Below are 57,054 nucleotides of genomic sequence, written 5' to 3' on the forward strand. Positions count from 1 at the left end.
GGCGGCCCTTGTTGCCGCCGCGGCCTGGGGCTCGCTTGCCCAGGCACAGGGCACCGATACCCTCACCACCATCGTGGTGGAAGGCACCCGGCAGGTGCCTGGGGAGCTGTCGCTATCGCCCAAATCCTCACCCGCACCGGCGGCCGATGCCGGTGAATGGCTGCGGCGCCTGAATGGCGTCGAAGGCATTCGCATGGGTGGCCATGGCCTCGACCCGGTGATCCGCGGCCAGCAGGGCAACGCCCTGAATGTCCTGATCGACGGTGGCTATGTGTTCGGTGGCTGTCCCAACCGCATGGACCCGCCCACCGCCTATGCGCCGCTGCAGAGCATCGATCGCGTGACGGTCAGCAAGGGCGTGACCACCCTGCAGCATGGTGCCGGGGGCAGTGGCGGTACCGTACTGTTCGAGCGCAGTGCGCCCGAGTTCGAGGGCGATGCGGTCGGGCAGCAGGGCAGCGTGGGCGCCAGCTACGACGATAACGGTGAGCGTGTCGACTTGTATGCCAACCTGGAGGCCGGCAACCGGCAGGGCTACCTGCAGGTGTTCGGCGAGCACCAGAACGCCAGCGACTACGAGGATGGCGACGGGCAGCGCATCCACAGCGGCTTCGAGACCACCAGCGGCGGCATCACCCTGGGCCTGACGCCCAGCGAGAACACCGAGCTGGCCCTGGGCTACGAGGCGGTGCGCGAGCGCGACGTCAAGTTTGCCGGCGCCGGCATGGACTCCCCCGAGAGCGACAACGACACCGTGCGCCTGCGCCTCGACCATGCCTTCTCCGATACCCTGAGCATGGAGAATCGGCTGCAGGTCACCACCATCGACCATGTGATGGACAACACCTCGCTGCGTGCCGCGCCCGTAAAGATGGGAATGCCGATGAAGATGCGCTCGCCCACTGAGTCCGACACCTTCACCTGGAAGAGCATGTTCACGCAGCAGCTGGCCGACAGCGACCTGCGCTACGGGATCAATGTGCTGCACAACGAGCGTGACGCCGAGATCATCAACGATTCCACCGACAAGCTGATGTTCAACTCCTGGCCGGATGTGACTACCCGCCAGGCCGGCGCCTTCGCCGAGCTGGATCACTACCTGGGCGAGCGCACCGTGGTCAGCGGCGGCCTGCGGGTGGATTACTCCGAGGCCAGCGCCGATGGGGCCAACGATCCATCCGAGAACCCGATGAATGGCGGGTTGCCGGCAGCCACCTTCTACAACAAGGTCTACGGCGTCGAAGGCGATCTGGACCATGATGACTGGCTGGTGGGGGCCTTCCTGCGTGGCGAGCAGCGCCTCAACGAGTCCGACAGCGTCTTCGCCAGCCTCAGCCGCGCCGAACGCGATGCCGATGCCACCGAGCGCTACTCCGCCAAGAACGATTGGGTCGGCAATCCAGAACTGGATCCTGAGGTGCACCACCAGTTGGATCTGGGCTTCGAGCGCCGCCTGGATATGGCCGGCTTCGAGGTGGTGGCCTTCGCCGACCGCGTCGACGACTACATCTTCCGGTCAGCGAATGCCGATGGGGTCAGCACCTATCGCAATATCGACGCTACCCTCTACGGCCTGGAGCTCTCCGGCGACCTGCGGTGGGCCCGTCACTGGGAGACTCGCGGCCAGCTGAGCTGGGTGCGCGGCGACAACCTCGATGACGGCGGCGCGCTGTCGGATATCGCCCCGCTGCGTGGCCGGCTCTCCCAGTTCTATGTGGCCGATGCCTGGGAGGCGGGCCTGACCGCGCGCTTCTCCGACGACCAGGACCGCCTTGGCCCGGATGAGGTCGCCACCGCCGGCTATGTGGTGCTGGATGCCGAGGCCGCCTGGCAGTGGCAGGCACTGACCCTGCGCACCGGCGTCAGCAACCTGCTGGACAAGACCTACAGCGACTTCCTGAACCGTAATCGCTCCAGCAGCGACCCCTTCCTCGGCAGCGATCCGGAGAGCGCGGAGCTGCCGCTGAACGAGCCGGGGCGCAGTGTCTGGCTGGCCGTGGACTACGCCTTCTAGGGGGCATCGCCCTGGAAGAAGACGCGGTTCTCGCGCAGCAGCGTGGCCGAGTGCCTGGCCTGGCGGGCCAACTCGACCTGCTGGCGGCGCGCCAGGGTGCGCGCCAGTCGCTCCAGGGCCGCGGCGGCTTCCAGCGGGTCCTGGCGCAGCCGGGTGACGCGACGCAGGCTGGCCGCCAGGCGGCGCCGGGTGCCCGGGTCGGCCTGGTTCTGGCCCTGACCCTGACTATAGTGACGCAGCGCCTCGAGGGTCTCGCCCAGGGTCAGGGCGGCGAGGCTGGCGTCGACCACGCGGTGGGTCGCTTCGCCCTGCAGGTGGGCCCAGTGCACCAGGCGCATCACCCGATGGTAGAGGCGCGCCTGCCATAGCGCTTCGCGCTGGCTATCGCCGCGGGAGGCGAGGGTCTCCAGCTCGTGGAGCATCATCGCCTCGAGGTGGCGTTGGCGACGCCGGGCATTGGTGGGAAAGATCAGGCGGAAGGCGATCAGCGCCAACAGCGGGCCGGCCACCACGGCCAGGGCCAGGGCCAGGGAGTGGCCGAAGGAGCCGGTGAGCGGCAGGCTCGGCTGGGAGAGCAGCAGCAGGATCATCACATAGTCCATGGAGCCGTTCTGGGTGCGCCGATGGGAGAAGGGCACCACCGTCACCAGGATCAGCGGCAGCATCATGGCGACCAGCTGCCATTCGGCGCTGGCCAGGGGCCAGGCCAGCCAGCGCAGGGCCAGCGCCAACAGCGCACCCACCGCCTGCCAGGCCAGGATGCGGCGCATGATCCAGGCGGGGTTCTCGAAGGTGGAGAACAGGGTCACCATCACCGAGGTGCCCAGCATCACGTAGGCCCCGGCGGACCAGCCGGTGGCCACCCAGGCCAGGCCGATCACCAGCAGCACGCCGGTGGTTCGCAGCATCGCATGGCGGGCGTGGATCCAGTCACGGTGGCGGGTCACCTGGCGGCGACTCGCGTCGCGGTCGGTGCGGCCGGTATCGCGAAACTGCTGGCGCTGGGTCAGGGTGGTGGCCAGCCGCCCGAGGACCTCGCCCAGGGCCGGATCCCCCGCTTCGGCCAGCTGGCGGGCGCGGGCCAGATGGTTCGCCACCGCGGGCAGGGGCTCGGCGTTATCCATGGCGAGTGCCGCCTCCGCCACGGCCTCGCGGACGGCCTCCTGGCGGGGGCCGTGCTCGCGACGCCGGATCCACAGCAGCGCGGCGGTCAGGGCGGCGAGGATCGCCCGCTGGGAGCGCGCCGAATGGCGTGCACGCCGCGAACCGGCGGCGCTGGGCTCCAGTTCGGCCTCGAGGATGGCGATATCGGAGAGCAGCTCGTTGGGGGACAGGCGGGTGCTGCGTGGTTGCGGGCCCAGCCGTTGGGCCAGCAGGTGAAGGACCCGGGCGGTGCTGCGCCGGCCGCGCTCCTCGAGCTCGCTGCGCGAGGCGCGGGGCGTGAGCGCGAGTCCCACCACCAGCGCCATGATCACCCCGACCAACACGGTCAGCAGGCGGTCGGCCCCCAGCGCCAGGATGTTCATGCCGGAGGCGGTGCCGAGCAGGGCGACCATGGAGGCGGAGTAGCCCGACAGCAGGGTGGCATAGGCGATCATGCTATGCAGGGCGTTGCCGATGCCGGCGCACAGGCCGACCCACAGGGCCAGGCCGATCACCAGCCAGAGCAGGCTGTCGCCGGTGGCGAGCAGCAGAAGCAGGCCCACCGCGGTGCCCACCAGGGTGCCCAGGGCACGGTAGAAGCTCTTCTCGACCAGCAACTCACGCACCGGCTGGGAGGCGGCCCATACGGTCATCGCCGACCACTGGGGGTGCTCCAGGCCGATCGCCCAGGCCACGCTCAGGGCCAGGCAGGCGGCCAGGGCCGTGCGCAGGGAGAAGCGCAGCCGCTCGAGATCGAAGCCCTGGCCGGAGAGCCAGCGTGAGAGAGGCATGGACGGTCCTCGTAACTATTAGCCGACTATTTTATCACGCGGCCCTGTTTGGTGAAGCCGGCGTCGCGGGCATGAGCTCGGCGCCGCTTGCGGGTAGAATGCCGCCATCCCCGTTCAAGGTAGCTCGATGACCGCGCCCCCGTCCCCCCCTTCGTCTCCGCTCTCCGTCCATGGCGATCGCCACTTCGATGGCCTGGCCGACAAGTTTGCCGCCAGCCTCTACGGCGGCGTCCGGGGTGAGCTGCGCCTGGCGCTGCTCGACCAGCTGCTGCCGGAGATGCTCGAACTCGACGGCCAGCCGCTGCTCGACGTAGGGGGCGGCCTCGGCCAGCTGGCGGCTTGGTTTTCCGAGCGCGGCCATGCGGTGACCCTGGCCGAGCCCTCCGCCGAGATGCTGAGGCGGGCCCGCGAGGCGCTCCTGGAAACATCAGCGGGGCGCGAGGTCACCTTCCTGCAGGCGCCGCTGCAGGCGCTGCCCGAACGCGCTGCCGGGCCCTGGTCGCTGATCGCCTGCCATGCGGTGCTGGAGTGGCTGGGCGACCCGCGGGGAGCGCTGGCCACCCTGGCGGGCCTGCTGGCCCCGGGTGGGCAGCTCTCGCTGATGGTCTTCAACCGTGATGCCCTGCGCTTCTCCAATGTGGTCAAGGGCAATCTGGAGAAGGCCCTGGCAGACCGCCTTGAGGGCAAGGGGTTGCGCCGGCGGCTGACGCCGATCTCGCCGCTGACCCACGCCCAGCTCATGGCCTGGAGCGACGAGCTGGGTCTTGAAGTGCGCGGCGTGGCGGGCGTGCGGGTCTTCCACGACTACCTGCGCCACCCGCCGGAGAGCGATGCCGACCGCCAGGCGCTGCTGGCGCTGGAGCGGCGCTACTGCCGGGCCGAGCCCCACTGGCGACTGGGCCGCTACCTGCTCTATACCCTGGTGCGCCCCGGCGCATCGTCTTCTTCCACCGAGGAGTCCCTGTGATGAGTGCCGAGACGGTGCGTGCCGAGAATCCTGTCTGCCAGCTGCTGGAGCGCCAGGCCGCCGACTATCGCGGCTGGTGGTGGGTGGCGCCGCCCCGGGATGCCTGGCTCGAGACGGGACAGGGCAGGGCGATCAGTGCCGACCTGGCGGTGCGCGAGGCGTGGCAGGCCGCCGGGCGCTCGGCACTCTCGCCCTTTGCGGCGGGATCCGCAGGTGATGTGGGTACGCCGGCCGGGGTGGTGCTGTTCTGGCCCAAGAGCCATGCCCTGGGCGAGTGGTGGCTGCTGTGGCTGTGCGCCACGCTGCCCGAGGGCACCCCGCTGCAGCTGGTGGGCGAGAACCAGGGCGGCATCAAGCGGGTGCTCAAGGTGCTGGCCGCCCTCGGGCTGGGCTGCCGCAAGCTCGATAGTGCGCGGCGCTGCTCGCTGTTCGAGACCCGCCTTGGGCGTGTGGGCATCGACCCCGATGCCGCCTGGACCACCTTCGATGTGGAGCTGGACAGCGAGCGCCTGACCCTGGCCAGCCACCCCGGGGTGTTCGGCCATGGCAAGCTGGATGACGGAACCCGGCTGCTGATCGAGACCCTGTCGGGAGAGGGGAGGGCGCCCATCGGTCTTGCGGGCGATGTTCTCGATCTGGGCTGCGGCGACGGCATCCTCGCCGCCTGGCTGGCGCGCCAGGGGGCAAGGGTGACCGCGGTGGACGTCAACGCCTTCGCGGTGGAGGCGACCCGGCGCAGCCTGGCGGCCAATGGCCTGACGGGGGAGGTGGCCGAGAGCGATGTCTACTCGGCGCTGGATGGGCGGATCTTCGATGCCATCGTCAGCAATCCGCCATTCCATCAGGAGCGGGCCATCGACTATGGCCCCGCGGCGCGGCTGATCCTTGATGCCCCGGCGCACCTGCGGCCCGGCGGCCAGCTTGTCATCGTCGCCAACGCCTTCCTGCCCTATCCCGACCTGCTCGAGCGGGCCTTCGGTGGCTTCGAGATCCTCGCCGACGACCGTCGCTTCCGGGTCTACCGGGCGATCAGGCGCTGATCAGGCGACGTGGTCGTGATGTTGCGTGATGTCACCGCGTCCGGCGAGCAGGCCTTCAACGGAGATATCCTCATCGAGATCATCCCAATGCAGGCCCTTGCCCGAATAGCTGATACGACATGCGTCGCGTTCGGCAGGGCTGGCATGCAGCAGGCGCGGGAACCAGGCCAGCGGAATGCCCAGCGTCCGGCCGTCGTTGAGTTCGACCCACATGGTGTAGTCATCAAAGCTGACGGTCTTGGCGGAAATGCTCATTCCATGCCCTCTCGATTTCACTACGGTGCTCTTCGACCAGTTGCATGAGCTGTGAGAGCTGCTTTCGATTGTAGCCAGCGCTGCTGGCGATAGCGACCCGGGGTTCCAGCCAGATCTTGGCTTCGCCATCGCCACTCTCCGCATGGATATGTATCGGCTCCAGCGGATTCCCCTCGTTGGAATAGAAGAAGAACCTTATCCCCTTGTAGCGGAAGACGACCGGCATGGCATGGCTCCTATGCCTGAGGATCGCGGTAGGCAATCTCGGTGATCACGTAGGTGGTCTCGCCACCGGGGGCGGCCACCGTCACCTCCTCGTCCAGGGGCTTGCCGAGCAGCGCCTTGGCCAGCGGCGAATCGACGCTGATCCAGCGCTTGTCCGGGGCGATCTCGTCGTGGCCGACGATGCGGATCTTCATCTCCTCGCCTTCCTCGTCCTCCAGGGTAACGAAGGCGCCGAAGTATACCCTGCCGGTATCCGCCGGCAGCCGATCCACCACCGTCAGCTCGTCGAGGCGCTTGGTCAGGTAGCGAATCCTGGCGATGACCCGGTTGAGCTCCTTCTTGTTGTAAGTGTAATCGGCATTCTCGGAGCGGTCGCCCAGGGCCGCCGCCTCGCCTACCTTGGCGGAGAGGGCCGGGCGCTTGATCCGCGAGAGATGGTCGAGGATGCCGCGCAGACGCTCGGCGCCCTCGGCGGTGATCAGGTGGCTCTTGGGTTCCTGACGCGGGTCCTTGGCCGGATCGCGCCAGCGGGTCATATTGCGGCCTTTCATGCTCTTCCTCGCACAGCTTGTCCTCGAACTCTTGCGTCTGGGGGTCTGGCGGGACCATACGCCATGCGCCCGGGGTGGCCAAGTTGTGGCCGGGAGGCGTGGTAGCTGGCCAATCATTCAAACGTTCGTTACATTTCGGGTCGGGGCCACAATACCAACACCCCGAAGGAGATCGAGATGTTACGACGTCGTCTGCTGAACACCGCCATGGGCTTGAGTCTGAGCCTGGGCCTCGCCGCCCTGCCGCTGGCCGCCGCCCATGCCTGGGAGTCCCGGGTGGAGGGCATGAAGAACCACTGGGAGCGCCTGATCACCGAGCAGCCCGAGGGCGAGCGCGGCGATGGCCTCAAGGCCCTCGCCGGCCAGGCCGAGCGGCTGGTGGCGGAACACCCCGAGGCGGCGGTGCCGCTGGTGTGGCAGGGCATCATCGAGGCGTCATGGGCCCGCGAGCGCAGCGGCCTGGGGGCTCTCTCCAGCGCCAAGAGCGCTCGGGACGCCCTTGAGCGGGCCGTCGAGCTCGACCCCCGGGGCCACAACGGCTCCGCCTACGTCACCCTGGGGGCGCTCTATGATCGCGTGCCGGGCGGCCTGATGGGCTTCGGCGACAGCGAGACCGCCGAGCAAATGTTCCAGCAGGCGCTGTCGATCCGCCCCGACGGCATCGATGTTAACGTCTACTACGCCGCCTTCCTCGAGGAGGAGGGACGCCTGAACGATGCCCGCGAGCATGCGCGCCGCGCGGCGGAGGGCCAGGCGCGCCCCGGTCGCACGGCCTCCGACGAGGCGCTACGCGAGCAGGCACGCGAGATGCTCGCCCGGCTCTGACCCCAGGCCGGCGGTTGGCATCGCCCCCTCGGGTCACGATAATGGGCGTCTTTGCGCCAGCGGAGACCGCCATGAGTGACACGCCAGAGGTGCCCGACCCGTCCGCGGCGGCGCCCTTCACCGCCGCGGACGTGGAGCTGCTGGAGCGGCGCTGCCTGCACCAGGGGTTCTTCCGCCTCGAGGAACTGCACCTGCGCCATCGACTGTTCGAGGGCGGCTGGAGCGAGCCCATGGTGCGCGAGGTTCACCATCGTCACGACGCCGTGGGGGTGCTGCTCTACGACCCCGAGCGCGACGCCGTGGTGCTGGTGGAGCAGTTCCGCCCCGGGGCCCTGGACGACCCGGCTTCGCCCTGGAAGCTCGAGGTGGTGGCGGGGCTGGTGGAGCGTGGCGAGAGCGCCGCCGAGGTGGCCCGCCGTGAGTCCCTGGAGGAGGCCGGCTGCGCGGTGGGCGAGCTGATTTCGCTGCACACCTACTATCCCAGCCCCGGTGCCTGCGACGAGCGGGTCACGCTGTTCTGTGGCCTGGTCGACAGCCGCGGCCTCGGCGGGGTGCACGGCCTGGACGAGGAGCACGAGGATATCCGCGTGCATGTGCTGGCGTTTGCGCGGGCCTGGGAACTCCTGCAATCTGGACGACTCGACAATGCCATGTGTCTGATCGCCTTCCACTGGCTGGCGGGCGAGCGGGCCTCATTGCGAGCGAGGAGGTAGCGTGCCGAACAGAAACGCCTATGTGACCGACCTCAAGGGCCTGCAGGGCGAGTGCAGTGCCAACTACCTGCGGCTCGTGCGCCTGATGGGGGAGGTCGAACCTGGCGAGACCCGCGAGGTGGAGCTGGTGAGCCATGGCCGCCGGGTGGGCGAGCTGTGTCTGAAGCTGCAGGAGCGCGCGCCCTATACCAGCATCATCCGCGTCTCCCAGCGTGGCATCCTCGACGGCTATCTCGAGACGCCGCGCATGCGGGTGCACCTCTACCATGACGTGCGCATGGCCGAGGTCACCGATTTCCAGCGCCAGCGTCACTTCCACGGCCGCTACCGCTATCCCAACGCCCAGATGCACCAGCCCGACGAGAAGCTGCAGCTCAACCGCTTCCTCGGCGAGTGGCTGGAGCACGGCCTGGCTCACGGCCACTCCCTGGACCTGCCGGAGCTGCCGTGACGCCATGCCGCGCCTGATCCAGATCAGCGACTGCCACCTCCACGCCGACCCCGAGGCCCGCGGCAGGCGGGGTGTTCCGCTGCGTCAGCTGGAGGCGGTGGTGTCCGCCGTCAACCATCAGCGGCCGGACCTGGTGCTGGTCACCGGGGACATCAGCAACGACGACACGCCCGCCTCCTACGCCCTGGCCAGGCGCACCCTGGACGCCCTCGAGGCCCCCTGGGAGTGGCTGCCCGGCAATCACGACGTGATCGAGCCCATGGCCGCGACCCGGCCGCTGCCCGCGGAGCTGACCCTGGGCACCTGGCGCCTCCTGCTGCTCGATACCCACCTGCCCGGCGAGCCCCATGGCGAACTCGGCGAGGCGGCCCTGGAGGCGCTGGCCCGGCGCCTCGCCGACGACCCGGCGGGGCCGGTGCTGATCGCCATGCACCACCCGCCCCTGGCGGTGGGCTCCGCCTGGCTGGATGCCATCGGGCTACGGCATGCCGAGGCGTTCTGGCAGACCCTGGCACCCTTCGCCGGGGTGCGGGCGATCCTCTGCGGGCATATCCACCAGGCCTTCGTCGGGCGCCGCGCGGGGGAAGAGGGTGAGGTCATGGTCTACGGCTGCCCCTCCACCATCGACCCCTTCCTGCCGGGCAGCGCGAGCTTTGCCGTCGACCCGGTCGCTCGCCCCGGCTATCGCGTCGTCGACCTGGACGGCGCGCGCCTTGCCACCCGGGTAGAACGGGTCGATATCCACAAATAAGTTATAAAAAGATAGATATTAATTCTTTTGGGTTATTAATGGCCCGGCGTTACCCTGTGTGGCATCGACATGTTCCACGTCATTTTTGCCACGTCATGCGAGGTAGCCGGCCATGACCCTTCTTCAAGCCCCCCATCCCGCGGCGTCGCCCGAGACAGGTGTCGCCTCGGCCGCACCCGATCCGCGGCGACTCACCCACCTCAAGCAGCTCGAGGCGGAGTCGATCCATATCATCCGCGAGGTGGTCGCCGAGTTCGCCAATCCGGTGATGCTCTACTCCATCGGCAAGGACTCGGCGGTGATGCTGCACCTGGCGCGCAAGGCCTTCTACCCCGGCCCGCCGCCGTTCCCGCTGCTGCACGTGGACACCACCTGGAAGTTTCGCGAGATGATCGCCTTCCGCGATCGCATGGCGGAAGAGGCGGGCATGGAGCTGCTGGTGCACACCAACGAGGAGGGCCGCGCCGCGGGCATCAACCCCTTCGACCACGGCTCCAGCGGCTATACCGACGTGATGAAGACCGCGGCGCTCAAGCAGGCCCTGGACAAGTATGGCTTCGACGCCGCCTTCGGCGGGGCGCGCCGCGACGAGGAGGCGAGCCGGGCCAAGGAGCGCGTCTTCTCCTTTCGCGATCGCCACCACCGCTGGGACCCGAAGAACCAGCGCCCCGAGCTCTGGAACCTCTATAACGCCCGGGTCAACAAGGGCGAGTCGATCCGCGCCTTCCCGCTCTCCAACTGGACCGAGCTGGATATCTGGCAGTACATCTACCTCGAGGGCATTCCCATCGTGCCCCTCTACCACGCCGCGCCGCGTCCGGTGGTGGAGCGTGACGGCATGTTGATCATGGTCGACGACGAGCGGATGCCGCTCGCCGAGGGCGAGGTGCCCGAGGAGAAGTGGGTGCGCTTCCGCACCCTGGGCTGCTACCCGCTCACCGGGGCGGTGGAGTCGAAGGCCGCCACCCTGCCCGAGATCATCCAGGAGATGCTGCTGACCCGCACCAGCGAGCGCAGCGGCCGCGCCATCGACCACGACCAGGCCGGCTCCATGGAGAAGAAGAAGCGCGAGGGCTATTTCTGATGTCACACCAATCGAGCCTTATTGCCGACAATATCGAGCAGTACCTGCACGAGCACGAGAACAAGGACCTGCTGCGCTTCATCACCTGCGGCAGCGTCGACGACGGCAAGTCGACCCTGATCGGCCGGCTGCTGCACGACTCCAAGATGATCTTCGACGACCAGTTGGCGGCGATCACCCAGGCCTCGAAGAAGAGCGGGACCACCGGTGAGGAGGTCGACCTGGCGCTGCTGGTCGACGGCCTGCAGTCGGAGCGCGAGCAGGGCATCACCATCGATGTGGCCTATCGCTTCTTCTCCACCGACCGGCGCAAGTTCATCATCGCAGACACCCCGGGGCACGAGCAGTACACTCGCAACATGGCCACCGGCGCCTCCAATGCGAGCCTGGCCATCATCCTGGTCGACGCTCGCCACGGTGTGCAGACCCAGACCCGTCGGCACAGCTTCATCGCCGACCTGCTGGGCATCCAGCACCTGGTGGTGGCGGTCAACAAGCTCGACCTGGTGGACTACTCCGAGGCGCGCTTCGAGGAGATCGTCGCCGAGTATCAGGCGATCGCCGACAAGCTCGATGCCCCCGATATCCGCTTCGTGCCGATCTCGGCGCTCAAGGGCGACAACGTGGTCAACCCGAGCGAGGCCATGCCCTGGTACTCGGTCGATGGAGAACCGGGCCCGACGCTGCTCGAGCTGCTCGAGACGGTGGAGGTGAGCCGCGATCGCAACCTCACCGACCTGCGCCTGCCGGTGCAGATCGTCAACCGCCCCGACCTCGACTTCCGCGGCTATGCCGGCACCCTGGAGGCGGGGCTGCTGCGCCCCGGTCAGGCGGTCAAGGTGCTGCCGTCTGGCAAGCGCTCCACGGTCGAGCGCATCGTGACCTGGGAAGGCGACCTGGAGGAGGCCTTTCCCGGTCAGGCGATCACCGTGACCCTCGCCGATGAACTCGATATCTCCCGGGGGGACTGGATCGTCGCCGACGATGCCGAGGTGGCGCTCTCCCACGCCTTCGAGGCGGATATCGTGTGGATGCACGAGGAGCCCCTCGCGCCCGGCCGTCAGGTCGATATCCGCCTGGCGGGACGCTCGGTGGCGGGGCAGGTGAGTGCCATCGACTATCAGGTGGACGTCAATACCCTGGAGCGCCATCCCGCCGAGAGGCTCGATCTCAACGCCATCGCCCGCTGCCGGGTAGCGCTGACCGCCGAGGTGCCGCTGGATGAATACGCGCGCAGCCCCGGCACCGGCAGCTTCATCGTCATCGACCGGCTGACCAACGTCACCGTGGGGGCGGGCATGATCCGCACCGTCGTCGAGGGTGAGGGCGAGTCGGCGAGCGCAGGCGAGGTGGACTGGGCTGGCTTCGAACTGGAGCTCAATGCCTTGGTGCGCCGCTACTTCCCCCACTGGGAGGCGAAGGACCTGCGTGAGCTTCTGAAGTAGCAATACCGAGGCTCAACTCAATCGCGGTTGCCCATGTCGCGCCAGCGAAAGGCGCCGGGGGCAGGTCGGAGAGGGGGTCCTATGCCAGGGATGGCATCGGTAGCGTACAGGGAGGTATTCACAGCGCCCCCTCGAGGGCCTGTCGCCGGAATAGCCTTGAGCGATACCGGACAGTGGCCACCGAGGAAACCGGCTCTGGTAGGCTAGGTCCAATGACCTGACCCTTCCCCGGAGCCTGCCCCGATGATCATCGTCCTGGCAATCGTGCTGCTGCTGGCTATCTTCCTGCTGCCCAACGTCTGGGCCCAGTGGGTGCTCAAGCGCCACGCTCGCGGCCGCGACGACTACCCCGGCACCGGGGCGGAGCTGGCCGACCACCTGCTGCGTCGGTTGGGCATCGAGGGGGTCAAGGTGGAGCCCACGGAGCAGGGCGACCACTACGACCCCGAGGCGCGGCGGGTGCGGCTCTCGCCGGCGGTCTACGGCGGACGCTCGCTCACCGCGGTAACGGTGGCGGCCCACGAGGTCGGCCATGCCATCCAGCATCACCGTGGCTATGCGCCGCTGCTGGCGCGATCGCGGCTGGTGGCGGTGGCCCAGAAGGCCGAGAAGCTCGGCGCGCTGCTGATGATGGCCGCCCCCTTCCTGTTCCTGCTCACTCGCCTGCCCGGCGGCCTGGCCATCGTGGTGGCCGCGGCGGTGGCGAGCTTCGGTACCGCCGCGCTGGTTCACCTGGTGACCCTGCCGGTGGAGTTCGACGCCAGCTTCGAACGCGCCCTGCCGCTGCTCAAGGAGTATATCCCGCCGGCCGACATGGCCGGTGCCCGCCATGTGCTCACCGCCTGCGCCTTCACCTATGTGGCGGCGTCGCTTGCCAGCATCCTCAACCTTGGGCGCTGGCTGGTGATCCTGCGGCGTTGAGCCAGTCCGCCGGTGGCCTCATGATGTGATGCGGTCCATTCCAAAACGCAGAAGCCGCTCCGAGGAGCGGCTTCTGCGTGCCTGCTGGTGGCGTCGACGGACGCATCACTTCCTGAGCATGCGGTAGCCGCCCAGCAGCACCAGGGCACCGATGATGGCGGTGATGAAGCTGCCCAGGCTGAAGTCGCCCATGCTGCCCATGCCGACCATGGAACCCAGCCAGCCGCCCACGAAGGCGCCGCCGATACCGATCAGGATGGTGACGATGATGCCGCCCGGGTCCTTGCCGGGCATGATCCACTTGGCCAGGACGCCGGCGATCAGGCCGAACAGAATCCATGCGAGTACACCCATGTAGGCTCTCCTTGCTTGAGGGAAGGGAATGGTGAGTCTGCCATATCTTCCAACCCAACCCTAATGGCCGCTGCAAGCTCCCGGCGCTATCCGGGCCGATTGGCGATGACTACTGCGCGGCGCGGGGCGGGGTAGCCCTCCCGGGTCTTCGTCGGGTCGTCGGGGTCGAGGAAGTCGGCAAGCGACTGGAAGGCCATCCACTCGGTGGCGCGCTGCTCCGCCGTCGTCGTCACCGCCTCGTCCACCACCCGCACGTTGATGAAGCCGCAGCGTTCGAGCCACTGGCAGAGGGCGGCGGCGGAGGGCAGGAAGTAGACGTTGGGCATGGCGGCGTAGCGCTCGCCTGGTAAGAGCACCGTGGTGGCGTCGCCCTCGACGACCAGGGTCTCCAGCACCAGCTCGCCACCGGGACGCAGGGCGCCACGCAGCTGCAGCAGATGCTCCAGCGGCGAGGGGCGGTGGTAGAGCACCCCCATGGAGAACACGGTATCGAAGAAGCCGAGCTCCTCGGGCACCTCCTCGATGCCCACCGGCAGGAAGTGGGTGCGTCCGCCATCGGCGTCGCCGACGAAGTGGCGCACCGCGCGGAACTGCCAGAAGAAGCGCGGCGAGGGGTCGATCACCAGCACGAAGGCGGCCCCGGCCCCGGCCATGCGCCAGGCGTGGTAGCCGCTGCCGCCGCCCACGTCGAGCACGCGGCGGCCGGCCAGCGGTGCCAGGTGGGGGGCAACGCGCTGCCACTTCCAGTCGGAGCGCCACTCGGTGTCGATATGAATGCCGCCCAGCGAAAAGGGCCCCTTGCGCCAGGGGGTGAGCTTGCCGAGCAGGTTCTCGCACTGGCGGCGCCGGCTGTCGGGAAGGTCGACCACCACGCTGACGGTGTCGGCATCCAGGCGCACCTCGCGTGCATCGGGAAGCGCCGGCAGCTTGGCTACCGCCTTCTCCCAGGCGGGCAGGTCGCCGAAGCGCTTGCGGTCGAGGCCTTTGGTGAGCTGCTCGGGGAGCCGGGCCAGCCAGGAGTCGAGGCCCTGGTCGAGGAAGGCCCGGTAGAGGTCGCGGTGTTCGGCGGGTATCGGCACACTTAAGCCCCCCGGGGCGCCGGGGCCTCGGCGTCCTTGAAGGTCTCGCTCTTGAAGGCATCGCTCTTGAAGGCCACCAGGGACGCGAAGTTGAGGAGCTGGAACCAGGTGTGGCTGCGCGAGAAGCCGGCCTCGGCCAGGCGGGCGTGGTGCGCGTCCAGGGTGTCGGGCACCAGCACGTTCTCCAGGGCGGTGCGCTTCTGACTGATCTCCAGGTCGCTGTAGCCGTTGGCGCGCTTGAAGTCGTGGTAGCGCTCCACCAGCCAGGCGTTCTCCTGCTCGTCGGAGGCCTGGATCTTCTCCGAGAGCACCAGCACGCCGCCGGGCTCGAGTGCCTCGAACAGGCGCGCCAGCAGCGCCTCGCGGTCGGCCGGCGGCAGGAACTGCAGGGTGAAGTTGAGCACGATCATGCCGGCGGGCTCGTACTCGAGGCGCCGGATATCGCCCTCGAGCACCTCCATGGCATGCTCGGGGCACTCGACGGCCAGCGTCTCCCGGGCGCGGGCTACCATGGCCGGTGAGAGATCCACCCCGGTGTAGCGAAAGGCATCCGGGGCGAGCTGGCCGGCCAGCGCCAGGCCGCCGGCGCCCAGCGAGCAGCCGAGGTCATAGACCCGGGCGCCGTGGCGCAGGTGGCGCCGGGCGATCAGCCCCAGCATGCCCAGTATCTGCCCGTAGCCCGGCACCGAGCGGCGGATCATGTCGGGAAAGCAGGCGACTACCCGCTCGTCGAAGGAGAAGCGTGCCACCCGGTCGAGGGGTGTCGAAAAGATCGCGTCACGGTAAGATGCGTCACTCATGATCGGGCCAGAAATGCGGGAACGGCCGCCATTCTACGCGTGCCGCCTCGCCCTCGCACCCGCCGCTTTCAAGGAGGACAAGGATGATCGACGAGAGCGCCGCCTGGCGTGAGCTCGAGGCCCATGCCGGGGATCTGGGCCGACGCCACCTGCACGAGCTGTTTGCCGCGGAATCGGATCGTCAGCCGCGCTTCACCCGCCACGCCGCGGGTCTCACCCTGGACCTCTCCAAGCAGCGCTGGTCCGCCGAGACCCTGGCGCGCCTGCTGGCGCTGGCCGAGCAGGCCGGTGTGCCTGACGCCATCGGCCGGCTGCTCGACGGCGAGCGGGTCAACGTCAGCGAGGATCGCCCGGCGCTGCACACCGCCCTGCGCCTGCCCGCCGATGCCTCGCTGGTGGTGGAGGGTGAGGACCTGGTGCCCGGGGTCCATCGCACCCTGGATCGCATGGCCGCCATGGTGGAGCGCTTCCACGCAGGGCAGTGGCGCGGCGCCACCGGCAGGGCGATCCGTGACGTGGTCAACCTGGGGGTGGGCGGCTCGGATCTCGGCCCGCTGATGGTGACCCACGCCCTGTCCGATTATCGCCTGGATGACGTGCACCCCGTCGAGGTGCATTTCGCCTCCACCATGGACGGCTCCCAGCTGGCCGACTACCTGCGCCGCCTCAATCCCGAGACCACGCTGTTCGTGCTGTCGTCGAAGTCCTTCACCACCATCGATACCCTTTCCAACGCCAATACCGCCCGCGACTGGCTGATGGGCCGCCTGGCGGGGGAGGAGGGCGTGGACGCCGAGCTGATCATGCGTCAGCACTTCATTGGCGTCTCGGCCAGCGCCGAGAAGATGGGCGAGTGGGGCATCGACCCGGCCCACCGTCTGGAGTTCTGGGAGTGGGTCGGCGGACGCTATTCGCTGTGGGGGGCGATCGGCCTGCCCATCGCGCTGATGGTGGGCATGGACAATTTCCGCGCCCTGCTGGCCGGGGCCCACGCCATGGACCGCCACTTCCGCGAGGCGCCGCTTGCCGACAACCTGCCGGTGCTGCTGGCCCTGGCGGGGATCTGGAACGTCAATTTCCTGGATATTCGCGCCCACTCCATCCTCCCCTACGACGGCCGCCTGGAGTACTTCGCCGCCTATCTCGAACAGCTGGAGATGGAGTCCAACGGCAAGTCGGTGACCCACGACGGTCGCGAGGTGAACTACGCCACCTGCCCGGTGCTGTGGGGGCAGCTCGGCCCCAATGCCCAGCACGCCTTCTACCAGCTGCTGCACCAGGGCACCCAGGCGGTGGAATGCGACTTTATCGCCCCTCTCCGGCGCTATGATGATGTGGAAGATGCCGCTACCCGACGCCATCTCAAGGGTCAGCACCGGCTGACGCTGGCCAACTGCTTCGCCCAGTCCCGGGTGCTGATGCTGGGCGACGACGCCATCGCCGACGATGGCCCGCGGCCCGGCCACAAGCGCTATCGCGGTAACCAGCCCTCCAGCACCCTGCTGCTCGACGAGCTCACTCCGGCCATCCTGGGCTCGCTGATCGCGCTCTACGAACACAAGGTGTTCGTCCAGGCCACCATCTGGGGCATCAACCCCTTCGACCAGTGGGGCGTTGAACTGGGCAAGAAGATCGCCGGGGAGACCCAGCGTATCCTCGAGAGCCGCCAGGGGCTCGCGTCCATGGACGCCTCCACCCGGGCGCTGATCGAGGCGGCCTGGGCGGCGGAGGGAGACTCTTGATGGTGCTGGCTACCCATACAGGTGTTGCGGTATGCTGAGCGCACCCTGGCGGGGGCGTCCGGCCAGCGGCGTGCTCTATCTGCATGGCTTCAACAGCGGTGCCGCCTCGCCCAAGGGGGTGCTGGTGCGCCGCGCCTGCGAGTCCCTGGGAGTGCCCTGCATCACGCCCCAGCTGCCGCATCGCCCCGGCGAGGCGCTGGTGCTGGCGGAATCACGGCTGGCCGAGCTGGGCCGGCGCCCCCTGGTGGTGGGCAGCTCCATGGGGGGCTTCCTGGCCACCTGCCTGGCCGAACGCCACGACCTCGATGGCGTGCTGATCAACCCGGCGGTGCGCCCGGCGGACCTGGTGGCGGAGTGGGTAGGCGAGCGTTTCGTCAACGACCATACCGGTGAGCGCTTCACCATCGGCCGCGAGCACCTGGCCGAGCTGGCGTCGCTGACGCCCGCGGCGGTCACCCCGGAGCGCTATCTGCTGCTGCTGGGCAGTGCCGACGAGGTGCTCGACCCGGCGCATGCCTTCACGCTCTATCGCGGTGCGCGGACCCTGCTGCATCCCGGGGCCGACCATGCCTTCACGGTGCTCTCCCGGCACCTGCCGGCGGTGCTGGCCCATGGCGGCCATGCCCTGCCGCCGGAGTGGCAGGCCTGTCAACACTAAGGAAGCGGACGACTCATGACGCAATACAGTGCCAGCTCGATCGAGGTGCTCTCCGGTCTCGAGCCGGTGCGCAAGCGCCCGGGCATGTATACCGATACCAGCCGGCCCAACCACCTGATCCAGGAGGTGGTCGACAACAGCGTCGACGAGGCGCTGGCCGGCCACGCCAGCCGCGTCGGCGTGCGCCTGTTCGAGGATGGCGGCATCGAGGTGTCCGACGACGGCCGCGGCATGCCCATCGATATCCACCCCGAGCATGGCGTCTCCGGGGTGGAGCTGATCCTTACCCGGCTCCACGCCGGCGGCAAGTTCTCCAACGCCAGCTACAAGTTCTCCGGTGGCCTGCACGGGGTCGGCGTGTCGGTGGTCAACGCGCTCTCGCGGCGCCTCGAGGTGGAGGTGCTGCGTGACGGCAGCCGCCATGCCGTCGCCTTCGAGCATGGCGAGCCGGTCTCCAAGCTGGCGGTGATCGGCAGCGTGGGCAAGCGCAATACCGGCACGGTGCTGCGCTTCTGGCCCGAGGCGAGCTACTTCGACACCCCGCGGCTGGCCGTGGGGCGCCTGAAGCATCTGCTGCGTGCCAAGGCGGTGCTCTGCCCGGGGCTCAAGGTGAGCCTGGTGGAGGCCGACGGCACCGAGAGCGAGTGGCAGTATGCGGATGGCCTGCGTGACTACCTGGCCCAGGCCACCGACGGCTATGAGGTGCTGCCCGCCGCGCCCTTCATCGGCCACTTCGCCGATGACGAGCAGGGCGTGGACTGGGCGATCCAGTGGCTCCCCGAGGGCGGCGAGCCGCTGCTGGAGAGCTACGTCAACCTGATCCCCACGCCCCAGGGCGGTACCCACGTCAATGGCCTGCGCGCCGGCCTGCTCGAGGCGTTGCGCGAGTTCTGCGAGTACCGCAGCCTGCTGCCGCGGGGCGTCAAGCTGACCGCCGAGGACCTCTGGGAACGCGTCTCCTACGTGCTCTCGGTGAAGATGCTCGACCCCCAGTTCGCCGGCCAGACCAAGGAGCGGCTCTCCTCGCGCACCGTGGCGGGTTTCGTTTCCGGGGTGGTCAAGGATGCCTTCTCGCTGTGGCTCAACCAGCATGTGGACCAGGCCGAGGCCCTGGCGGAGCTCGTCATCAGCGCCGCCCAGCGTCGCCAGAAGAGCTCGAAGAAGGTGGCGCGCAAGAAGGTCACCTCCGGCCCGGCACTACCCGGCAAGCTGGCCGACTGCTCCGGCCAGGATCCGGCCCAGAGCGAGCTGTTCCTGGTGGAGGGTGACTCCGCCGGCGGCAGCGCCAAGCAGGCCCGCAACCGCGAGAGCCAGGCGATCCTGCCGCTGCGCGGCAAGATACTGAACACCTGGGAGGTGGAGTCCCACGATATCTACGGCTCCCAGGAGGTCCACGACATCGCCGTGGCCGTGGGCATGGACCCGGGCAGCGACGACCTCTCCAAGCTGCGCTACCACAAGATCTGCATCCTCGCCGATGCCGACTCCGACGGCCTGCATATCGCCACCCTGCTGTGTGCGCTCTTCGTGCGTCACTTCCCGGCGCTGGTGGATGCCGGCCATGTCTTCGTGGCCATGCCACCGCTCTACCGCATCGACCTGGGCAAGGAGGTGCACTACGCCCTGGACGAGAGCGAGAAGGCGGCGATCCTGCGCAAGCTGGAGGGCAAGCGCGGCACCGTGAACGTGCAGCGCTTCAAGGGCCTGGGCGAGATGAGCCCGCTGCAGCTGCGCGAGACCACCATGGCGGTGGATACCCGCCGCCTGGTGCAGCTCACCCGCGAGGTCGGTGACGGCACCATGGAGATGATGGACATGCTGCTGGCCAAGAAACGCGCCTCCGACCGCAAGAGCTGGCTCGAGGACTACGGCAACTTGGCGGATATCGAGGTATAGCCACAAGCCACAAGCGCCAAGGGCGAGCGGCGCCGGGAGCTTTTGGGGTCAGACCCCGGCGGAGGTGCCGCCGCCAGCGGAATGTTCAAGACGGGCCGAAATGACACGGCTGGGGTCTGACCCCAAAAGCGCAGCCTCGGCGGCAGAGTCAAATCGGGCATCCACGTTGTACGGCAGCGGTCATGCAATCATGAAAGAGGTCACTGAATGACCATGGATATCCAGGTGGCGGAGGGCGACGTCGAACGCCTCTCGCTGCGCGAGTACACCGAGAAGGCGTACCTCGACTACTCGATGTACGTCATCCTCGACCGGGCGCTGCCGCATATCGGCGACGGCATGAAGCCGGTGCAGCGCCGCATCGTCTACGCCATGCGTGAGCTGGCCCTCAACGCCAGCGCCAAGTACAAGAAGTCGGCGCGTACCGTCGGCGACGTACTGGGCAAGTTCCACCCCCACGGCGACAGCGCCTGCTACGAGGCCATGGTGTTGATGGCCCAGCCGTTCAGCTACCGCTACCCGTTGGTGGATGGCCAGGGCAACTGGGGCAGCCCCGACGACCCCAAGTCGTTTGCCGCCATGCGCTACACCGAGGCGCGGCTGTCGAAGTTCGCCGAGGTATTGCTGGCCGAGCTGGGCCAGGGCACCGTGGACTGGACCCCCAACTTCGACGGCACCATGAACGAGCCGGTGGTGCTGCCGGCGCGCCTGCCCCACGTGCTGCTCAACGGCGGCACCGGCATCGCCGTGGGTATGGCGACGGACATACCGCCCCACAATGTGAATGAGGTGGTCGAGGCCACCTGCCACCTGCTGCGCCACCCCGAGGCGACCACCGCCGACCTGGTCCAGCACCTGCCGGCACCGGACTTCCCCACCGAGGCGGAGATCATCACGCCCCGTGCGGACCTGAGGAAGCTCTACGAGAGCGGGCGTGGCTCGGTGAAGCTGCGCGCCCGCTACGTGATGGAGGAGGGCAGCATCGTGGTGACCGCGCTGCCCTATCAGGTCAGCGGGGCCAAGATCCTCGAGCAGATCGCCGCCCAGATGCAGGCCAAGAAGCTGCCCATGGTGGCCGACCTGCGCGACGAGTCGACCCACGAGGAGCCGACTCGGCTGGTGATCGAGCCGCGCTCCAACCGCGTGGATATCGAGGCGCTGATGGCGCACCTGTTCGCCACCACCGACCTCGAGAAGAACATCCGCGTCAACATGAACGTGATTGGCCTGGACGGCCGCCCGCGGGTGATGGCGCTGCCCGATATGCTCGGCGAGTGGCTGCGCTTCCGCCGCTCCACGGTGCGCCGGCGCCTGGAACACCGCCTGGGCAAGGTGGAGGACCGCCTCCACCTCCTCGAGGGCCTGCTGATCGCCTACCTCAATATCGACGAGGTGATTCGCATCATCCGTGAGGAGGACGCGCCCAAGCCCGCGCTGATGGAGGCCTTCGGTCTCAGCGACCGCCAGGCCGAGGCGATCCTCGAGCTGCGCCTGCGCCACCTGGCCAAGCTCGAGGAGATGAAGATCCGCGGCGAGCAGGATGAGCTCGAGGCCGAGCGCGCACGCCTCCAGGAGCTGCTCGGCAACGAGGCGGCGCTCACCGACCTGATCGAGGAGGAGCTGCGTGCTGCCGCCGAGGCCCACGGCGACCCCCGCCGTTCCCCCATCGTCGAGCGCGAGGAGTCCCGGGCGCTCTCCGAGGTCGAGCTGGTGGGTGCCGATCCCGTCACCGTGGTGCTCTCCGAGAAGGGCTGGATCCGCAGTGCCAAGGGCCACGAGATAGACCCCGCCGGGCTCTCCTACAAGGCCGGCGACCGCTTTGCCCTGGCCGCCCGCGGCAAGACCAACCAGCCGCTGGTGCTGCTCGACGACACCGGCCGCGCCTACACCCTGCAGGCCCATAACCTGCCCAGTGCCCGGGGCCAGGGCGAGCCGGTGACCAGCCGGGTCAATGTGGTGGCCGGCGCCCATATGGCCGGGGTGATGCTGGCGCCGCCGGCCACCCGCTACCTGCTCGGCTCCGACGGCGGCTATGGCTTCGTGGCCCGCCTCGGGGAGCTGGTGGGCAAGAACAAGTCGGGCAAGTCGGTGCTGACGGTGCCCAAGGGGTGCAACGTGCTGCCGCCGGTTCAGGTGCCGGAGGGCGAGGGGGCGCTGGTCGCGGCGGTCTCCAACGAGGGGCGCCTGCTGCTCTTCCTCCTGGCGGAGCTGCCGGAGATGGCCAAGGGCAAGGGCAACAAGATGATCGATATCCCCGGCCCCCGGGCGGCGCGCCGCGAGGAGTTCGTGCGCGACCTGGTGGTGCTGCCGAAAGGCGCGGCGCTGGTGGTGCATGCCGGCAAGCGTCACCTGACCCTCAAGGCCGACGATCTGGCGTATTATCTCGGCGAGCGCGGCCGGCGTGGCAGCAAGCTGCCCCGCGGGCTGCAGAAGGTCGACAGGTTGGAAGCGTTGAACGGCGACAGCTGACAAGATGGTACCGCGGCGCCGGGTCAGCCGCGGAAACGAGAGAGCTCCTGAGGCAACCATGACACGACGAATCCTGATCCGCGCCACCGGCGCGGCGCGACCGGGCCAACTGGCCGGACTGGGTCGGGCACTGGCCACAAGCGGCGCGCGGCTGCTGGACATCAACCAGAGCGTGACCTTCGGCATGCTCTCCCTGGAGGCCCTGGTGGGGCTCGAGCGGGAGGCCGACCTCGAGGCGGCGCTCTCGGCGGCGGGGGACGAGCTGGGCCTCGATGTCCAGGCGATCCAGGTCGCCGCCGAGGACTACCAGCGCTGGAGCAGCCAGGCCAGCCAGCCGCGGCTGATCCTGACCCTGCTGGCGCCGCACCTGCCGGCGGGTATCCTCGCCGAGGTGGGGGCGCTCACCGCCGAGCACGACCTCACCGTGGAGCTGATCCATCGCCTCTCCGGCCGCGAGCCGCTGGACGGTGGCGTTCCCGGCGAACACGACGCGATCCAGGGCGCCTGTGTGGAGTGCTGGCTGCGCGGCGAGGAGGTCGACCTCGACGCCCTGCGCGAGAAGGCGCTGGCGCTGGGGGCCATGCATGGCGTGGATATCGCCATCCAGGAGGACTCCATCTGGCGCCGCCATCGCCGGCTGGTCTGCTTCGACATGGACTCCACCCTGATCCAGGCCGAGGTGATCGACGAGCTGGCGCGCCGCCACGGCGTCTATGACGAGGTGGCCGAGGTCACCGAGCGGGCCATGCGCGGCGAGCTCGACTTCCAGCAGAGCTTCCGCGAGCGCATGGCGAAGCTCCGCGGCCTCGACGAGTCGGTGCTGGCCGAGATCGCCGAGCAGCTGCCGCTGATGGATGGCGTCGAGCGGCTGATGGCCCAGCTCAAGCGCCTGGGCTATCGCACCGCCATCCTTTCCGGCGGCTTCACCTACTTCGCCCGTTATCTGCAGAAGAGGCTCGGCTTCGACGAGATCCACGCCAACGAGCTGGTGATCGAGGACGGCAAGGTGACCGGCGAGGTGCGCGAGCCGATCCTCGACGCCGACCGCAAGGCCGAGCTGTTGCGCGAGATCGCCGCGCGGGAAGGGCTCTCCATGGAGCAGACCATCGCCGTGGGCGACGGGGCCAACGACCTCAAGATGCTCGCGGCGGCCGGTCTCGGCATCGCCTTCCGCGCCAAGCCGCTGGTGCGGGCCCAGGCGCGCCACTCCATCTCGACCCTGGGGCTCGATGCGGTGCTCTACCTGATCGGCTATCGCCAGGGCGACCTGGAGGAGTCGGCGCCGTGAGTTCGGGCTTCGAGGTCTGGCGCGACCGCTTCGAGCGGATGCGCGCCAACAAGCTGTTCGAGACCGCGGTCATCGCCATCATCATCGTCTCGGCGCTGCTGATCGGCGCCAAGACCTACGAGGAGACCAACCGCTTCCAGCAGTGGCTGCTGGCCATGGACGTGGCGGTGACGGTGTTCTTCCTGGTGGAGATCCTGATCCGCATGGCCGCGGAGCGGCGCCTGCGCGACTTCTTCCGTCGCGGCTGGAACATCTTCGACTTCCTGATCGTCACCGCCAGCCTGATCCCCCTGGACGACTCCGAGATGGTGCTGCTGGCGCGACTGCTGCGCATCTTCCGGGTGCTGCGCCTGGTGTCGATGATCCCCGAGCTGCGCATGCTGATGGCGGCGCTGGTCAAGTCGATCCCGCGCATGGGCTATGTGGCGCTGCTGATGTTCATCATCTTCTACATCTACGCGGCCATCGGCAGCTTCCTGTTCGCGGACATCGACGACTTCCTGTGGGGCAACATCTCCACCGCCATGCTCACGCTGTTCCGCATCGCCACCTTCGAGGACTGGACCGACGTGATGTACGCCACCCAGGAGGTGTATGCCTGGAGCTGGATCTACTACCTGACCTTCATCTTCCTCACCGCCTTCATCTTCCTCAACATGATGATCGGCATCGTGCTCGACGTGATGCAGAAGGAGAGCGTGCAGATGGAGATCGAGAGCGGGGAGGGGGAGGCCGCCGAGCTCCACGGCCTGCGCAGTGACGTACGCGAACTCCGCGAGCAGTTGACGCGCATGGAGGGGCTGCTGGAGCGCCGGAGTTGACAACGCCCTTCAGGCCTGATTCTCTAGACACATGAACCTGACCGCGTACGACCTCGACCTACGACTACTAGCGCTAGCCTGAGCGCTGGCGATGCCGCCTGCATCGCCGAGTCACTGCTCCCTCGCGGAGCCCCGGTCGTCAAGAGGTCGTACCATGTCATACATCCCCGTCGTCACAGATTGTTTCCAGGCCGCACCGGCATCGTCCCAGCGGGGCGGTGCCCAATGGTCCGTGATCTTTCGTACAGCGCCCCGACCGGCTCCCGGCCGTCGGGGCGCTGTCGTTTCCGAACGCCAGCACGCCTGACGCCCCGTATCCAGAGGAGAACGCCGCCATGATGCTCGACAACCCCGCCGCCAAGTACCGCCCCTTCGTCGCCGTGGACCTGCCCGATCGCCAGTGGCCCAATCGCCGCATCGAGCAGCCGCCCATCTGGACCAGCGTCGACCTGCGTGATGGCAACCAGTCGCTGATCGATCCCATGGACCAGGAGCGCAAGCAGCGCCTCTTCGACCTGCTGGTGAAGGTCGGCTTCAAGGAGATCGAGGTGGGCTTTCCCTCAGCCTCCCAGACCGACTACGACTTCCTGCGCTCGCTGATCGAGAATGACCGCATTCCCGACGATGTCACCATCCAGGTGCTGACCCAGGCCCGCGATCACCTGATCGATCGCACCTTCGAGGCCCTCGAGGGGGCCAGGAACGCCATCGTCCACGTCTACAACGCCACCGATCCGATGTTCCGCCGGGTGGTGTTCGGGGTCGAAAAGCCCGAGTGCATCCGGATCGCCGTGGACGCCACCGCACGCATCAAGCAGCGCATGGAGGAGGCGCCCGGGACCAACTGGACCTTCCAGTACTCGCCGGAGCTGTTCACCACCACCGAGATGGAGTTCGCCAGGGAGATCGTCGAGGCGGTGATGGATACCTTCGGCGCCAGCGCCGACAAGCCGATGATCGTCAACCTGCCGGCCACGGTGGAGGTCGCCACCCCCAACAACTATGCCGACCAGATCGAGTGGTTCTGCCGCAACGTCAAGGATCGTGAGGCGCTGATCGTCAGCGTGCACCCCCACAACGACCGCGGCACCGGCGTGGCCGCCGCCGAGATGACCCTGATGGCCGGCGCCGATCGCGTGGAAGGCACCCTGTTCGGCAACGGCGAGCGCACCGGTAACGTGGATATCGTCACCCTGGCGATGAACATGTACACCCAGGGCGTTCACCCGGGGCTCGACTTCTCCAACATCACGCCGATCATGCGCGAGGTGGAGTACTGCAACCAGTTGCCGGTTCACCCGCGGCACCCCTACGTTGGCGATCTGGTGTTCACCGCCTTCTCCGGCTCCCACCAGGACGCCATCAAGAAGGGCATGGCCGAGCGCCGCGCCCATCCGGAAGCCGTCTGGGACGTGCCCTATCTGCCCATCGACCCGCTGGACGTGGGCCGCAGCTACGAGGCGGTGATCCGCGTCAACAGCCAGTCCGGCAAGGGCGGAGTCTCCTACCTGCTCGAGCAGGAGCATGGCATCGAGCTGCCGCGTCGCCTCTCCATCGAGTTCAGCCAGGTGGTGCAGGAAGTCGCCGACCGCACGGGCAAGGAGATCACCTCCCAGATGATCTACCAGGCGTTTGCCGACGAGTATCTCGAGCAGACCTCGCCCTTCGGGCTGGTCAGCCACCGTCTCTCCTCGGAGCCCGACAGCCCGACGGTGAGCCTGGAGGCCACCATCGAGGAGCGTGGCGAGCGGCGGACCCTCCAGGGGCAGGGCAACGGCCCGCTGGCCGCCTTCATCAAGGCGCTGGCCGCCGCCGGCCACGACGTGGAGATCATCGACTACCACGAGCACTCCCGCGGCCAGGGCTCCGACGCCGAGGCGATCGCCTATGTGGAGGTGCGTATCGACGGTGAGGCGGTGTTCGGGGTGGGCTCCGACGAGAGCATCACCAGCGCCTCCATGAAGGCGGTGATGAGCGCCATCAACCGCAAGCTCTCCAGCCAGGCACCGGCGGCCAACGTCACCGCTGCGTCGCTGGCGTAACGCCGTTTCTGTAGGAGGGCAGCTCTGCTGCGCGACAGGCGCCGCAGGCGCCATGGCGGTATTGACCAGGCTCAGCGGGTCGCCGCCGGGAGGCCTGCGGCCTCCATCGCCCAATGAATTGGCCTCCTACAAGGGCGTCTTGCTCCCTTCCCCGGGGATCTCCCGCACCAGCCGCGGCATCAGGAACCCCGGCAGCACTTCCCTTAGGCCCGCGACCAGTTCTCGGGCCTCGTCGTCCGGGACGTCGAAGTGGGCCGCGCCCGCCACCGGGTCGAGCACGTGGAGGTAGTAGGGCAGCACCCCGGCCGCGAAGAGTCGCTCCGAGAGCGCGGCCAGGGCCGCTACCGAGTCGTTGACCTCGCGCAGCAGCACGCTCTGGTTGAGCAGGGTTACCCCGGCCGCCTTCAACCGTGCGCAGGCGGCGATAACGGCGTCATCGATCTCGTTGGCGTGGTTGATATGCAGCACCATCACCTTCTGCAGGCGCGTGGCACCGAGCCAGGTGAGCAGGGCGTCGTCGATGCGTTCGGGGATCACCACCGGCAGGCGGGTATGGACCCGTAGCCGCGTCAGGTGGGGAATCTCCTCCAGGCGCTCGACCAGCCAGGCGAGTTGTCGGTCGCTGGCGGCCAGGGGGTCGCCGCCGGAGAGGATCGCCTCATGGATGGTGGGGTCACCGCGCAGGTGCTCAAGGGTCGCGTCCCACTGGGCCCGGGAGGGGGAGTTCTCGGCGTAGGGGAAGTGGCGCCGGAAGCAGTAGCGGCAGTTCACCGCGCAGGCGGGACTGGTGATCAGCAGCACGCGTCCCGAGTACTTGTGGATCAGCCCCTTGGCCGGGGTGTGGGTGGCCTCTTCCAGCGGGTCGGCGACATAACCCGGCGTGGGTCGGCTCTCCTCACCCAGCGGCAGCACCTGGCGGAGCAGGGGGTCGTGGGGGTCGCCATGGCGCATGCGCGCCAGGAAGGCCTCGGGCACGCGCACCTCGAAGAGCTCATGACCGGACTCGGCCCCGGGCAGCCAGCCCTCGTCCAGCCCCAGGCGGCGACACAGCTCGCGCGGGTCGCGGATGGCGCCGGCTAGCTGGGCCTGCCAGGCGGGCGGCGTAGGACCCCCTCTTCGACCCGTCCCCGGCGCCTCTCGCTGCGAACCTTTCTGGTTGCTTTCTTCGCCTTCGTCATGACGCTGCAAATGGTCAGGGCTTCGGGTTATCATGCGGCACACCAGTCAATGCTGACGAGGATGCGCCCTGGAAGGCTTGCCCTCGTCGAAAATCGTTTCCCAGCGCGCCGCCGTGCTTCGGTGGCGCGCTCGAATCCATGGGTGAGTGAAGATGGCGAACTATTCTACCAACGAATTCAAGGGCGGTCTGAAGGTGATGCTCGACGGCGATCCCTGCGCGATCGTCGAGAACGAGTTAGTCAAGCCCGGCAAGGGTCAGGCGTTCAGCCGCGTCAAGCTGCGCAACCTGATGACCGGCCGCGTCTGGGAGCGCACCTTCAAGTCAGGCGAGAGCCTGGAAGGCGCCGACGTCATGGATCTGGACATGGAGTATCTCTACAACGATGGCGAGATGTGGTACTTCATGAAGACCGACGGCTCCTTCGAGCAGTATCCGGTGGAGAAGAAGGCCCTGGGCGACACCGAGAAGTGGCTCAAGGAGCAGGTGGTCTACACCATCACCCTGTGGAACGACAACGCCATCAGCGTGAGCCCGCCCAACTTCATCGAACTCGAGGTCACCGAGACCGACCCCGGCCTCAAGGGCGACACCGCCCAGGGCGGCTCCAAGCCGGCGACTCTCTCTTCCGGCGCCGTGGTGCGCGTCCCGCTGTTCATCAACGAGGGCGAGGTGCTGAAGGTGGATACGCGTAGCGGCGAGTACGTCTCCCGCGCCTGACCCCGGCTTCGCTGGGAACCGTAGCCCTCAGGGGACAGACCCCGGCGGAGGAGACATCGTAAGCAAGGTGTGCCAAGACCAGCCAGAGTGGCTTGGTCGGGGTCTGTCCCCTGAGGGGGTATCCAGCTTACGGCTTACAAGGCCACGCTACATCGGCGTGGCCTTTGTCATTGTGGAGGAGAGGTTATGGCCGTCGACTGGCGCCCCACGGCGACCATCGAGACCCTGCGCGAGCGGGCGCGCCTGCTGGGCGAGGTGCGCGCCTTCTTCGCCGAGCGCGGCGTGCTGGAGGTGGAGACGCCGGTGCTGGGCCGCGGTGGCAGCACCGATGTGCATCTCGCTTCGCTGTCTGCCGAAGCCACCACGCCCGCCGGGCGCGAGCGGCTTTGGCTGCAGACCTCGCCGGAGTTCGCCATGAAGCGGCTGCTGGCCGCGGGTGCCGGGCCGATCTTCCAGCTGGCGCGCTGCTTCCGCGACGGCGAGGTGGGGAGGCGCCACAACCTCGAATTCACCATGCTGGAGTGGTACCGCCCGGGTTTCACACTGGACGCGCTGATCGAGGAGAGCGCCGAGCTGGTGCGTTGCGTGCTGGGTCGAGAACTAGGGGACGAGGCGGGTCCGCTGCGCCGCCGTCGCTATCGCGACCTGTTCCGGGAGACCCTCGACATCGACCCCTTTACCGCGCCCCTTGGCGAACTTCGCCGCATGGCCGAAGAGCAGGGCGGTCTTGCCATGGGTGAGGCCCCCCGCGATGACTGCCTCGACCTGCTGCTGAGCTTCGCCATCGAGCCGCAGCTGGGGCGGGGCGGCATCGACGTGGTGGTGGACTACCCGGCCAGCCAGGCGGCCCTGGCGCGGCGCCACCGCGACCCGGAGGATGGCGAGTGGGTGGCCTCACGCTTCGAGCTCTATCTCGAGGGGCTGGAGCTCGCCAACGGCTATGACGAACTGACCGACGCCACCGAGCAGGCGGCGCGCTTCGCCGAGGACAACGCCGCCCGGCGGGCGGCGGGGCTGCCGGCGGTGGATGTGGACGCGCGCCTGGTGGCGGCACTTGAGCATGGCATGCCGGAGGGCAGCGGGGTGGCGCTCGGCATCGACCGGCTGATCCAGCTGGCGCTGGGCAAGTCGAGCGTGGCGGAGGTCATGGCCTTCGCCACGCCGCGCTGCTAGGCCGCTGAAGCTAGGGCGCCGGGGGGAAGTCGAAGCGGAGGTCCTATGCCAGGGATGGCATCGGTAGCGCCCAGGGATGGGTTCACAGCGCCTCCGCGCAGACTTTCCGCCGGGAAAGCCCGGGGACTATTTCGCCAGCTCCCCCAGCGACTGCCCCATCTGCACCTTGGCGCCGGGCTCGAGGCCGTCGGCGAAGTCCACCGGCTCACTGAACGCCATCACCACCGTGGAGCCGAGCTTGAAGCGGCCCATCTCCGCGCCCTTCTCGAGCCTGATCGGGTTGTCGAAGCGAATGCGCTGCACGCCGCCACGGGGCAGCGGGGTGATCTGCCCGGCCCATACCGTCTCGATGGCGGCGACGATCATCGCCCCCACCAGCACCATGGCCATCGGCCCCTGCTCGGTATCGAAGTGGCACACCAGGCGCTCGTTGCGGGCGAACAGGCCGGGGACGTGCTCGGTGGTGGCGGCATTGACCGAGAAGAGTCGCCCCGGCACGTAGACCATCTCGGTCAGGGTGCCAGCCAGGGGCATATGCACCCGATGGTAGTCGCTGGGGGAGAGGTAGACGGTGGCGAAGCTGCCACCCAGGAAGCGGCTCGCGGCGTCCACGTCGCCGCCCAGCAGCGCCTCGGCGGAGAATCGATGCCCCTTGGCCTGCAGCAGCTGGCCTGCCTCGATGGCGCCGAACTGCGAGAGCCGCCCGTCGGCGGGGCTCACCACCCCCTCGCCGATGGGGCGCGCGTCGGCCGCAAGCGCCCGGGTGAAGAAGTCGTTGAAGGTGGCGTAGGCCGTCGGATCGGGTTCGGCGGCCTCGGCCATGTCCACCCCGAAGCGGCGGATAAAGGTACGCACCAAGGCGTTCCTGAGCGCCGGCTGGCGACACTCGGCGAGTCGACCCACCAGTCGGGAGAGCAGATGGTGGGGCAGGGGGTACTGGATCAGGGCGAACAGCTTGGATAGGGACACTATGCGGGGAGCTCTCTAAGGTTCAGGCATATTGGCTGATAGGGTGGGATCGGCATTATTTGGGCTCTTCGCACATTGGCGTAGTTGAAGCTGTAGGAGGGAGGCTCCGCCTCGCGACTGGGGGCCGAAGGCCTCCCGGTAATGTCAAAAGGCTGGGCATCACCACAAGGGCGCCTGACGGCGCCAATCGCGATGCAGAGCCGGGACGCCGGACCGATCCCTCCTACAGTTCGCTTTCACGTTGATGTGCCAGGCGCCATTTTTGAAGCTTCCAGCTACTTCTCGACCGGCGTATCGTCGCGATTGCCCCATTCCTTCCAGGAGCCGGCATAGCCGCGGATCTTCTCGAATCCCAGCGCACGGCCGACCAGCCAGGTGAAGCCGCTGCGATGGTGGCTCTGGCAGTGGGTCGCCACCTCCATGTCGGGGGTCAGGCCCAGCGCCTCGAGTTCGGTGACCAGCTCGGCATAGTCGCGGATGCGCAGGGCGCGCTCGCGGTCCATGGCCTCGGTCCACTCCAGATTCACCGCACCGGGGATATGGCCCAGGCGCTTGTTTTCGCCCTTCTCGCCGCGATACTCCGCAGGCGAGCGGGCATCCCAGACCGCGAAGCCCTTCTCGCCCAGGCGCTCGGCAAGCTCGGCATGGTCGATCAGCACTTCGGGGGTGAGGATCTCCGCCTGGTAGTCGCTGGGCGTGGGTCGGCGGTCCTCGGTGGAGAGCGGCTGACCCGACTCGCGCCAGGCGTGGATGCCGCCATTGAGGTAGGAGTAGCGGGTGTGGCCGATCAGCTCCAGGGTCCACAGCAGGCGACCCGCCCAGCCGCCGCCTTCGTCATCGTAGGCGACCACATGGGTGTCCCGGGTCAGGCCCAGTTCGCTGAACAGCGCCGAGAGCTGCTCGACGCTTGGCTCGAGGCAGGGCACCTCGCCCTCGCCGCGCATCAGGCGGGCCTTGTCGAGGAACACCGCGCCGGGCACATGGCCCTCGGCATAGCTCTCGGCGCGCATCGGCACGTCGACGATCAGCAGCGAGGGCGCATCGAGGTGCTCGGCGAGCTGTTCCGGCTCGACGATCAGCGGCAGCAGGTTGGCTTCGGAACTCATGGGGATCTCCTTTTCTTGTTCCAGGGCGCTTATTCCAGCGAGTCGAGGATGCGTCGGTAGCTGGCGAAGCGTTCGGGATGGATCTCGCCACGCTCCACCGCTTCCAGCAGGGCACAGCCGGGCTCCTGGCGGTGGCGACAGTCGCGAAAGCGGCAGCGGCCCAGCAGGGGAAGGAACTCGATGAAGCCCTCGGTGACCTGCTGCTCGTCGAGATGGATCAAGCCGAATTCGCGTATCCCGGGGGAGTCGATCAGCTCGGCACCGGCCGCCTCCGGGAGTCGATAGAGCCGCGCGGTGGTGGTGGTATGGGTCCCCTTGCGTGAATCCTTCGACAGCTCGCCGATGCGAAGTTCCTCATCGGGTAGCAGGCGGTCGATCAGCGACGACTTGCCCACCCCGCTCTGTCCCACGAACACCGAGGTGCGGCCGGCCAGGCGTGCGTGCAGGGCGTCGAGGCCCCCTTTGCGCTCGGTGGTAGTGGTCACCACGGGGTAGCCCAGCCCCTCGTAGCGGCGCAGCAGCGCCATCAGCTCGCCGCCGTCATCGGGCAGCAGGTCGACCTTGTTGAGCACCAGCACCGGGGAGATGCCGGTGGCCTCGGCGGCCACCAGGTAGCGGTCGATCAGGTTGGGGTGCGGTTCGGGTTCCACCGCGAAGACGATCAGGATCTGGTCGATATTGGCCGCCACCGGCTTGAGCTGGCCGCGGGCATCGGGGCGTTCGAGCACGCTTTCGCGCTCGCCGCGGGCCACCACCACGCCCTCTACGGTGCGCCCCTCGGCGTCGGTCCTGCCGCGCCAGACCACCCGGTCACCGGTGACCAGGCCCTCGAGGTTGGCGCGCAGGTGGCAGCGTATTACCTCGCCATCGGCGTCCGGCCGCACGTCCAGAGTGCGCCCGAAGTGGGCGATCACCCGCCCCGGCCGCTCGGGGCCGTACTCCCCCGCGGCCAGCAGCTCGTCCTCCGGGACGTCACGCCGGGTCGCACGCTCGGCGCGTTCGGCCTGGATCTTCTCGACACGCCAGCGCTGCTGGCGGCTCAGCTTGCGTTTGCTCATGGTGCCCTGATGCTCGGTACAATGAAGGCATTGTACTCACCCATGACGCCGGCTGTCGCGAGGTTGCGAGCCGGCCCCGCAGGAGAAGGCTTCCCCATGAGTTCGCAAGCGTCAGCGAAAGACAGCAAGCAGGATCCCCGCAAGCAACGCCTGGTGTGGATCGATCTGGAGATGACCGGGCTGGACCCGGAGAAGGAGAGGATCATCGAGGTCGCCACCCTGGTCACCGATGCCGAGCTCAACGTGGTCGCCGAGGGGCCGGTGATTGCGGTCAAGCAACCCGATGACCTGCTCGAGGCGATGGACGAGTGGTGCACGAAGACCCACGGCGAGTCGGGGCTGACCGCGCGGGTGCAGGCCAGCGATATCGACACTGCCGAGGCCGAGCGGCGTACCCTCGAGTTCCTGCGTGAGCATGTCGACGCCGGCGTCTCGCCGATGTGCGGCAACAGCGTCCATCAGGATCGCCGCTTCCTGGAACGCGAGATGCCCGAGCTGTTGGCCTTCTTCCACTACCGCAACCTGGATGTCTCCACTCTCAAGGAGCTGGCGAAGCGCTGGAATCCCGGCGCCATGGCCGGCTTCAAGAAGCGCAACGTGCACCTGGCCATGGACGACATCAAGGAGTCCATCGCCGAGCTGGCCCACTACCGCGAGACCTTCCTGCGCCTGCCGGGCCAGTGGAGCGACGAGGAGGAATAACCGGGCTTCGCCCGGAGCTGTAAGCCATAAGCTTGAAGCTGTAAGAAAAACCGTGTTGCCAGGTTTGGTGGCAACATTCTGACTTACGGCTTACGGCTTACGGCTTACGGCTTACGGCTTACGGCTTACGGCTTACGGCTTACGGCTTACGGCTTACCGCTCGCCGCAATCAGCAGCGGCCGCTTCTCTCGCTGCCGGCCCAGCGCCCAGCGCACATGCTCGCGCACCAGGTCGGAGGGATAGGCGAGTCGCGCGCGCAGCGCGGCCTCCACCGCCTCGCTCCAGGGGGCGTTGCCCAGCCCCACCGCCAGGTTGCGCAGCCAGCGCGCGTAGCCGATGCGGCGCAGCGGGCTGCCGGCGGTCTTGTCCAGGAACTCCTCCTCGCCCCAGGCGAACAGCGACAGCAGGCTGGCGCGGTCGAGGTCGTGGCGAGGCGTGAAGTCCGGCTCCGCGGTGGGCGTGGCGAAGCGCGTGAAGGGGCAGACCAGCTGGCAGTCGTCGCAGCCGAACACGCGGTTGCCCATGGCCTCGCGGTAGCGCTCGGGAATGGCGCCGTGAAGCTCGATGGTCAGGTAGGAGATGCAGGCCCGGGCGTCCACCACGCGGTCCTCGACGATGGCGCCGGTCGGGCAGGCCGTGCGGCAGGCGCTGCAACTGCCGCAGTGTTCGGAGGCGAAGGGTTCATCCACCGGCAGCGGCAGGTCGGTATACAGCTCGCCCAGGAAGAACAGCGAGCCGGCCCGGGGATTGAGCAGCATGGCGTTCTTGCCGACCCAGCCGAGCCCCGCCTTGCGCGCCAGGGCCCGCTCCATCACCGGTGCCGAGTCGACGAAGGCGCGGTAGCCGAAGGGCCCTGCCTCGGCCTCGATCCACTTGGCCAGCGTCGCCAGGCGCTTGCGCATCAGCTTGTGATAGTCGCGGCCGGTGGCATAGCGCGATACATAGGCCGTCTCGGGCCGCTCCAGCGTGGCCAGGGTCTCCACCTCGGCGGGCAGGTAGTCCAGGCGCACGCTGATCACCCGCACGGTGCCCGGCACCAGCTCGGCGGGGCGGGTGCGCTTGGTGCCGTGCTTGGCCATGAAGCCCATCTCGCCGTGATGGCCGGCGGCCAGCCAGCGGGCGAGGCGCGCCTCGTCCTCGGCCAGGTCGACATCGGTGATGCCGAGTTGCTGGAAGCCGAGCTCGCCTCCCCAGGCCTTGATACGCTCGGCCAGGGCATGCAGATCGGGGGCGTCGTCGTGGGCAGACGAGGAAGACATGATCGCGGAAACACCGTGCAGGGGGCTTGCGTCACTTGGCGCAAGCCACGAAGGCTTTACACTGTTCGATAAGCGCGTTCATCGAACCATCGCCATGATAAAGCATTGCCACCCGGGAGACACCGCATGGCCGACAGCCATCCTGCCGTATCGCTGCACCCGCTCTACCGTGCCGAGCAGGTGCGTGAGCTCGACCGGCGGACCATCGCCGGGGGTATCGCGGGTTTCGCCCTGATGCAGCGTGCCAGCGCTGCCGCCTGGCAGTGCCTCAGGGAGCGCTGGCCCGAGGTGCGCTCGCTGACGGTGCTGTGCGGCGCCGGCAACAACGGCGGAGACGGCCATGTGCTGGCCGCCCTGGCTGCCGCGGAGGGGCTTGCGGTGCAGCGCATCCTGCTCAAGGAGGTCGACGAGCTGAGTGGCGATGCCCGCCGCGCCGCGGACATGGCAACCGCAGCCGGCGTCGGTGCCGAGCCCTGGCGTCCCGGCATGGCGTTTTCCGGCCAGCTGCTGGTGGATGCCCTGCTGGGCACCGGTCTCGATGGCGAGGTTCGCGGCGACTTCCGCGAGGCGATCGCGGCGGTCAACGCGAGCGCCAAGCCGGTGCTGGCCATCGATATCCCCTCTGGATTGCATGCCGACAGCGGCGCGGTGCTCGGCGAGGCGGTGCGCGCCGCCGCCACCGTGACCTTTATCGGCGACAAGCTGGGCCTGCATACCGGGGCGGCAGCGGATCATGTCGGCGAGCTCGCCTTTCGGGCGCTCGGCGTGGACGCCCTGGCCGCGGTCGACCTGGTGCCAGCAGCGGAGTTGCTCGACGAGAGCCTGCTGCGGGACTGGCTGCCGGCGCGACGGCGCGCCACCCACAAGGGGGACTGTGGCCATGCGCTGATCCTGGGCGGAGCGCCCGGCTTCGGGGGGGCGGCGTTGCTGGCCGCCGAGGCCTGTGGGCGCCTGGGGGCGGGCAAGGTGAGCCTGGCGACCGCGCTGCAGCACGTTACCGCCAGCCTGGTGCGCCGTCCCGAGGTGATGGTGCATGGCGTCCGCGGTGCCGGCGATCTCGACGAGTTGCCCACGCTCGCCGATGTGCTGGTGGTGGGGCCGGGCCTGGGACTGGGCAGCTGGGGGCAGGGCTTGCTGCAGGCGGCGCTGGCTGCCGGCAAGCCGCTGGTGGTGGATGCCGATGGCCTCAACCTGCTGGCCGTGCACTACCCCGGGACACGCCGCGACGACTGGATCCTGACGCCGCACCCGGGCGAGGCGGCACGCCTGCTGGGCTGCAGCACCGCCGAGGTCGAGGCGGATCGCCCCGCGGCGGCGCGGGCACTGCGCGAACGCTTCGGTGGGGTGATCATCCTCAAGGGCGCGGGCAGCCTGATCGCCGGCCCCGGCGGGATGGCCGTCTGCCCCTTCGGCAACCCGGGCATGGCCAGCGGCGGGATGGGCGATGCGCTCTCCGGGATGCTCGGCGCCCTGCTGGCCCAGGGCGTGCCCCTGGAGAGCGCCGCCCGGCTGGGCGTGCTGGTGCACGCCCGGGCCGCGGATCTCGCCGCGGCAGAGGCCGGGGAGCGTGGTCTGCTGGCCGGTGATCTGGCATCCTATGCGCGAATTATGGTCAACCCGACAGGGTGTGATGGCGACGTGTGATGGCAAGGGCGAGGACGATGCGGCTGCGACTCGATGACGAAGCGTGCCAGGTGGGCCTGGGCGAATGCCTGGGCCGTGCCCTGGAGGGGCGTGGGCGGGTCTATCTCGTCGGCGAGCTGGGGGCCGGGAAGACCACCCTGGCCCGGGGCGTGCTGCGTGCCTATGGCCATCGCGGCGCGGTGAAGAGCCCTACCTACACCCTGGTGGAGCCCTACGAACTCGATGGGGTGCGGGTCTACCACTTCGATCTCTATCGGCTGGGGGACCCCGAGGAGCTGGAGTTCATCGGTGGCCGTGACCTGCTCGGCGACGACGCCCTGAGCCTGATCGAGTGGCCAGCGCGTGGGGCCGGCTGGCTACCCGAGCCCGACCTGCGCGTCGAGCTCTGCGTGGCGGGCGACGGTCGCGAGGCCCGGCTGGAGGCACTCAGTGCGCAGGGCCGAGCGGCCCTGGCGCGCCTGGGCGCCATGCCCGACGTCGCCGAATGGCGGCTTTCCGATGACAGCCACGAGGGGAGCACGGCATGAGGTTCGCTGCCCTGCATCGTCTGTTTGTCCTGGGGCTGCTGCTGGGCCCGTTGGCCGGGGTCCAGGCCGGCGAGGTCGAGAACCTGCGCCTGTGGGCGGCACCCGATCATGCGCGCCTGGTGTTCGACCTGGCGTCGCCCACCCGGGCCGAGGTGTTCCCCCTCGACAATCCCCGGCGCCTGGTGATCGACCTGGATGATAGCCGCATGCAGGCCGATCTCGACGGGCTCGATCTGACCGGCAGCGCCATCAGCCGCATCCGCTCCGGCGTGCGTGACGGCAGCGGCCTGCGCGTGGTGCTCGACCTGGAGCGCGAGGTGGATCCACGGCACTTCTCCCTGGCGCCCAACGACCAGTACGGCCACCGCCTGGTGGTGGATCTGGAGTACCCCGGGGAGAGCGCGGTGGAGGACCCCATCGATCCCATCGAGGCGATGATCCGCGAGCAGGAGATCGCGGCCAAGCGAGCCCAGGCCCAGGCCGACCACGGCGGCGCGGCCTCGACGCCCGAGCCCGCAGCGGCGGTGCAACGAGCCCAGCCGCATCCACGACGCGATATCATCATCGCCATCGATGCCGGCCATGGTGGCGAGGACCCCGGCGCCATCGGTCCCGCGGGCACCCGGGAGAAGGACGTGGTGCTGCAGATCGCCCAGCGCCTCCAGCAGCGGGTCAACGCCACCGAGGGCTTTCGCGCGGTGATGATCCGCGACAGCGATTACTATGTGGGGTTGCGTCAGCGCACGCATATCGCCCGCGAGCAGAAGGCGGACTTCTTCGTCTCCATCCACGCCGATGCCTTCAACAGCCCGCGGCCCAACGGGAGTTCGGTCTACGCGCTCTCCCAGCGTGGGGCCACCTCCGAGACCGCCCAGTGGCTGGCCGAGAGCGAGAACCAGGCCGATCTGATCGGCGGCGTGGACGGCAACCTGTCGCTCAAGGACAAGGACGAGGTGCTGCGTGGCGTGCTGCTCGACCTGACCATGACCGCGACGCTCAACGATTCCCTCTCCATCGGTGGGCAGGTGCTGGATCGCATGGGGCGCGTCAACCGCCTGCACAAGTCGCGGGTGGAGCAGGCCGGCTTCGTGGTGCTCAAGTCACCGGATATCCCCTCGCTGCTGGTCGAGACCGGCTTCATCTCCAACCCCGAGGAGGAGCGTCGCCTGCGCGACCCCGGCCACCAGGAGCAGATGGCCCGGGCCATCTTCGCCGGCCTGGAGGAGCATTTTCGCACCAACCCGCCACCGGCCAGCCTGCTGGCCTGGCAGCGCGACAACGGACGGCGCACCGTCGGCAACGAGTACAGGATTCAGCCGGGCGATACCCTGTCCGAGATCGCCTCTCGCCACAACGTGCCGGTGGGCCGCCTCAAGCAGGCCAACGAGCTCAATGGCGACGTGATCCGGGTGGGGCAGGTGTTGCGCATCCCCCGTTCATGACATCCCCTGGAGCCCTATGACCGAACAGCGTCGTATCCGGATACTCGACCCGCGCCTGGCTAACCAGATCGCCGCCGGCGAGGTGGTCGAGCGACCCGCTTCGGTGGTGAAGGAGCTGGTCGAGAACGCCATCGACGCCGGCAGTTCACGCATCGAGGTGGAGCTGGAGGCCGGTGGTGCCCGGTTGATCCGGGTGCGTGACGACGGCAGCGGCATCGGCGAGGATGACCTGCCGCTGGCGCTGTCGCGCCACGCCACCAGCAAGATCGTGTCGCTGGAGGAGCTGGAGGGCGTGGCCAGCCTGGGCTTCCGCGGCGAGGCACTCGCCTCGATCAGTTCGGTGTCGCGCCTGGAGCTGGTCTCCAACCCCGCGGAGGACCCCACCGCCGGCTGGCGGGTGGTGGCGGAGGGCCGCAACATGGAGCCCCGCGTCTCCCCGGCGCCGCACCCCCGCGGCACCTCGGTAACGGTGCGTGACCTGTTCTTCAATACGCCGGCCCGACGCAAGTTCCTGCGTACCGAGAAGACCGAGTTCGGCCATGTCGAGGAGGCCTTCCGCCGCCAGGCGCTATCGCGCTACGACATCGGCTGGACCCTGCGTCATAACCACAAGACCGTCCATCAGCTGCGCCCCGGAGAAGATGTGGCCAGTCGCGAGCGGCGCATCGCCGCGCTGCTCGGCAAGGCGTTCCTCGAGCACGCCCTGCACCTGGACCTCGAGGCCTCGGGCCTGCGCCTGTGGGGCTGGGTCGGCCTGCCCACCCACTCCCGAGCCCAGGCCGACCAGCAATACTTCTTCGTCAACGGCCGCGTGGTGCGCGACCGCCTGGTGGCCCATGCCGTTCGTCAGGCCTACCGTGACGTGCTCTTCCACGGCCGCCACCCGGTGTTCGTCCTCTACCTGGAAGTCGACCCGTCGGTGGTCGATGTCAATGTCCACCCCACCAAGCATGAGGTTCGCTTCCGCGACGGGCGCCTGGTCCACGACTTCCTCTTCTCCAGCCTGCACCGGGCGCTGGGCGAGGCGCGGGCCGGCCAACCAGGCGTCGGGCCCGCCGAAGAGGCGGGTGAGGGGGGCGACGAGGGCAACGACGCTGGCGCCTCGCCGCAGCGGGTGGCCGAGGCCGCCGGGCGCTGGCAGCAGCAGCCCATGTCGCTGCCGAATCGCGAGGAGGGGGGCAAGGTGACGCCCGACAGGGTGCGGGCCTTCATGGAGGGCTACCGCCACCTGCATCCGAACCACGAGGAGACCCTGCTCACGCCCCAGCCCGCGGCGCCCGGCGCCGGGGGGGCCGCGGCCGGCCTGGCCCTGGCCGAGCGCCAGGCGTCGCAGGCCTCGCCGCGTGTGACGCTGCCCGAACAGGATGACACCCGGGCGCCGCCGCTGGGCTACGCCGTGGCGCAGCTGCACGGGGTCTATATCCTCTCCCAGAGCGAGCGCGGCCTGATCCTGGTGGACATGCACGCCGCCCACGAGCGTATCGTCTACGAGCGCATGAAGACCCAGGTCCATGGCGGTCGCCTCGAGGCCCAGCCGCTGCTGGTGCCGGTCTCGCTGGCGGCCAGCCCAGCGGAAGTGGCCACCGCGGAGAGCGAGCGCGAGGCCTTCGCTCGGCTGGGGGTCGAGCTCGATGTCGCCGGCCCCGAGACCCTGCTGGTGCGCCAGGTACCGGTGCTGCTGGCCGATGCCGACGTGGAGCCGCTGGTGCGTGAGATGCTCGCCGACCTCGAGCGCTACGGGCGCTCCGACCGCCTCGAGGCGCATATCAACGAGCTGCTCTCCACCATGGCCTGCCACGGCAGCGTGCGTGCCAATCGCCGCCTGACCCTGGCGGAGATGAACGCCCTGCTGCGCGACATGGAGCGCACCGAACGCAGCGGCCAGTGCAATCACGGCCGCCCCACCTGGACCGAGATGAGCATGCAGCAGCTCGACCGCCTCTTCATGCGCGGGCAGTAGAGAACGATAGCCACCCCTGCGGCGAGAAGCGCCGGGGGCAGGCCGAAGAGGAGGTCCTACGCCATGGACGGCGTCGGTAGCGCCCAGGGATGGGTTCACAGCGCCTCCTCGCAGGCCTGTCCCCGGGTAAGCGACTCGGCGCTTTCCCTGAGAGAGTCCGAGAATTTCATGCCCGATTCGCGTCCCCCCGCCATCCTGCTGATGGGCCCCACCGCCGCCGGCAAGACCGACCTCGCCATCGAGCTCCACGAACGCCTGGGCGTGGAGCTGATCAGCGTCGACTCGGCCATGGTCTACCGTGGCATGGACATCGGCAGCGCCAAGCCCTCCGCCGAGGAGCTGGCCCGCGCGCCGCACCGGCTGATCGATATCCGTGACCCGGCCGAGCCCTACTCGGCGGCCGACTTCCGCGAGGATGCGCTGCGCGAGATGCGCGAGATCAGCGCCGCCGGCCGGGTGCCGCTGCTGGTGGGCGGCACCATGATGTATCTTCGCCAGCTGCTCTTCGGGGTCGCCAACCTGCCGAGTGCCGACCCGGTGGTGCGTGCCGGGCTCGAGGCCGAGCTCGAGGAGCGCGGCATGGCCGCCCTGCATCAGGAGCTCGGCCGCATCGACCCCGCCTCGGCGGCGCGCATCCACCCCAACGACCCCCAGCGTCTGCTGCGTGCCCTGGAGGTCTTTCGCATCAGCGGGCGCCCCCTCAGCGAGCTGTGGGCCGAACAGCGCCCGGAAACCTTTCCCTGGCGTACGCTGTCGATAGGGCTCGCACCCGGCGAGCGGCGCGTGCTGCACACGCGTATCGCCACGCGCTTCGCGGCCATGCTCGAGGGCGGCCTGATCGAGGAGGTCGCCGCGCTGCGTTCGCGTGGCGATGTGACGCCGACACTGCCCGCGATGAAGAGCGTAGGGTATCGTCAGGTATGGGAGTACCTCGAGGGCGAGGTCGACCGCGCCGGACTCGCGCAGCGCGGCATCGTGGCGACCCGGCAGCTGGCCAAGCGGCAGTTGACCTGGATGCGCAGCTGGGAGGCGCTGCACTGGGTGGATACTCAGGGCGACGACCCCCGGGCCCGGGTGCTGAAACTCGTGCGCCATTTCGGCACTTAGCGTAAGATACGGTGTTTCCTAGGCCGCTGGCCGGGCCGCTTGAAAAGGCCCCCGCAAACCCCAACAACCCAACCCCAGAGACACATCCAGGGAGAGAAAAAAATGTCCAAAGGGCAGTCGCTTCAAGATCCGTACCTGAACATCCTGCGCAAGGAGCGTATCCCGGTATCGATCTTCCTGGTCAACGGCATCAAGCTGCAGGGCCAGATCGAGTCCTTCGACCAGTTCGTCATCCTGCTGCGCAACACCGTCAGCCAGATGGTCTACAAGCACGCCATTTCCACCGTGGTCCCGTCGCGCAACGTGCGACTGCCGGCCCAGGATCCTGCCGCGCCGCAGGAAGATGAGTGAGGTAGTGATTGTTTTTTGAACGCCCCGACGCCGGTGAGACGGCGGTCCTCGTCCATATGGACTTCCAGGACGAAAAGGAGCGCGAGGATCCGGGTGAACTCCTGGAGCTCGTGCGTTCGGCCGGTGCCGTGCCGGCCACCCTGCTGACCGGCAGCCGCAAGCGTCCCGACTCGCGCACCTTCGTGGGCTCCGGCAAGCTCGAGGAGCTGCGCGAGGCGCTCGGCGTCCATGGCGCCGAGCTGGTGATCTTCAATCATGGCCTGAGCCCCTCCCAGCAGCGCAACCTCGAGCGCGAGCTCAAGTGTCGCGTGATCGATCGCACCGGCCTGATCCTCGATATCTTCGCCCAGCGGGCGCGTACCCATGAGGGCAAGCTGCAGGTGGAGCTGGCCCAGCTGGAGTACATGTCGACCCGCCTGGTGCGGGGCTGGACCCACCTGGAGCGCCAGAAGGGCGGTATCGGCCTGCGTGGCCCCGGCGAGACCCAGCTGGAAACCGACCGGCGGTTGCTGCGTGGGCGCATCAAGGCGATCCACAAGCGCCTCGACAAGGTGCGTACCCAGCGCGATCAGAACCGTCGCTCCCGGGCCCGCGCCGAGATCCCCAGCGTCTCGCTGGTGGGCTATACCAACGCCGGCAAGTCAACGCTGTTCAACGCCCTTACCGCATCGAAGGTCTATGCGGCCGACCAGCTCTTCGCTACCCTCGACCCAACGTTGCGGCGCCTGGAGATAGAGGACGTGGGGCCGGTGGTGATGGCCGACACCGTGGGCTTCATTCGCCACCTGCCGCATAAGCTGGTGGAGGCTTTCCAGGCGACCCTGCAGGAGGCCGCCGAGGCCAGCCTGCTGGTGCACGTCATCGATGCCGCCGACCCCGACCGCGAGCTCAACGTGGAGCAGGTCGAGACGGTGCTCGATGAGATCGGCGCCCTGGAGGTGCCGACGCTCAGGGTAATGAACAAGATCGACCTGCTCGACAGCGCCCCTCGCATCGAACGCGATGGCGAGGGCCGCCCCGAGGCGGTGTGGCTCTCGGCCCGGGAGGGCAAGGGGCTCGAGCTGCTGGAGCAGGCGCTGTCGGAGTGCCTGGCCGATGACGTCATCGACTTCTCGTTGACCCTGGAGCCCGAGCAGGGTCGCCTGCGCGCCGGCCTGCACGAGTTGGGCGCGGTGCGCGAGGAGCGCTTCGACGAGGATGGCCAGACACGCCTGCAGGTGCGCCTGCCGCGTCGCGACTTCCTGCAGCTGATGGCGCGGCTCGGCGAGCGGGCCGACGATTACCTGCCGGCGGCCCTCAGTGGGCGTGAGGCGTGGGAGGAGTCCCCGTAGGCGGGGCATGGACAAGACAGGATCGCAACCGAGGCCCCGGCCGGCATCTCCGGTCGGGGCAGCAACGCATAGTGGAGAAGACCTATGGCCTGGAATGAGCCTGGTGGTGGTGGCAACCAGCACGACCCCTGGAGTGGGGGCGGTCGTCGCGGCGGCGGTGACAAGGGCGGTGGCAATCAGCCGCCGGACCTGGATGAGGCCCTGAAGAAGTTTCAGGACAAGCTCAACGGCATGTTGGGTGGCCGCGGCGGCAAGAAGGGTGGATCCGGCGGCAAGGGCGGGGGCGGCAAGCCACGCAACGCCTTCACCCTGCCGGGCCTGCTGATCGTGGTGGCCTTGGCCATCTGGGCCGCGTCGGGCTTCTATCTGGTCGACCAGTCGGAGCGGGGCGTGGTGCTGCGCTTCGGCAAGTTTCAGGAGGTCGTCACGCCCGGCCTGCAGTGGAACCCGCCGCTGATCGATGACGTGCGCATGGTCAACGTGACTCGCGTGCGCTCCGTCACCCAGACCCAGTCGATGCTGACCCAGGACGAGAACATCGTCTCCGTCGAGATCTCGGCCCAGTACCAGGTCGCCGACCCCAGCTCCTACGTGCTCAACGTGCGCAATCCCGAGCTCAGTCTCGAGAACGCCCTGGACAGCGCGCTGCGCCACGTGGTCGGCGGTACCGACATGATCGATATCCTGACCTCGGGTCGTGAGATCCTCGGCAGCTCGGTGGCCAGCCGCCTGCAGTCGTATCTGGACAGCTACGGCACCGGCATCCTGCTGCAGACGCTCAACGTTGAGTCCACTGCACCGCCCGATGCGGTACAGGATGCCTTCGATGACGTCATCCGCGCCCGCGAGGACCGCCAGCGCACCATCAACCAGGGTATCGCCTACGCCAACTCCATCATCCCCGAGGCCCAGGGCCAGGCCCAGCGCCTCGTCGAGCAGGGTCAGGGCTATCGTGAATCGGTGGTCGCCGAGGCGCGGGGTCAGGCGAGCCGCTTCAATGCGCTGCTCGGTCAGTACGAGCAGGCGCCCTCGATCATGCGTGAGCGCCTCTACCTGGATGCCCTCAGCGAGGTGTTCGCCAATACCTCGAAGGTCATGGTCGACGTGGCCGACGACAGCCCGCTGATGTACCTGCCCCTGGACCAGCGTCCCGGCGGCGGCAGTGCCGGCAGCGAGGCCAACCAGGGCGAACAGGGTGAGCTCGATCCGCGGGTGCTGGAGCGCATGCGCTCCACCCAGTCATCGAGCAGCAACACCAGCAACAGCAGCAACACCGGTGGTATCCGCAGGGAGGGCCGCTAAATGATCAATAATCGTTCCCTGCTCATTGTCGGCGGCCTGGCGGCCGTCGCCTGGCTGGCCAGCAACAGCCTCTACGTGGTCGACGAGACCGAGCGGGCCGTCAAGCTGCGCTTCGGTGAGATCATCGAGGAGAATATCCAGCCCGGCCTGCACTTCAAGGTGCCGATTACCCAGACGGTGCGCACCTTCGATACCCGGCTGCTGACGCTGGACACCGACCCCAGCCGCTACCTGACCCTGGAGCAGAAGGCGGTGATCGTCGACTCCTATGTCCAGTGGCAGGTGGTCAACCCGACCCAGTACTACGAGGCCACCGCCGGTGACGAGCTGATGGCCAGCCGGCTGATCCAGCCGCGGGTCGACGAGAGCCTGCGTAACGAGTTCGGCCGTCTGAACCTGCAGCAGATCATCGCCGAGCGCCGCGATGACCTGATGACCGGCCCCACCGAGGATCTCGACCAGCTGCTGCGCGAGGAACTGGGGGTGGCGGTGCGTGATATTCGGGTCAAGCGCATCGATCTGCCCGAGGACGTCTCCTCCGCGGTGTATGAGCGCATGCGCTCAGAGCGCGAGCGCCAGGCTCGTGAATGGCGCGCTCAGGGCCAGGAGGAGGCCGAGCGGATCCGCGCCAATGCCGACCGCCGCCGCCAGGTTCTTCTCGCGCAGGCCAGTGCTCGTTCGGAGACTCTGCGCGGTGAGGGCGACGCCGAGGCGGCGTCCATCTTCGCCGAGGCCTACGGCCAGGACGAGGAGTTCTTCAGCTTCTGGCGCAGCCTGAATGCCTATCGCGACAGCTTCGCCGGCGACGACAACATGCTGGTCCTCGACCCCTCCAGCGAGTTCTTCCAGTACCTGAAGAGCCCCACGTCAGGCGGCGGGGAGTAAGGCACCCGGCCGGGCCTGCGAGCCCGGCCGGGGTTCATCCCCGGTGCAAACGTGGTAGACTCCTGACACCGGGCGAGGCCCGGTTTTTTTGTGGCCGTCTATCAACAAGACCGCGCCAGCCCGTCGCACGCGAGACGCTCGCCGGGCCACGGAAAAGCGTCTTTATCACGGCCATTCACTGCCTTGCAGGATGATTGACATGACCATCGCTGACCGCTGGCTGCTGCCCGACGGCATGGACGAAGTGCTGCCACCCCAGGCGAACCGCATGGAGGAGCTGCGTCGCGCGCTGCTCGACCTCTATCACCGCTGGGGCTACGACCAGGTGATGCCGCCCACCGCGGAGTTTCTCGACTCCCTGCTCACCGGCACCGGCTCCGACCTGGCGCTGCAGACCTTCAAGCTCACCGACCAGCTCACCGGCCGCATGATGGGCATCAGCGCCGATGTCACCCCCCAGGTGGCGCGCATGGATGCCCACTCCCTCAAGCGCCAGGGCCCGGTGCGGCTCTGCTACTGCACCAACGTGCTGCGCGCCACCCCCGACCAGCACCAGGGCGGCCGCAGCCCGGTGCAGGTCGGTGTGGAGCTGTTCGGCCACGCCGGCCTCGAGGCCGACCTGGAGATCCTCAACCTGGCGCTGGCCTCATTGTCCGCCGCCGGTGCCGGAGAGATCCACCTGGCCCTGGGGCACATCGGCATCTACCGTAGCCTGGTGGAGGCCTCGGGCCTCGAGGACGACGCCGAGCGGGCGATGTTCGAGGCCCTGGAGCTGAAGTCGCCGGGCGAGCTGGCGGCGCGGGTGGAAGAGAGCGTGGCGGATCCGGCGCTGGCCGAGATGTTCATGGCGCTGGGGCGCCTGCATGGGGGCGTCGAGGTGCTCGACGAGGCCCGCGAGGCCTTCGCCGAGGCACCAGCCGCGGTGGGCGCCGCCCTGGAGCAGCTGCGTGCCCTGCAGCGCGGCGTATTGGCCGCGCATCCCGAGGTGTCGCTCTACCTCGACCTCGGCGAACTGCGTGGCTACGCCTACCATACCGGCATGATGTTCGCCGCCTATGTGCCCGGCTACGGCCAGGCGCTGGCCAAGGGTGGCCGCTATGATGATACCGGGCGCGCCTTCGGTCGGGCCCGCCCGGCCACCGGCTTCTCCATGGACCTCAAGCAGCTGGCCACGCTGGCCCTCGCCGAGCCGCCCCGCAACGGCATCTGGGCCCCGGCCGAGGGCGAAGGGCTGGTCGAGGCCGTGATGGCGCTGCGCGCCGGGGGCGAGCGCGTGGTGCAGGCACTGCCGGGACAGCGCAGCGGCCCCGTCGAACACCGCTGTGATCGTCAGCTGGTGCTTCGCGATGGCCACTGGCAGGCCGTGACACTGTAGACTGGTATATCACCTTGGCGCGACGGCCCGCCGCCGCGCGGCAACGAGAGACGAGAGAGCAATGGGCAAGAACGTAGTCGTACTGGGCACCCAGTGGGGTGACGAGGGCAAGGGCAAGGTCGTTGACCTGCTGACCGAATCCGCCGATGCGGTGGTGCGCTTCCAGGGCGGTCACAACGCCGGCCATACCCTGGTGCTTGACGGCGAGAAGACCGTCCTTCACCTGATTCCCTCCGGCATCCTGTGGCCCGGCAAGATGTGTGTCATCGGCAACGGTGTGGTGCTGTCGCCCGAGGCGCTGATCAAGGAGATCCGCGAGCTCGAGGCCAAGGGCGTCCCGGTGCGCGACCGCCTGCGCCTGTCGCCGGCCTGCCCGCTGATCCTGCCTTATCACGTGCGCCTCGACCAGGCCCGCGAGAAGGCCCGCGGTATCGCCAAGATCGGCACTACCGGTCGCGGCATCGGTCCGGCCTACGAGGACAAGGTGGCGCGTCGCGGCCTGCGCCTGGGCGACATGCTGCACCGCGAGCGCTTCGCCTCCAAGCTCGGCGAGGTGCTGGACTACCATAACTTCGTGCTGGTGAACTACCACGGCGAGCCGCCGGTGGACTTCCAGGAGGTGCTCGACAGCGCCATGCAGATGGCCGACGAGCTGCGCCCCATGGTGGCCGATACCGTGGGCCTGGTGCATGGCGTGCGCCGCGCCGGCGAGAACATCCTCTTCGAGGGTGCCCAGGGCTCGCTGCTCGACATCGACCACGGCACCTACCCCTTCGTGACCAGCTCCAACACCACCGCCGGCGGCACCGCCACCGGTTCCGGTGTCGGCCCGCTCTACCTCGACTACGTGCTGGGCATCACCAAGGCCTACACCACCCGTGTCGGCTCCGGCCCGTTCCCCACCGAGCTGTTCGACGATCACGGCCGTCACCTGGCCGAGAAGGGCCACGAGTTCGGCGCCACCACCGGCCGTCCGCGCCGTTGCGGCTGGTTCGACGCCGTGGCCCTGCGCCACGCCGTGCAGATCAACTCGGTCTCGGGGATCTGCCTGACCAAGCTCGATGTGCTCGACGGCCTGGAGAACATCCGTGTCTGCGTGGGCTACCGCAGCAAGGATGGCGAGGTGCTGGATACCCCGGTGGACTCCGAGGGCTATGAGGCGATCGAGCCGCTCTATGAGGACCTCCCGGGCTGGAGCGAGTCGACCCTGGGCGCCAGGCGCGTCGAGGACCTGCCGGCCAACGCCCGCTCCTACATCAGCTTCCTGGAAGAGAAGGTGGGCGTGAGCATCGATATCATCTCCACCGGCCCCGACCGCAACGAGACCATCGTGCTGCGCAATCCCTTCGACGGCTGAGCGTCGTCTCGATAGTCCGGAAGCAGGAAGGCCGGCCCCACGGGGGCCGGCCTTCGCGTAGCGGGGTACGCCGGCGGATCACTCCGCCGCCGCCACCTCCAGCGCCTCGGCGGCACTCTCGTCGGAGAGCAACTCGTGGAGGGTCTGCAGCGCGATGCTGCTGTCGCCTTCCATGACGCCATCGAGCCACACCAGGGCCTGCTCGCGGCTGGCATTCTCCAGGCCGTTGGCTGCCAGGTAGGCCTTGGCCAGCGCCAAACGGGCACTGGAGTGGCCCTGCTCGGCCGCTTTCAGCAAGTAGTCGGCCCCGTGGCGGACATCCTGCTCGAGGTTCTCGCCGCGGATGTACTCCCGGCCCAGGGTGGCCATGGCCCCGGGGTGACCCTGGTCCGCGGCCTCCTGTAGCAGCTCCTGGCCGCGCTCGGTGTCCACGGGCATACCCGCCTCGCCGCGCAGCAAGCTGCGGCCCAGGTTGGCCCGTGAAGCGAGATCACCATTCTCGGCGGCGCGCTCCAGCCACTCCCGGGCCTGCTCGGGATCGGCCGCCACCCCTAGACCTTCCTGATAGGCAACCCCGAGTTCACGGGCCGCATGGGGGTTGCCCGCCTCGGCGAGGGGGCGCAGGTAGCCGATGCCCCGCTCGGCATCGGCCTCGACGCTATCACCCTTCAGGTAGGCCTGGCCGAGGGTCAGGCGCGCCCCCTGGTGGCCGGCGTCGGCGGCGGCCTGCAGTAGCGACAGGGCGCGCTGTGGCTCGCCGTCGAGCAGCATCTCGCCGAGCTCGGCGCGAGCCCCGGTGTGGCCGGCATTCGCCGCCTGCTCGAGCCAGCGGCGGGCCGCCCGGGAGTCGGCCTGTACGCCCCGGCCTTCCCGGAAGGCGCGTCCCAGATCGGCCATGGCCCCGGGGTGACCCTGCTCGGCGGCCTCGATCAAGGCGTTGATATCGCCGCCAGCACCCTTCTTGCGGTTGACCCCGACCATGACCTCATCGGCGGCCGTGCTCCCGGCTTCTCGGGCCCGCGTCAGCCAGCGGGTGGCCTCGTCGAGGTCCTGGCCGACCCCATCGCCGTCGCGGTAGGCGCGACCCAGCACCAGCATGGCATTGGCGTCGCCGTTGCGCGCCGCGCGCTCGAGCAGGGCCAGGCCGCGGCCGCTATCCTCCGGCAGTGGGCCCCGCAGGTAGGCCTCGCCGAGTACCGCCATGGCGGTGTCATCGCCGGCCTCCAGGGCCTCCTCCAGTAGCGACTCGGCGCGGCTGGGGTGGAAGGGTAGGGGCCCCTGCTCCTGGAGGTGGGCCTCGCCGAGCAGGCGCAGGGCCCCCGCCTGGCCCTGTTTCCCTGCCTCGCGAAGCAAGCCTGCTGCCCGGCGTCCGTCCTGCGTGACGCCGCGGCCCTCGAGGTAGGCGGCGCCCAGCTGCTGGGTGGCCCAGGGGTGACCCAACTCGTGTGCGCGCCCCAGGTAGTCGATGGCCAGATAGGGCTGGCTGGCCACCAGCTCGCCCTCGAGGTAGAGGTCGCCCAGGCGAGTCATCGCCAGGGCGTGGTCCTGCTCGGCGGCGCGCTCGAGCAGGGCGATGCCACGCTGGGCTTCGGGCGGGGTGAAGCGGGTCGGTTCGGCTAGGTTGGGCGAAGGGGTCTCGCTGCTCCCGGCGTTGTCGCGGAGCTCGCCCACGGCCTCCGCCCGCCGACGGGCCTCGGCCACCAACGTGGCGCCGAGGGCCTCCATGGCGTCGGCGTTGCCGGCCTCCACGGCCCGCTCGAGCCAGCGCTTGCCGGCCGCCGGCCGCGTGGGCGACCGTTCGGGGTCGACCAGGAGCCCGCCCAGCTTGGTCATGGCATCGACATCGCCGTGCTTGGCCGCCTCCTCGAGCATCGCGACCCCCTGACGGGTCTCCCCGGCGTCGAGCAGTGCGTTACCGGCATTGCCCAGTACATCCTTGTCGCCGGCCTCGGCCGCCTGGCGCAGCCAGTGCAGGCGCTGTTCAGGCTGGTCGCCGAGCAGGCCGTCGGGGGCATGCAGTCCCGCCAGGCGCCGCATGGCATCGGTCTCGCCGGCCGCGGCGCGCTTGCGCAGTGCCTCGGCGTAGCGTCGAGCGTAGTCCATGGCGCGTTCGGGCTTCTCGTCTAGCCAGCCGTCGGGGGCATGGGCCTCGGCCAGCGCCCTGAGCGCCTCCTCCTGGCCCTGCTCGGCCTCGATGGCATAGAGCCTGGCCGCCCGTTCGGGGTTTGCCGACACCCCGTCGCCGCCTTCCCGCAGCAGTTCGGCAAGCATCACCCGCTCGTCGCGGCCCACCTCCTCTTTCACGGCCAAGCGCAGCAGGTGGTAGGCGAGCAAGTCGTTGTGCTCGACCCCGTCGCCCTCGCGATAGAGCTTCGCCAGATTGATCGCGGCATGGCCGCGAATGTAGGAGGGGGTGCGCACCGCTCGGGCGTAGTGCTCGGCCGCCCGTCCTGGGTCGCGCTCCATGGCCTCGCCCTGGTCGTGGAGCTTGCCCAGCTCGTAGTGCGCCTGGGGAAAGCCCTGGTGGGTCAGCGAGGTGAGCAGTCGGATCGCCTCACGCGGGTTGCCGGCGGCGGCCGCCTCGTCGGCCTTCTCGACGGTCTGCTTGTGCATCCACTCGAGGTTGCGCGGCTGGCCATCCTCGAACCAGGCGTGGTAGCGCTCGGGCAGGGGGGCGGTGGCCTGGGGGGCATCGTCGGTGACGGCGCATCCCGCGAGCAGCACCAGCAGGCTGGCCGAGGCCATCAGGCGCAGGCCCCGGGCATGCGGGAGGGCGGTGATGTCGGTCGGGGTGGTGTTCATGGTGTTCGGTCCTCGCGGTGATCGGTGGATGACGGCTGACGGCGGGGCATCACTCCTGACCCAGCCCCTTGAAGGCGGTGGTCTCCTGCTTCTCCTCGTTGAGGACGACATGCTGCTGTGCCCCGGGGTCCATGAAGTAGAGGGTCATGTAGCCGCCGGCACTGCGGTTGTAGAGGGGGCGGACCCGGCGGATGAAGTCCTCGACGCGGGGGTCGTCGAAGCGCTTCAGGTAGATCTCCATCCAGGTGAAGTACTGGGGATCCTTGAGGAAGCCGGTGTACTGCTCGAGGGGGGCGTGGTCGCCCAGGGCGGCAGGGTCGTCGAGGATCGCGAACAGGAAGTCGATGGCGTCATGGATGGTGTGGCCGTCGACCTCGAGCTCGAAGATCTCGTAGCCCTGCCGGGCAATGACCTGCATGTTGGTCAGCAGGTAGAGCAGGCCATAGTTCTGGTAGTGGGTGGCGCGCCGTCCCCGGGAGACCTCCAGCGGGAAGGCGCCTTCCTCGGTCATGTCGTGCAGCGCGGCGTGGATGGCGCTGACCCCGAAGCGGAACAGCTCGTCGTCCTCGGTCAGCACGCCGACCATGCTGGCGTAGAGCGACCGGCGGTAGAAGTGGTTGTTGCAGCAGCTGTTGCCCTCGCCACCGGGAATATCAGCGTGCTGGTGGGCCAGGCCGTTGAGCCACGCCTCGACGCGCTCGCGCTCCTCCTGCATGCCGTCGACGAAGGGGCGCACGGTGGCGTAGGCCATGGCGGCGGCGAAGATCATCGACTCGGTGGCGAACCACGCCTGAGGCTCGACGGAGTCGTAGTAGAAGTCCGTCAACGCCTCCTGCTGTGCCCAGTGTTCGAGGAAGCGCACCAGGCACTCGGCGTAGTAGTCGTCGCCACTGGCGACGAAACTGCCGGCCAGCATCGAGACGTTGTCCTCGAACTGGAACAGCGGCTCCGAGGCGAGCTCCCATGCTTCGGGATTGGGGTAGTAGCCGGGGACCCGCAGCTGGGTGGTGATGGGCTCGTACGCCATCAGCTGCTGGCAGCTCGGCCCCTGGGAGAGATCGTCGATCTCCTGGAGCAGGATGGCGTTGTCGGTGTCGGCGAGCTCCTTCATGCGGGCCGACACGTCGAAGTAGCCGGCGTCGGGGGCGGTGACGCGATAGTCCGAGAGGTCGAGTGCCTCGCGCTCCTCGATGGTGAGGATGTCCATCTCCTGGGCGCCCGCGCCGCTCGCCAGCCCGGCGAGCAGCAAGGTCAGGGCGGCGAAGGGCCGGTGGGGCAGTCCGCAACGGGCCTGGGGCATGGCGGGTGTCACTCCTTGTGAGGTGGGACACGCCCCGCTCAGGATGAGGGGGCGTAGAAGCGAAAGGCGGCGAAGTCGGCATGCTGGTCGGACGGGGTGCGCCACTCCTTGCCGCTGCCGCCGAAGAAGGTCGAGAACATCAGGCCATCGATGGACACCTCCTCCGTGGTGCGGTAGATAATCTCGCTCTGCTCGAGCACCGGAACGTCATCGATCCACACCCGGGCCAGGCCATCGGCCTCACCCGGCGTGTTGAGCACCAGCTCCTGTTCGATGGTGACCCACTCCCCGGTGGGGAAGCTCCACAGCCCGCGACCCACGGAGGCGCCGAACTCCTCATCCTGGCTGGCCACGTACTCGTAGAGCTCCCCCTGGCCGGCCTCGCGCCACATGAAGCGCATCGAGAAGCCGCTCTCGCCGTCGACCTCGTCGCCGCCGCTGGGGGCATCGCCGCCGTAGAGGCCCGGCAGCTTGCCGCCCTTGACGAAGTCGAACCCCGACGCGAAGCGCACCCGGTAGGTGAGGCAGGCCCGCTCCGCCCCGGCCAGTCCTGTCGGGGCGGCGTAGAAGCCGGCGCCCCCCTTCTCCGTGTCCCCGGGGGCGGAGGTGCCCTCGGGATAGTGGACGCGCAGGCCCGGCTCGCCGAGGCCCGTGGCGTCGGCATCGAGCAATTCGACGTTGTCCTCGACGCCCCAGTCACGCTGAGTGCCGAAGCCCTGGCGCACCCCCGCCCGGGCATCCTCGGCGGTGAGGTCCGGCTGCGGGGTGGCCACCAGCGGATAGCGCGCCGAACAGGGGGCGACCCGCGGGTAGGAGAGGGCCGGCTCCTCGTCTTCCTGGGCGGAGGCGCCCGCCGAGGCGAGGCCCGACAGCAGGGCCGTGAGGAGCAGTGCCAGATGCCGGGAATCGGGTGATGTCATGCGCATGGAGTCTCCTTGACGAAGGGCCGCGGTGCCGAGGCATCGCGGCGTCGGTGGCCGGGGATCACCCCGCCTCGGGGGGGGCGTCCTCCTGGGTGGCGGCACGGTAGACACGCTCGCCGAGCTGGATCACGGCCCGCATGCCCTGCCAGACCCACTCGGCGGTGGCACCCAGCAGCGGGGCCTCGGTGAAGCGCACGTCCACCGGCTTGCCGACGCTCTCCGCCGGCAGGGTCTTCTCGGGTACCAGCAGCACGCTTGCCACGTTCTGCTGCTGGCGGACCCAGCTGGGGAAGCCGGCGCGCGGCTGACGCTCGACATCCAGTGCCACGTTGCGGACCCGGGCACGGATCGGGGCAGAGGCGTTGGGCAGCGAGACGTAGGCCGTCTGGTTGGGCTCGATGCGGTCGATGTCGTCCATGTGAACCAGCGCCTCGACCATGACATCGTCCTCGCCGGTGCGGATCAGGGTCATGATCCGCTCGCTCTCGTTGACATAGGTGCCGTCGGCGCTGCTCAGGGCCCAGGCCACCAGGCACTCGCACGGGCTGTAGATGTCGTTGCTAGACTGGCGTGCCTCCAGGGCGGTGATGCGAGAACTCTCCAGGTCGCGTGCCGTCTCGAACTGCTCGATGCGTGCCTGGGCGATCTCCGGTGACACCGTCTCGAAGGTCATGGCATCGCCGCTCTCGGGGCGCGCGGAGCTGGCGATGCTGACCTGGCCGCCGCCGGCCGACGCCAGGTGCTCCTTCAGGTTCGTGATCAGCTGCTCGTTGTAGTTAAGCGAGGCGCGGGAGAGGATCAGCTCCGACTCCAGGTCGCTGTTGGCGATGCTGGTCAGCTCCTGGTCGCGCTCGACCCGGTCGCCGGCCTGAAGGTCGTGGGCCTCGAGGATGCCGGGGCCCGGAGCGCGGATGTCGATCCGTGGCGCGGTGACCGCGGCGAAGCTCGGCTCGATCAGCATGAAGTTGCGGTAGGCCGTGGCCGCGGCCGCGATCGCGAGGACGCCGATGGCGGCGAACAGCAGCAGGTAGCGTCCCCGCGGCTTGGGTGGGCGCGACGGCGGCAGGGACGAGGAGTGGGCCGCCTTGCGCCTGCGCGGGGTCTGCGGATCCTCGCCCTCCATCAGCGACTCGAGGTTGGGGTGGCGTCCGGTCAGGCAGCTGCGAACCACCTGGCGCAGCAGTTCGCGGTGGGGTGGTTCGATATCCGTGATCTCGAAGCCGTTGACGTAGTGCCGCCCGCCCTGCTCGGCGGTGGCATGGCGACACTCGGCCCGCACGGGCACGATCAGTTCGGTGGCCCCGGCGGTCAGCAGCAGCGAGGCCGACAGGCGCTCGCCCGTGCGCAGCGGCCGTGAGGTACGCACCGCGAAGCCGCCCACCGAGACATCGGCACCGGGGAGCTCCTGGCCATCCTCGAGGCGTACCCGGAAGGGCGGCGAGACGCGGATGAAGCGGCGCTCGTCGCGCCGCTCGTGGTGGATTCTCTCGTGATGGCGTCCCTCGCCTCGGTGGGCGACCGGGCCCAGGGTCGGCTCGTTGCGCTCGATGCCGTTCATGTCGGGATGATGATCAGACATCCTTTGCGTTCTCCTTGCTCTGTTGGTTGGCCGACGCCAGGGTGTCACCGGAACGGCCGGCGTCCACCTGGATCCGCAGGCCCTTCAGGCTCATCGAGTGGTGCTTCAGTGTCAGGGTGCAGCCGGCGGGCTGCGGGCAGGCCGCCGCCTCGGCGATGGGTCGCCCGCGGCTGTCGCTCAGGCGACCGGCCAGCTCGGAGGTGACGATGAGGCGCGTGGCGTCCCCCGTGGCGCCCAGCAACTGCTTGGCGTGGGGGCGGTCGAGCTCTTCCAGCGCCGCCAGCAGGTCGTCGTCGAGGTGGAAGTCACCGGCCGGCAGTTGCACGCTCCCCCCCTCCGGGGCATCGGCGATGGCCAGCGACAGCCAGCGGTCGTCCACCCGTGACTGTGCCTCCTGTGTTGCGCCACCGGTCAGGATGGCCAGCGAGGTGCGGTCCGGTGGCTGCAGGACCCCGGTGGCGAGTACCAGCACGTAGAGCAGCACGCCGTAGGCGAAGCCGTGGAGCACATGACCCATGCGCCGCTGGCGCTTCACGGCCGCCGGGTCGTCTGGTTCCCCCGCGGAGATGCCCTGACGCGACCACTTCTGGCGGTTGAAGCGGAAGCTGACATAGGTCTTGAGCAACGCACCCCACACCTGGTTGTAGTAGATCAGGGGCACCCAGAGCAGGCTGTAGCGTCCGTGCTGCCAGGCCAGGATCAGCGTCACGATGCCGCGGGTGAAGAGGATCCACAGGACATAGGCGAATATGAACGAGGGGCGGATGAACAGGGTCACCAGGAGCGCCACCGTGGGGCCGATCAGGGTGGTCCACATGGAGAGCCGCTGGTCGACCAGGCTCCACCAGGTGAACAGGCCCATGGGCCGTGGCCCCAGGGCGATGGCGCGGTTGCTGGTGCGCAGCATGTTGCCGTACCAGCGGCGCATCAGGTCGGTGGTCGACTTGAAGAAGCGTCTGCGGTCGGGCAATTCCTCGAAGCCCGAGACGTGCACGTCCGGGAGGTAGAGCATCCGCCAGCCGTTCTTCAGCAGCCAGTACCAGGTCGACTTGTCGTCACCGGAGAGGAACTTGAAGGTGCCGAAGCGCCAGTGGTCGACGTGGTCGTTCTCCACCAGCTCGATGAAGTCGGGCTGGGTCGCCAGTTCGGCTCGGAAGGCACTGTAGCGGCCGGTCAGTACCAGCAGGCGTCGTGAGACCGACATCGAGCTCATCACCAGGTGACGCTGAGCGTAGCGGATGTCATACCACTCCTTGGTGGCGTCGCCTCCCGTGACGATGGCGCTGTTGTTGGTGGTCAGGGCGCCCAGGTCATCCTGGACGCTGAAGAACGACAGCGAGCGCGACAGAGTGCCCGGCTCGAGCCGGATATCGCCGTCCATGGAGACCAGCAGGGCCCCCGGCGTCGGCATGCGGCGCGATATGGCGCGCAGCACCTCGGCCATGGCCGAGCGCTTGCCGTCGCCCTTCTGGAACATGTAGCGCAGCTCGATGTTCTCCGGCCAGCCGTTGTCGTCCATGACGTGGGTGATGATGTCCACGTCGGTGCGGTCAGACAGCGAGGCGAAGATGGTGGTGGGCACGCCATAGTCGGCGACCTCGCGCACCAGGGCATCGTAGACACGGAAACTGACCTCGGGCTCGATGCGGAAGGAGGTGCACAGCACATAGAGCTCCGGGGGGAGGCCCTGCTCCCCCTGGGCATCCGCCTCGGCCCGAAGGCGCGGGAAGATCCGGCGGTTGTACCACACCGAGCGCACGGCCTGGATCAACCACCAGCTGTAGCGCCAGATGCCCACCGCCCCGACGGCGAAGAAGAAGCTCTTCGACTCCGAGGAGAAGACATCCAGCGGCAGGCCGTCGACCAGCACGATCAGCAGGGCGATCCCGAAGATGAAGGTAGTGACCTCCGTCACCTTGCTGGCGACGGAGCGATCGTCAGGTGTGTTCGACATCTCGACTCCCCCTCAGGCGAGTACGGGACGCACGGAGTCACCCCGGCCGATGGCGTAATAGGCGAGGCCTGCGGCCTTGACCGAATCGGGCGGGAAGAGGTTGCGGCCATCGACCACCACCGGCTCGCGCAGGGTCGCGCGCAGCGCCTCGAAGTCGACGGTGCGGAAGGCCTTCCATTCGGTGCAGATCACCAGGGCATCGGCGCCCTCGAGGGCCTCGTCGCGATAGCCGGCGAGCACCAGGTCGTCACGGTCGCCATACAGGCGACGACACTCGTCGGCGGCCTCGGGATCAAAGGCCTGGACCCGGGCGCCGGCCTCCCACAGCGCCTCCATCAGGGCCCGGCTGGGGGCCTCGCGCATGTCATCGGTATTGGGCTTGAAGGCCAGGCCCCACAGCGCGATGGTCCTGCCGGTCAGCTGGCCGTTGAAGGCCTGGCAGAGCATCTCGAACAGGCGGCTCTTCTGGCGCGCGTTGACGCGCTCCACGGCGGCGATCATCTCGGCGGGGTGGCCGACATGCTCGGCGGTATGCGCCAGCGCCTTGACGTCCTTGGGGAAGCAGGAGCCGCCGTAGCCGCAACCGGGGTAGATGAAGTGATAGCCGATGCGCGGGTCGCTGCCGATGCCGTGGCGGACCTCCTCGATGTCGGCGCCCAGGCGTTCGGCGAGGTTGGCGATCTCGTTGATGAAGCTGATCTTGGTGGCGAGCATGGCGTTGGCCGC

General features: G+C 68.6%; 49 protein-coding genes (2 of these 49 cut by a window edge). 31 read left to right on the plus strand and 18 right to left on the minus strand.

The window, feature by feature from the left end:
• A protein-coding gene (locus RAN53_RS04645) for a TonB-dependent receptor domain-containing protein (RefSeq protein ID WP_305795642.1) crosses the window boundary here: on the plus strand, positions 1-2,014 show its 3' portion. Its footprint begins 32 nt before the window's first position; the window shows 2,014 of its 2,046 coding nt (coding positions 33-2,046); its start codon lies off the left edge, out of view; it ends in the stop codon at positions 2,012-2,014.
• Here RAN53_RS04645 and RAN53_RS04650 read toward each other — a convergent pair.
• Positions 2,011-3,948, minus strand: a complete 1,938-nt coding sequence (locus RAN53_RS04650; protein ID WP_305795643.1) for an FUSC family protein — start codon at positions 3,946-3,948, stop codon at positions 2,011-2,013. The genes RAN53_RS04645 and RAN53_RS04650 overlap by 4 nt on opposite strands.
• Positions 3,949-4,075: 127 nt before the next feature.
• On the opposite strand from RAN53_RS04650, the gene RAN53_RS04655 reads away from it, so the two are divergent.
• Together RAN53_RS04655 and RAN53_RS04660 are read left to right on the plus strand one after the other, a co-directional pair.
• Positions 4,076-4,915: a methyltransferase domain-containing protein gene (locus RAN53_RS04655; RefSeq protein WP_305795644.1), complete on the plus strand. Its 840-nt coding sequence runs from the start codon at positions 4,076-4,078 to the stop codon at positions 4,913-4,915.
• Positions 4,916-4,929: 14 nt separating this feature from the next.
• Positions 4,930-5,955: a methyltransferase gene (locus RAN53_RS04660; protein ID WP_305795764.1), complete on the plus strand. Its 1,026-nt coding sequence runs from the start codon at positions 4,930-4,932 to the stop codon at positions 5,953-5,955.
• Here the strand turns inward: RAN53_RS04660 and RAN53_RS04665 are convergent, their stop codons facing one another.
• Genes RAN53_RS04665 through greB form a run of 3 tightly spaced genes read right to left on the minus strand, consistent with a single transcriptional unit; the run spans position 5,956 to position 6,986 of the window.
• The gene (locus RAN53_RS04665; RefSeq protein ID WP_161431434.1) at positions 5,956-6,210 is read right to left on the minus strand and encodes a DUF2442 domain-containing protein; all 255 of its coding nucleotides are present in this window, start codon (positions 6,208-6,210) and stop codon (positions 5,956-5,958) included.
• Positions 6,179-6,436, minus strand: coding sequence for a DUF4160 domain-containing protein (locus tag RAN53_RS04670; protein WP_305795645.1), 258 nt, complete (start codon positions 6,434-6,436; stop codon positions 6,179-6,181). Before RAN53_RS04670 ends, RAN53_RS04665 begins: the two co-directional genes overlap by 32 nt.
• 10 nt (positions 6,437-6,446) lie before the next feature.
• On the minus strand, positions 6,447-6,986 hold the full coding sequence (greB, locus tag RAN53_RS04675; RefSeq protein WP_305795646.1) for a transcription elongation factor GreB: 540 nt from the start codon (positions 6,984-6,986) through the stop codon (positions 6,447-6,449).
• Between the two features lie 177 nt (positions 6,987-7,163).
• Between greB and RAN53_RS04680 the strand changes: the two genes are divergently transcribed.
• From RAN53_RS04680 to RAN53_RS04710, 7 genes are all read left to right on the plus strand, one after another.
• Complete coding sequence (locus RAN53_RS04680) at positions 7,164-7,811, plus strand: TRAP transporter TatT component family protein (RefSeq protein ID WP_305795647.1); 648 nt, start codon at positions 7,164-7,166, stop codon at positions 7,809-7,811.
• A 71-nt stretch (positions 7,812-7,882) separates the two neighbouring features.
• Positions 7,883-8,524, plus strand: a complete 642-nt coding sequence (locus RAN53_RS04685) for an NUDIX domain-containing protein (protein ID WP_305795648.1) — start codon at positions 7,883-7,885, stop codon at positions 8,522-8,524.
• A gap of 1 nt (position 8,525) precedes the next feature.
• Positions 8,526-8,975: a DUF1249 domain-containing protein gene (locus tag RAN53_RS04690; RefSeq protein WP_305795649.1), complete on the plus strand. Its 450-nt coding sequence runs from the start codon at positions 8,526-8,528 to the stop codon at positions 8,973-8,975.
• A gap of 4 nt (positions 8,976-8,979) precedes the next feature.
• On the plus strand, positions 8,980-9,726 hold the full coding sequence (locus RAN53_RS04695) for a phosphodiesterase (RefSeq protein WP_305795650.1): 747 nt from the start codon (positions 8,980-8,982) through the stop codon (positions 9,724-9,726).
• A gap of 112 nt (positions 9,727-9,838) precedes the next feature.
• Entirely contained in the window at positions 9,839-10,810 is a 972-nt protein-coding gene (gene cysD / locus RAN53_RS04700; RefSeq protein ID WP_305795651.1) for a sulfate adenylyltransferase subunit CysD, read from the plus strand.
• Positions 10,810-12,255, plus strand: a complete 1,446-nt coding sequence (cysN, locus tag RAN53_RS04705) for a sulfate adenylyltransferase subunit CysN (protein ID WP_305795652.1) — start codon at positions 10,810-10,812, stop codon at positions 12,253-12,255. The genes cysD and cysN overlap by 1 nt, the downstream gene beginning before the upstream one ends.
• A gap of 246 nt (positions 12,256-12,501) precedes the next feature.
• On the plus strand, positions 12,502-13,176 hold the full coding sequence (locus RAN53_RS04710) for a zinc metallopeptidase (RefSeq protein WP_321169816.1): 675 nt from the start codon (positions 12,502-12,504) through the stop codon (positions 13,174-13,176).
• Between the two features lie 105 nt (positions 13,177-13,281).
• On the opposite strand, the gene RAN53_RS04715 is transcribed toward RAN53_RS04710, so the two are convergent.
• The 3 genes from RAN53_RS04715 to cmoA all read right to left on the minus strand — a co-directional run bounded on the left by RAN53_RS04715 (position 13,282) and on the right by cmoA (position 15,409).
• On the minus strand, positions 13,282-13,530 hold the full coding sequence (locus RAN53_RS04715) for a GlsB/YeaQ/YmgE family stress response membrane protein (protein ID WP_161431443.1): 249 nt from the start codon (positions 13,528-13,530) through the stop codon (positions 13,282-13,284).
• An 86-nt stretch (positions 13,531-13,616) separates the two neighbouring features.
• A complete protein-coding gene (gene cmoB, locus RAN53_RS04720; protein ID WP_305795654.1) occupies positions 13,617-14,609 on the minus strand; it encodes a tRNA 5-methoxyuridine(34)/uridine 5-oxyacetic acid(34) synthase CmoB in 993 nt (330 codons plus the stop codon).
• A gap of 2 nt (positions 14,610-14,611) precedes the next feature.
• Positions 14,612-15,409: a carboxy-S-adenosyl-L-methionine synthase CmoA gene (gene cmoA / locus RAN53_RS04725; protein WP_305795655.1), complete on the minus strand. Its 798-nt coding sequence runs from the start codon at positions 15,407-15,409 to the stop codon at positions 14,612-14,614.
• A gap of 83 nt (positions 15,410-15,492) precedes the next feature.
• Here cmoA and pgi point away from each other — a divergent pair, with 83 nt between their 5' ends.
• The 7 genes from pgi to leuA all read left to right on the plus strand — a co-directional run bounded on the left by pgi (position 15,493) and on the right by leuA (position 26,325).
• On the plus strand, positions 15,493-17,151 hold the full coding sequence (gene pgi / locus RAN53_RS04730) for a glucose-6-phosphate isomerase (protein ID WP_305795656.1): 1,659 nt from the start codon (positions 15,493-15,495) through the stop codon (positions 17,149-17,151).
• 31 nt (positions 17,152-17,182) lie between these two features.
• Positions 17,183-17,809 (plus strand): YqiA/YcfP family alpha/beta fold hydrolase, encoded by a 627-nt coding sequence (locus tag RAN53_RS04735; RefSeq protein WP_305795657.1) that lies wholly within the window; start codon positions 17,183-17,185, stop codon positions 17,807-17,809.
• Between the two features lie 15 nt (positions 17,810-17,824).
• Entirely contained in the window at positions 17,825-19,705 is a 1,881-nt protein-coding gene (parE, locus tag RAN53_RS04740; protein ID WP_305795658.1) for a DNA topoisomerase IV subunit B, read from the plus strand.
• A 207-nt stretch (positions 19,706-19,912) separates the two neighbouring features.
• The gene (gene parC / locus RAN53_RS04745; protein WP_305795659.1) at positions 19,913-22,174 is read left to right on the plus strand and encodes a DNA topoisomerase IV subunit A; all 2,262 of its coding nucleotides are present in this window, start codon (positions 19,913-19,915) and stop codon (positions 22,172-22,174) included.
• Positions 22,175-22,232: 58 nt separating this feature from the next.
• A complete protein-coding gene (gene serB / locus RAN53_RS04750; protein ID WP_305795660.1) occupies positions 22,233-23,462 on the plus strand; it encodes a phosphoserine phosphatase SerB in 1,230 nt (409 codons plus the stop codon).
• Positions 23,463-23,500: 38 nt separating this feature from the next.
• Positions 23,501-24,283 (plus strand): ion transporter, encoded by a 783-nt coding sequence (locus tag RAN53_RS04755; protein WP_305795765.1) that lies wholly within the window; start codon positions 23,501-23,503, stop codon positions 24,281-24,283.
• A gap of 335 nt (positions 24,284-24,618) precedes the next feature.
• A complete protein-coding gene (leuA, locus tag RAN53_RS04760; RefSeq protein WP_305795661.1) occupies positions 24,619-26,325 on the plus strand; it encodes a 2-isopropylmalate synthase in 1,707 nt (568 codons plus the stop codon).
• Between the two features lie 126 nt (positions 26,326-26,451).
• Here the strand turns inward: leuA and epmB are convergent, their stop codons facing one another.
• Positions 26,452-27,537, minus strand: coding sequence for an EF-P beta-lysylation protein EpmB (epmB, locus tag RAN53_RS04765; RefSeq protein WP_305795662.1), 1,086 nt, complete (start codon positions 27,535-27,537; stop codon positions 26,452-26,454).
• 118 nt (positions 27,538-27,655) lie between these two features.
• On the opposite strand from epmB, the gene efp reads away from it, so the two are divergent.
• Positions 27,656-28,222, plus strand: coding sequence for an elongation factor P (gene efp, locus RAN53_RS04770; RefSeq protein WP_305795663.1), 567 nt, complete (start codon positions 27,656-27,658; stop codon positions 28,220-28,222).
• Between the two features lie 186 nt (positions 28,223-28,408).
• Complete coding sequence (epmA, locus tag RAN53_RS04775; protein WP_305795664.1) at positions 28,409-29,395, plus strand: EF-P lysine aminoacylase EpmA; 987 nt, start codon at positions 28,409-28,411, stop codon at positions 29,393-29,395.
• Between the two features lie 126 nt (positions 29,396-29,521).
• Here epmA and asd read toward each other — a convergent pair whose 3' ends face one another.
• The 3 genes from asd to rsgA form a co-directional block, all read right to left on the minus strand.
• Positions 29,522-30,364: an archaetidylserine decarboxylase gene (gene asd / locus RAN53_RS04780; protein WP_305795665.1), complete on the minus strand. Its 843-nt coding sequence runs from the start codon at positions 30,362-30,364 to the stop codon at positions 29,522-29,524.
• 275 nt (positions 30,365-30,639) lie between these two features.
• Positions 30,640-31,470, minus strand: a complete 831-nt coding sequence (locus RAN53_RS04785) for a sulfurtransferase (RefSeq protein WP_305795666.1) — start codon at positions 31,468-31,470, stop codon at positions 30,640-30,642.
• 29 nt (positions 31,471-31,499) lie between these two features.
• On the minus strand, positions 31,500-32,528 hold the full coding sequence (gene rsgA, locus RAN53_RS04790) for a small ribosomal subunit biogenesis GTPase RsgA (protein WP_305795667.1): 1,029 nt from the start codon (positions 32,526-32,528) through the stop codon (positions 31,500-31,502).
• Positions 32,529-32,624: 96 nt separating this feature from the next.
• Here rsgA and orn point away from each other — a divergent pair, with 96 nt between their 5' ends.
• Entirely contained in the window at positions 32,625-33,230 is a 606-nt protein-coding gene (gene orn, locus RAN53_RS04795; protein ID WP_305795668.1) for an oligoribonuclease, read from the plus strand.
• A gap of 146 nt (positions 33,231-33,376) precedes the next feature.
• Here orn and queG read toward each other — a convergent pair whose 3' ends face one another.
• Positions 33,377-34,489, minus strand: coding sequence for a tRNA epoxyqueuosine(34) reductase QueG (queG, locus tag RAN53_RS04800; RefSeq protein WP_305795669.1), 1,113 nt, complete (start codon positions 34,487-34,489; stop codon positions 33,377-33,379).
• Positions 34,490-34,615: 126 nt separating this feature from the next.
• On the opposite strand from queG, the gene RAN53_RS04805 reads away from it, so the two are divergent.
• From RAN53_RS04805 to RAN53_RS04855, 11 genes are all read left to right on the plus strand, one after another.
• On the plus strand, positions 34,616-36,133 hold the full coding sequence (locus tag RAN53_RS04805) for an NAD(P)H-hydrate dehydratase (protein WP_305795670.1): 1,518 nt from the start codon (positions 34,616-34,618) through the stop codon (positions 36,131-36,133).
• A gap of 17 nt (positions 36,134-36,150) precedes the next feature.
• Positions 36,151-36,660 (plus strand): tRNA (adenosine(37)-N6)-threonylcarbamoyltransferase complex ATPase subunit type 1 TsaE, encoded by a 510-nt coding sequence (tsaE, locus tag RAN53_RS04810; protein WP_305795671.1) that lies wholly within the window; start codon positions 36,151-36,153, stop codon positions 36,658-36,660.
• Positions 36,657-38,102 carry an N-acetylmuramoyl-L-alanine amidase gene (locus tag RAN53_RS04815; protein ID WP_305795672.1) on the plus strand — a complete coding sequence of 482 codons (1,446 nt, stop codon included), beginning with the start codon at positions 36,657-36,659 and terminating at the stop codon, positions 38,100-38,102. Before tsaE ends, RAN53_RS04815 begins: the two co-directional genes overlap by 4 nt.
• 16 nt (positions 38,103-38,118) lie before the next feature.
• Complete coding sequence (gene mutL / locus RAN53_RS04820; protein ID WP_305795673.1) at positions 38,119-40,062, plus strand: DNA mismatch repair endonuclease MutL; 1,944 nt, start codon at positions 38,119-38,121, stop codon at positions 40,060-40,062.
• 168 nt (positions 40,063-40,230) lie between these two features.
• Positions 40,231-41,169 carry a tRNA (adenosine(37)-N6)-dimethylallyltransferase MiaA gene (miaA, locus tag RAN53_RS04825; RefSeq protein WP_305795674.1) on the plus strand — a complete coding sequence of 313 codons (939 nt, stop codon included), beginning with the start codon at positions 40,231-40,233 and terminating at the stop codon, positions 41,167-41,169.
• A gap of 102 nt (positions 41,170-41,271) precedes the next feature.
• On the plus strand, positions 41,272-41,520 hold the full coding sequence (hfq, locus tag RAN53_RS04830; RefSeq protein ID WP_161431466.1) for an RNA chaperone Hfq: 249 nt from the start codon (positions 41,272-41,274) through the stop codon (positions 41,518-41,520).
• 8 nt (positions 41,521-41,528) lie between these two features.
• Positions 41,529-42,851, plus strand: coding sequence for a ribosome rescue GTPase HflX (gene hflX / locus RAN53_RS04835; RefSeq protein WP_305795675.1), 1,323 nt, complete (start codon positions 41,529-41,531; stop codon positions 42,849-42,851).
• 84 nt (positions 42,852-42,935) lie between these two features.
• Complete coding sequence (hflK, locus tag RAN53_RS04840; RefSeq protein WP_305795676.1) at positions 42,936-44,153, plus strand: FtsH protease activity modulator HflK; 1,218 nt, start codon at positions 42,936-42,938, stop codon at positions 44,151-44,153.
• Positions 44,154-45,038 (plus strand): protease modulator HflC, encoded by an 885-nt coding sequence (gene hflC / locus RAN53_RS04845; protein WP_305795677.1) that lies wholly within the window; start codon positions 44,154-44,156, stop codon positions 45,036-45,038. It abuts the gene before it with no gap.
• Between the two features lie 199 nt (positions 45,039-45,237).
• Positions 45,238-46,413 (plus strand): ATP phosphoribosyltransferase regulatory subunit, encoded by a 1,176-nt coding sequence (locus RAN53_RS04850; RefSeq protein ID WP_305795678.1) that lies wholly within the window; start codon positions 45,238-45,240, stop codon positions 46,411-46,413.
• 61 nt (positions 46,414-46,474) lie between these two features.
• Positions 46,475-47,770, plus strand: coding sequence for an adenylosuccinate synthase (locus RAN53_RS04855; RefSeq protein ID WP_305795679.1), 1,296 nt, complete (start codon positions 46,475-46,477; stop codon positions 47,768-47,770).
• A 78-nt stretch (positions 47,771-47,848) separates the two neighbouring features.
• Here the strand turns inward: RAN53_RS04855 and RAN53_RS04860 are convergent, their stop codons facing one another.
• The 6 genes in view from RAN53_RS04860 to RAN53_RS04885 are tightly spaced (at most 58 nt apart) and all read right to left on the minus strand, a layout consistent with a single transcriptional unit that may run on beyond the window.
• A complete protein-coding gene (locus RAN53_RS04860) occupies positions 47,849-50,572 on the minus strand; it encodes a tetratricopeptide repeat protein (RefSeq protein WP_305795680.1) in 2,724 nt (907 codons plus the stop codon).
• 49 nt (positions 50,573-50,621) lie between these two features.
• Positions 50,622-51,872 carry an alginate lyase family protein gene (locus RAN53_RS04865; RefSeq protein ID WP_305795681.1) on the minus strand — a complete coding sequence of 417 codons (1,251 nt, stop codon included), beginning with the start codon at positions 51,870-51,872 and terminating at the stop codon, positions 50,622-50,624.
• 38 nt (positions 51,873-51,910) lie between these two features.
• Positions 51,911-52,798 (minus strand): polysaccharide lyase, encoded by an 888-nt coding sequence (locus RAN53_RS04870; protein ID WP_305795682.1) that lies wholly within the window; start codon positions 52,796-52,798, stop codon positions 51,911-51,913.
• Between the two features lie 58 nt (positions 52,799-52,856).
• Entirely contained in the window at positions 52,857-54,374 is a 1,518-nt protein-coding gene (locus RAN53_RS04875; protein WP_305795683.1) for a PilZ domain-containing protein, read from the minus strand.
• Positions 54,367-56,328 (minus strand): glycosyltransferase, encoded by a 1,962-nt coding sequence (locus RAN53_RS04880; protein ID WP_305795684.1) that lies wholly within the window; start codon positions 56,326-56,328, stop codon positions 54,367-54,369. Before RAN53_RS04880 ends, RAN53_RS04875 begins: the two co-directional genes overlap by 8 nt.
• Positions 56,329-56,340: 12 nt before the next feature.
• Positions 56,341-57,054: the 3' portion of a UDP-glucose dehydrogenase family protein gene (locus RAN53_RS04885; RefSeq protein WP_305795685.1), read on the minus strand. 633 nt of this gene lie beyond the right edge of the window; 714 of the gene's 1,347 nt are visible here — the last part of the coding sequence; its start codon lies beyond the right edge, outside the window — the gene reads right to left on this strand; it ends in the stop codon at positions 56,341-56,343.

Origin of the sequence: Halomonas sp. SSL-5 (assembly GCF_030708455.1) — a bacterium.
GTDB lineage: Bacteria > Pseudomonadota > Gammaproteobacteria > Pseudomonadales > Halomonadaceae > Halomonas.

What these genes read in the sequence shown, in the direction of transcription:
- RAN53_RS04650 (WP_305795643.1), bottom strand. Translation starts at nt 3,948, where the DNA reads ATGCCTCTCTCACGCTGGCTCTCCGGCCAGGGCTTCGATCTCGAGCGG.
- RAN53_RS04655 (WP_305795644.1), top strand. Translation starts at nt 4,076, where the DNA reads ATGACCGCGCCCCCGTCCCCCCCTTCGTCTCCGCTCTCCGTCCATGGC.
- RAN53_RS04665 (WP_161431434.1), bottom strand. Translation starts at nt 6,210, where the DNA reads ATGAGCATTTCCGCCAAGACCGTCAGCTTTGATGACTACACCATGTGG.
- RAN53_RS04670 (WP_305795645.1), bottom strand. Translation starts at nt 6,436, where the DNA reads ATGCCGGTCGTCTTCCGCTACAAGGGGATAAGGTTCTTCTTCTATTCC.
- greB (WP_305795646.1), bottom strand. Translation starts at nt 6,986, where the DNA reads ATGAAAGGCCGCAATATGACCCGCTGGCGCGATCCGGCCAAGGACCCG.
- RAN53_RS04680 (WP_305795647.1), top strand. Translation starts at nt 7,164, where the DNA reads ATGTTACGACGTCGTCTGCTGAACACCGCCATGGGCTTGAGTCTGAGC.
- RAN53_RS04685 (WP_305795648.1), top strand. Translation starts at nt 7,883, where the DNA reads ATGAGTGACACGCCAGAGGTGCCCGACCCGTCCGCGGCGGCGCCCTTC.
- RAN53_RS04695 (WP_305795650.1), top strand. Translation starts at nt 8,980, where the DNA reads ATGCCGCGCCTGATCCAGATCAGCGACTGCCACCTCCACGCCGACCCC.
- cysD (WP_305795651.1), top strand. Translation starts at nt 9,839, where the DNA reads ATGACCCTTCTTCAAGCCCCCCATCCCGCGGCGTCGCCCGAGACAGGT.
- cysN (WP_305795652.1), top strand. Translation starts at nt 10,810, where the DNA reads ATGTCACACCAATCGAGCCTTATTGCCGACAATATCGAGCAGTACCTG.
- RAN53_RS04715 (WP_161431443.1), bottom strand. Translation starts at nt 13,530, where the DNA reads ATGGGTGTACTCGCATGGATTCTGTTCGGCCTGATCGCCGGCGTCCTG.
- cmoA (WP_305795655.1), bottom strand. Translation starts at nt 15,409, where the DNA reads ATGAGTGACGCATCTTACCGTGACGCGATCTTTTCGACACCCCTCGAC.
- pgi (WP_305795656.1), top strand. Translation starts at nt 15,493, where the DNA reads ATGATCGACGAGAGCGCCGCCTGGCGTGAGCTCGAGGCCCATGCCGGG.
- RAN53_RS04735 (WP_305795657.1), top strand. Translation starts at nt 17,183, where the DNA reads ATGCTGAGCGCACCCTGGCGGGGGCGTCCGGCCAGCGGCGTGCTCTAT.
- parE (WP_305795658.1), top strand. Translation starts at nt 17,825, where the DNA reads ATGACGCAATACAGTGCCAGCTCGATCGAGGTGCTCTCCGGTCTCGAG.
- parC (WP_305795659.1), top strand. Translation starts at nt 19,913, where the DNA reads ATGACCATGGATATCCAGGTGGCGGAGGGCGACGTCGAACGCCTCTCG.
- serB (WP_305795660.1), top strand. Translation starts at nt 22,233, where the DNA reads ATGACACGACGAATCCTGATCCGCGCCACCGGCGCGGCGCGACCGGGC.
- RAN53_RS04755 (WP_305795765.1), top strand. Translation starts at nt 23,501, where the DNA reads ATGCGCGCCAACAAGCTGTTCGAGACCGCGGTCATCGCCATCATCATC.
- leuA (WP_305795661.1), top strand. Translation starts at nt 24,619, where the DNA reads ATGATGCTCGACAACCCCGCCGCCAAGTACCGCCCCTTCGTCGCCGTG.
- epmB (WP_305795662.1), bottom strand. Translation starts at nt 27,537, where the DNA reads ATGATAACCCGAAGCCCTGACCATTTGCAGCGTCATGACGAAGGCGAA.
- efp (WP_305795663.1), top strand. Translation starts at nt 27,656, where the DNA reads ATGGCGAACTATTCTACCAACGAATTCAAGGGCGGTCTGAAGGTGATG.
- epmA (WP_305795664.1), top strand. Translation starts at nt 28,409, where the DNA reads ATGGCCGTCGACTGGCGCCCCACGGCGACCATCGAGACCCTGCGCGAG.
- RAN53_RS04785 (WP_305795666.1), bottom strand. Translation starts at nt 31,470, where the DNA reads ATGAGTTCCGAAGCCAACCTGCTGCCGCTGATCGTCGAGCCGGAACAG.
- rsgA (WP_305795667.1), bottom strand. Translation starts at nt 32,528, where the DNA reads ATGAGCAAACGCAAGCTGAGCCGCCAGCAGCGCTGGCGTGTCGAGAAG.
- orn (WP_305795668.1), top strand. Translation starts at nt 32,625, where the DNA reads ATGAGTTCGCAAGCGTCAGCGAAAGACAGCAAGCAGGATCCCCGCAAG.
- queG (WP_305795669.1), bottom strand. Translation starts at nt 34,489, where the DNA reads ATGTCTTCCTCGTCTGCCCACGACGACGCCCCCGATCTGCATGCCCTG.
- RAN53_RS04805 (WP_305795670.1), top strand. Translation starts at nt 34,616, where the DNA reads ATGGCCGACAGCCATCCTGCCGTATCGCTGCACCCGCTCTACCGTGCC.
- tsaE (WP_305795671.1), top strand. Translation starts at nt 36,151, where the DNA reads ATGCGGCTGCGACTCGATGACGAAGCGTGCCAGGTGGGCCTGGGCGAA.
- RAN53_RS04815 (WP_305795672.1), top strand. Translation starts at nt 36,657, where the DNA reads ATGAGGTTCGCTGCCCTGCATCGTCTGTTTGTCCTGGGGCTGCTGCTG.
- mutL (WP_305795673.1), top strand. Translation starts at nt 38,119, where the DNA reads ATGACCGAACAGCGTCGTATCCGGATACTCGACCCGCGCCTGGCTAAC.
- miaA (WP_305795674.1), top strand. Translation starts at nt 40,231, where the DNA reads ATGCCCGATTCGCGTCCCCCCGCCATCCTGCTGATGGGCCCCACCGCC.
- hfq (WP_161431466.1), top strand. Translation starts at nt 41,272, where the DNA reads ATGTCCAAAGGGCAGTCGCTTCAAGATCCGTACCTGAACATCCTGCGC.
- hflK (WP_305795676.1), top strand. Translation starts at nt 42,936, where the DNA reads ATGGCCTGGAATGAGCCTGGTGGTGGTGGCAACCAGCACGACCCCTGG.
- hflC (WP_305795677.1), top strand. Translation starts at nt 44,154, where the DNA reads ATGATCAATAATCGTTCCCTGCTCATTGTCGGCGGCCTGGCGGCCGTC.
- RAN53_RS04850 (WP_305795678.1), top strand. Translation starts at nt 45,238, where the DNA reads ATGACCATCGCTGACCGCTGGCTGCTGCCCGACGGCATGGACGAAGTG.
- RAN53_RS04855 (WP_305795679.1), top strand. Translation starts at nt 46,475, where the DNA reads ATGGGCAAGAACGTAGTCGTACTGGGCACCCAGTGGGGTGACGAGGGC.
- RAN53_RS04860 (WP_305795680.1), bottom strand. Translation starts at nt 50,572, where the DNA reads ATGAACACCACCCCGACCGACATCACCGCCCTCCCGCATGCCCGGGGC.
- RAN53_RS04865 (WP_305795681.1), bottom strand. Translation starts at nt 51,872, where the DNA reads ATGCCCCAGGCCCGTTGCGGACTGCCCCACCGGCCCTTCGCCGCCCTG.
- RAN53_RS04870 (WP_305795682.1), bottom strand. Translation starts at nt 52,798, where the DNA reads ATGCGCATGACATCACCCGATTCCCGGCATCTGGCACTGCTCCTCACG.
- RAN53_RS04875 (WP_305795683.1), bottom strand. Translation starts at nt 54,374, where the DNA reads ATGTCTGATCATCATCCCGACATGAACGGCATCGAGCGCAACGAGCCG.
- RAN53_RS04880 (WP_305795684.1), bottom strand. Translation starts at nt 56,328, where the DNA reads ATGTCGAACACACCTGACGATCGCTCCGTCGCCAGCAAGGTGACGGAG.